Source organism: Bradyrhizobium sp. INPA03-11B (genome assembly GCF_040446015.1).
Lineage (GTDB): Bacteria > Pseudomonadota > Alphaproteobacteria > Rhizobiales > Xanthobacteraceae > Bradyrhizobium > Bradyrhizobium macuxiense_A.
Genome location: NZ_JASGSR010000041.1, coordinates 1 through 54,979, shown reverse-complemented (window position 1 = coordinate 54,979; position 54,979 = coordinate 1). Strand labels below are relative to the sequence as shown.

Here is a 54,979-nt window from a genome sequence, read left to right as displayed (position 1 = left end):
TTCGCCGCTTCCTGCACCGCGCGTCCGGACTCGTTCATGAAAGTGGTCGGCTTCAGCAGCACGACCTTCTCACGATCGACGACGCCTTCGGAGGTCTCGCCCTGAAAGCGACGGCGCCATGGTGCGAAACCATGACGCCGTGCAATCTCATCGACCGCCAGGAAACCGATATTGTGCCGGTTGCTGGCGTATTTCGCGCCGGGATTACCGAGACCGACAAAAAGGCGCATGGCGCGGCATCCCACGTCGGCGCGCCATCAGAGGATCGCGCGCCGACCTGATCGATTACTTCTTCTTGTCGCCACCGCCGGCGGGAGCCTTGGCACCCGCAGCCGGAGCCGCAGCGCCCGCAGCCGGAGCCGCCGCAGCGGCCGGAGCCGCCGCACCTGCGGCCGGAGCAGCGCCACCAGCAGCCGCCGCAGCCGCGGCCTTCTGCTCTTCGGCGTAGCCGGACGGCGGCACGATGGTGACGAGCGTCGCGTCCTCGCGGGTCAGCGACTTCACGCCCTTCGGCAGCTTCACATCGGAGAGATGCAGCGAATAGCTGATCTCGAGGCTGCCGACGTCGGCTTCAATGTATTGCGGGATGTTGTCGACCGCGCACTCGAGCTCGAGCGTGTGGGTGACGATGTTCACGGTGCCGCCGCGCTTGACGCCAGGCGAGGTTTCGCCGTTCACGATGTGCAGCGGCACGCTGACGCGGATGGTGGCGCCTTCGCCGAGCCGCATGAAGTCGACATGCAGCGGGAAGTCCTTCACCGGATCGAGGTGGTAGTCGCGCGGAATCACGCGATGCTTCTTGCCCTCGAGATCGATATCGAACAGCGTGGTCAGGAACCGGCCCGCCAGGATGCGCTGACGCAGTTCACGATCGTCGACCGAGATGGTGACGGGGGGCTGGTTGTCTCCGTAGATCACTCCGGGAACTCTCCCGGCGCGACGCTCTGCCCGGGCGGCCCCCTTGCCGCTCTTCGGACGCGCGGTCGCCTTCAATTCCTTGACGGTCGCCATAGCGTTAAGTCCTTGTATTTAAAAAGTTAAAGGCCGCAGCGCGGCCCATGCTCAGGTCCACAGCAAGCCTCCAGGGGTGCGGGGGCCGCGGACGTGGCGGGCTTTTAGCCCCAAAGGGCCGAAATGACAAGGAAATGAAGGAAATTTTCTTGCTTCACCCTCCCCTGGAGGGGAGGGTCGGACCGCATGCAGCGAAGCGGAATGCGGGCCGGGGTGGGGTGATCTCTCAACACAGGCAGCGATCGGGTGGAGGGACTTTCACCCCACCCCGCCGCTCATTGCATTCGCGTCGACCCTCCCCCTCCAGGGGAGGGTGAAAGATATCAGCCCGCGCTACCGCCGAGCTTGGCTTCCAGCGCGGCGATCCTCGCCTTCAGCGCCTCGTTCTCCTCGCGTGCCAGGCGGGCCATGTCCTTGACCGCGTCGAACTCCTCGCGCTTGACCACGTCGAGGTCGCGCAGGATCCGTTCGGCCTGGTTGCGCATGACCGTGTCGACCTCGCGCTTGACGCCCTGGGCGGCGCCTGCGGCATCGTTCATCAGACGGCCGATCTCATCGAAAAACCGGTTGCTGGTCTGGGTCATCTCGCAAAACTCTCCGCGTTCACTGAATCGCGATAAGACAATGGCGATGTCAGCCATCCGGTTCAAGTCCGCCGCGAATGGCAGGCTTCCCGAGCGCTTGCCTTGTCATGCTCCGGTTTCCTTGCAATCGTATGAACTCACAACAGAAATCGCACACAAAACGCGAGCAGAAACGCCATGATCGAAGCGACCGTCGAGATCCCGACCAAGGACGGCAAGACCACCACCTTCATCACCCATCCCGAACGCGGCGGCCCCTTCCCTGTCGTCATCTTCTACATGGATGCGCCGGCGATCCGTGAGGAGCTGCGCGACATGGCGCGCCGGCTCGGCACATCGGGCTATTATGTGATGCTGCCGAACATGTACTACCGCGCCGGCGTGATGGAGCTCGGCCCGATCAATCCCGATCCGGAATCACCGGAGCGCAAGCGCATGTTCGAGCTGATGCACTCGCTCAACATTCCGCTGGTCATGGAAGATACCAAAAGCCTGCTCGCCTATGCCGAGACCCAGAAGGCCGCCAACACCAACATCATCGGCACGGTCGGCTATTGCATGAGCGGCCGCTATGCGGTGAACGCGGCGACGCATTTCGGCGATCGGGTCAAGGCCGCCGCCTCGGTCTACGGTACGCATCTGGCGACCGACCAGCCGGACAGCCCGCATCTCGCCGCGCAGAAGACCAAAGCCGAGCTCTATTTCGCCTGCGCCGAGACCGACATTTACGCGCCGGCGGAGATCATCGAGCAGGTGAAGGCGGGCATGAAGGGCTCGAACAACGAGGTCGAAATCTATCCCGGCACGCATCATGGCTTCGCCTTCCCCAAGCGCCCGGTCTATGACCGCGACGCCGCCGAGCGCCATTGGGAGCGGCTGCTCGCGCTCTACCGCCGCAACCTGGTCTGAGGCCCGAAGAATTGGGATGGCGGAGACCGCGCGAATTCGAGGCTATCGAAGCTCGGACGCCGACGAGGTGAACCGGCTCGCGGTTGCCGCCTTCGATCAATTCCGCGACGCCTTCGACGACTGGCCGGCGATGCGCGCCGGCCTGTCGCGAACCTCCGAGCTGAGTTCCGGCGGCGAGATCATCGTCGCCGATCTCGGCCACCGGCTTGCCGGCGCGGTCGGCTATTTCGGGCCCGGCGTCAAAAAGGCCGCATTCTTCGATCAGGCATGGCCGATCATTCGCATGCTGGTCGTCGACCCCGTCGACAGGGGCAAGGGACTCGGGCATGCGTTGACTTCGGAATGCTTCGCCAGAGCGCGGCGCGACCGGTGCCGGACCATTGCGCTTCACACGAGCCCCATCATGACGATCGCCTTGCCGATGTATCTGAAGATGGGCTTCAGCAAGGTCCATGACGCTCCGCCCATTCATGGCGTGCCCTACGCCGTCTACACGAAAGCGCTCTGATCCCGATGCCGCTCCTGCTGATCGACTTTCCGGTGTTCAACCCTGTCGCGCTCGCGCTCGGGCCGATCGTGATCCGCTGGTATGCGCTGGCCTATATCGTCGGCATCGTGCTGGGCTGGGTCTACGCCCGCTCGCTGATCAAGAAGGATCGGCTGTGGGGCGGGCCGGCGCCGATCACGCTGCCGCAGCTCGACGACTTCATCCTCTGGGTCACGATCGGCATCATCGTCGGCGGCCGCACCGGCTATGTGCTGTTCTACAATCTGCCGTTCTTCATCGAACACCCGTCCGAGATCCTCGAATTGTGGAAGGGCGGCATGTCGTTCCACGGCGGCTTCCTCGGCTGCGTCGCCGCGGTGATGCTGTTTGCCCGCCGCAACAACATCCCGATCCTGTCGCTCGGCGACATCACCACCGCGGTCGCGCCGATCGGGCTGTTCCTCGGCCGGCTCGCCAATTTCATCAACAGCGAATTGTGGGGCCGCCACGCCGATCCGAGCCTGCCCTGGGCGATGATCTTCCCCAATGGCGGGCCGCTGCCGCGCCATCCGAGCCAGCTCTACGAGGCCGGGCTCGAGGGCATCGTGCTGTTCACGGCGCTGGCGATCATGATCCGGATGGGAGCGCTGAAACGGCCCGGCTTGATCCTCGGCAGCTTCATTGCGATCTACGGCATTGCACGGATCATCGGCGAGCACTTCAGGGAGCCCGACCCGCAACTCGGATTCCTGTGGGGCGGACTAACCATGGGGATGCTGCTGTCGGTGCCAATGATTATTGTCGGCGCTATCATCATCACGGCCGCCGTTCGCCGCAGGGCCAACGGGCCGGCACCAACAACTCCAACCTGAAGCAAGTTCAATCCAAGGAAGGCCGTGAGCGAACCCTCCCCGCTGCTGGATGAGATCAGGAAGCTGATCAAGCTGTCCGGGCCGATGCCGGTCTGGCGCTACATGGAATTGTGCCTGATGCATCCGCGCTACGGCTACTATCTGTCGCGCGATCCGCTCGGCCGCGAGGGCGATTTCACCACGGCGCCCGAGGTCAGCCAGATGTTCGGCGAACTGCTCGGGCTGTGGAGCGCCTCGATCTGGCGCGCGATCGGCTCGCCGGAGACGCTCCGCCTGATCGAGCTCGGGCCCGGCCGCGGCACCATGATGTCCGACGCGCTGCGTGCGCTGCGCGTGCTGCCGCCGCTCTACCAGTCGCTCAGCATCCATCTCGTCGAGGTCAATCCGGTGCTGCGCGAGAAGCAGCACGCCACGCTGACCGGCATGCGCAACATCACCTGGCACGACAGCATCGACGATGTGCCCGAGGGACCGGCGGTGATCCTCGCCAACGAATATTTCGACGTGCTGCCGATTCACCAGATGGTCCGGCGCGAGACCGGCTGGCACGAGCGCACGGTCGGGATGGATGCCAATGGTAACCTGTATTTCGCGCCCGCCCCCGAGCCGACACCGCACTTCGAGGTGCTGCTGCCGCCGCTGGTGCGCGCCGCGCCGTTAGGTGCAGTGTTCGAATGGCGGCCCGACAACGAGATCATGAAGCTCGCCACGCGGGTGCGCGACCAGGACGGCGCCGCGCTGATCATCGATTACGGCCATCTGCGCAGCGATGCCGGCGACACCTTCCAGGCGATCGCGCGCCACAGCTTCGCCGACCCGCTGAAGAACCCCGGACAGGCCGACGTGACCGCGCATGTCGACTTCCAGGCTCTGGCGCGGGCCGCGGAGGACGTCGGCGCGCTCGTCCACGGGCCGGCGACGCAGGGCGACTTCCTCAAGCGCCTCGGCGTCGAGGCCCGCGCCGCCGGACTGATGGCGAAGGCAAGCCCCGAAATGTCCGCCGACATCGCCGGCGCGCTGAAGCGGCTGACCGATTCCGGGCGCGGCGGGATGGGCTCGATGTTCAAGGTCATGGCCATCTCCGACCCGCAGCTCACCTCGATCGCGGGCCTCAGCGATCAGCCTGACGAGACCGAACAATGACATTGGGATCACCGCTGCTATCGGCCATTCCAGGCCTGCGCCACGCCTTCTTCTCGCGCGAGGGCGGCGTGTCGGAAGGCATCTATGCCGGCCTCAATGGCGGGCTCGGCTCGCGCGACGATCCGGCCAAGGTCGTGGAGAACCGGCGGCGCATGGCAGAGCAGCTCGGCGTGCCGCTCGATCATTTGATCAGCGTGCATCAGGTGCACTCGCCCGACGCCGTCGTCGTGGACAGCCCGTGGAACGGCGCCGCGCGCCCGAAGGCGGATGCGCTCGTCACCCGCACTGAAGGTCTTGCGATCTCGGTCACGACCGCCGACTGCGGCCCGATCCTGTTCGTCGATCCCACTGCGCGGGTGATCGGCGCGGCGCATGCCGGCTGGAAGGGCGCGCTGACCGGCGTTTTGGAATCGACCATCAATGCGATGGAGAAGCTCGGCGCCGAGCGCGGCGGCATCGTCGCGGCGATCGGCCCGCTGATCCGCAAGGAATCCTACGAGGTCGGCAACGAATTCGTCGAACGCTTCATCGAGGCCGATGCCGAGAACGGCATGTTCTTCATGCCCAGCGAACGCGACGGACACGCGATGTTCGATCTCCCCGGCTTCATCCGCATGCGGCTGGAGAACGCCGGCGTGCTGATGATCGACGATCTCGGCATCGACACCTATTCCGACGAGCGCTGCTTCAGCTACCGCCGCTCCGTGCATCGCAAGGAAGGCGATTACGGCCGACTCGTTCACGCCATCGCGCTGGAAGGCTGACGCCGAACTCCCCGCCATATTTGTGCGATAACGCGCTTGACTCTCCGCCTGCTGGAGACCGGACAAGCTGCGCATGACACAACGCACTTACAGCATCGGCGAGGCGGCGCGGCTCAGCGGAATGAGTGTCCGCAAGCTCCGCTTCTATTCGGACCAGGGCTTGCTGCCGCCGGCCGGCCGCACCGCGAGCGGCTATCGCGTCTTCACCGACGACGAGCTGGTTCGCCTCGACCTGATCCGCTGCCTGCGCGATGCGGGGCTCGGTCTCGACGCCATCCGTGAGGTCCTGAGCAAGGAGCTCTCGCTGGTCGAGGCGCTGAAGCTCCGCCTCGAGACGCTGGAAGCGGAGATCGCGGCGCAGCGCCGCGTCGCCTCGGCCCTGCGGGCTGCGTTGCGTTCACCGCAACTCACCGAAGCAGACTTGAGGAGATTCCTGACCATGACGCAGCTGTCCCGCACCGAGCGCCGCAACGTCGTCGAACGCTTTTTCGAGAAAGTGTCCGACGGCATCAACATCGACCGGACGTGGATCCGGCAGATGATCGAAACCAGCGTGCCCGAGTTGCCGGATGAGCCGACGCCCGAACAATGCGATGCATGGATCGAGCTTTCGCAGATGCTCAACGATCCCAAGCTTGTCGCCAACATGCGCGCCAACGCCGAAGACGTCTGGAATCACCACGTGCTGGATCTTGCCGCCTGGCAAGAGGCCAACGAGGCCGTGTTGGCCAGAGCCAAGGAGATCATCGCGCGCGGCCTCGGGCCGAATTCGGAGGCCGGCCAGGTGCTGGCGCACGATTGGCTGGAGACGTCGGCGCGATTGCTGAAGCGAGAGCCCGACCTGGAATTCCGCAACTGGATTCGCGGCAAGTATGCGCTGCACGACGCCCGTGCAGCGCGCTATTGGGAGCTGGTCGCCATCATGCGCGGGCAATCGCCGGACGCGAGCCCGAACCGCGAATGGGCCTGGATCACGGAAGCCATGCGGCACCATCTCTCTGACTGAGCAGGGAAATCCGAATCCCCGTGGCGCGGCCGCCGGATCGGTTAACGGCTGTGGCCGTCCTGCCCTAGACGTTAAGCCGTTTTAACGATATCGCAGGACGCAATGAGGGAAGCGTCAAACTACCAGTTTCAAACTGGGACAGCCGTGCGTGCCGCGCTCGCAGCCAGCTGGCTGGCGATCGCCTGCGCGCTCGGCGGCTGCGCGGCCGGCGGCAATGTCGCCGACTCCTACGCCATGGCCACGCCGACGAGCGGCGGCGCAACCGTCGCGTTCGAATCGATCGACGGCCCGCCGCCCCAGGTGTTCGATCGCATGGTCGGCGTGCTCGACAGCGAATCCAAGCTGCGCAGCCTGTCGATCGTGTCGCGCGAGGGCACCGCGTCCTATCGCGTGCGCAGCTATTTGTCGGCGCAGGTGGTGCGCGGCCACACCATGATCGCGTGGGTGTGGGACGTCTACGACAGCAACCAGCAACGCGCGCTCCGCCTCTCCGGCGAGGAGCCCGCAGGCAAGGCCGGCCGCGACGCCTGGGCGGCCGCCGACGATCTGGTGCTGCGCAAGATCGCCCAGGCCGGCCTCAGCGGCCTCTCCAGCATGATCAATGGCGGCCCGGCCCCCGCCGCGGCACCGGAGCTCCGTGGGCCGGCGATGGTCAGCGCCCCGGCCTCCGCCGCGCCCGAGACCGTGGCACTCAGCTATTCCGCCAACTAACCCCCGGTATCTCCCGGGGAAAGGCGTTTTTTGCCCAGGAAAACCGCGGCGAAGGCGACCTAATGGGTTGCCAGCGGAGCCGCCTGCCTGATATTCCCTCGCGCACCGAAAACCCGCCGGTTCTGTAAGGACTTGAGATGCTGAACGTCGTATCCAGCAAGGCGCGGGGGGAAGCATCGATGTCGGCAAAAAACGGATCAATCAAGCTCGTCGCCGGCAACTCCAATCCTGCGCTGGCGCAGGACATCGCCAAGGGACTTGGCATCGAATTGACCAAGGCCGTGGTCCGGCGCTTCGCCGACATGGAGATCTTCGTCGAGATCCAGGAGAACGTCCGCGGCTCGGACATGTTCATCCTGCAGTCGACGTCGTTTCCGGCCAACGACAATCTGATGGAACTCTTGATCATCACCGACGCGCTGCGCCGGTCCTCGGCGCGCCGCATCACCGCGGTGGTGCCGTATTTCGGCTATGCCCGCCAGGACCGCAGGTCCGGCTCGCGTACCCCGATCTCGGCCAAGCTCGTCGCCAACCTGATCTCGCATGCCGGCGTCGACCGCGTCATGACGCTCGACCTGCATGCCGGCCAGATCCAGGGCTTCTTCGACATCCCGACCGACAATTTGTTCGCAGCGCCCTTGATGGTGCGCGACATCAAGGAAAAGTTCGACCTCGCCAAGGTGATGGTGGTGTCGCCCGACGTCGGCGGCGTGGCGCGTGCCCGCGGCCTCGCCAAGCGCATCAACACCCCGCTTGCGATCGTCGACAAGCGCCGCGAGCGCCCCGGTGAGTCCGAAGTGATGAACGTGATCGGCGACGTCGCCGGCTACAATTGCATCCTGGTCGACGACATCGTGGACTCCGGCGGCACGCTGGTGAACGCGGCCGAGGCGCTGATCGCGCACGGCGCCAAGGAAGTCTCGGCCTACATCACCCACGGCGTGCTGTCCGGCGGCGCCGCCGCGCGCATCGCCTCGTCGCGGCTGAAGGAACTGGTCATCACCGACTCGATCCTGCCGACCGAAGCCGTCAACAAGGCGCCGAACATCCGCCAGATCTCGATCGCCGGCCTGATTGCCGAAGCGATCGGCCGCACCGCTGCGGAAGAGTCGGTGTCGAGCCTGTTCGATTAGGCCCTAGCACTTGCTGTCGTCCCTGCGAAAGCAGGGACCCATAACCACAGGATCGCGTTGTTGAAGCGAGCTGTGGCCCCAGCGTTGCACAATAATCGACATTCGTGGTTATGGGTCCCGGCTCAAGGCCGGGACGACACCGAGTGTGTGGCGCCTGATGCACTAAAACCCCGGCCGCGGTACGTGGCTCATCAGCGTCCGCGCATAGCCGCCGTCGACGATGATCTCCTCGCCATTGACGTAGGACGAGCGGTCGCTGGCCAGGAACAGTGTCGCGTCCGCCATGTCCTGCGGCGCGCCGATCCGGCGCATCGGCACCACAGCGGTGCGGCGCTCGGTGACCCCGGGCGTATCGTAGAACGCCTGGCTCATCGGCGTGACGACGAGGCCGGGGCTGACCACATTGCTGCGGATGCCGTCCGGCCCCCATTCGGCGGCGAGTTGCTGCGACAGCATCACGACGCCGGCCTTGCTGACGCTGTAGGCGCCGCTCTGGCCCTGCGCGTTGCTGGCGGCGATCGAGGCGATGTGGATGAGGCTGCCGCGCCCGGCCTTGCGCATCTGGCGGCCGAACGCCTGCGCGCAGATGAAGTAGCCGGTGAGGTTGACCGCCAGCACCGCATTCCACTCGGCGAGCGGCAGCGTATCGAGCCCGCCGGCACGCAGCACCGCCGCGGTGTTGACGAGAATATCGCAAGCGCCAAGCGTTTGCGCAACGGTGTCAGCGGCGGCCGCGACGTTATCCTCGCTGGTCGTGTCGCAGCTTGCGACGAGATGGCCGTCGCCGAACTCGCGCAGCTTTGCCTTGGTCTCCGCCAGCCCACGCTCGTCGCGATCGAGCGCTGCGACCCTGGCCCCGGCACGCGCGAAGCTGACCGCGGTGGCGCGGCCGATGCCGCCGCCTCCGCCGGTGACAACGGCAACGCGGCCCGACAGGCCGAGCCAGTCGGAGGAATGTTGTTCGGTCATGGGCGCCTCCCGCGCATTCTGATTGATGCCGGCAAGCATAACCGAACGCACGGCGCGCGAGAGCGATCCCGGCACGCATGCCGGAATCGCTTTGGCGTCAGGACTGGAGCGCTTGGTGCTCTTGTTATTTGCGCATGATCTTTTCGGAAAACCGCTTCACACTTTGCGCTAACGCGGCCCTCCGGGTCCGGATCATGCGCTTTATCCAGGTATCCCCGCCGCGACCTGGCCGCGCAGGCGTTCCAGGCTGAGCAGCGTGTTGGCGCAGGCTTCCGCGACCTCGATCCCCTTGATCACGAAGTGCTTGCGGAAGAACTCGTAATGCACCTCCGTCTCGTGGAATTGCTGCGGCGTCAGCACCGCCGAGAACACCGGCACCTCGGTGCGCAACTGCACATCCATCAGCGCCTTGATCACGGTATCGGCGACGAATTCGTGGCGGTAGATGCCGCCATCGACGACGAGCCCGGCCGCGACGATCGCGGTGTAGCGGCGTGTCTTCGCCAGCAGCTGCGCATGCAGCGGGATCTCGAACGAGCCCGGCACCTCGAACACATCGACATTGGTGATGTGACGCGCCTCGATCTCCTTCAGGAAGGAGATGCGGCACTCCTCCACCACGTCGCGATGCCAGGACGATTGCACGAAGGCAACGCGCTGCGGCTTTGCGAAGTGCGGATGCTCCGGCGCCGGCGGATTTGCCGGCGTGTCGGGAGCGCTTTCTGCTTGGGAGGTTTGGACTTCAGCGTCTTGAACTTCAGTGTCTTGCAACATCTGATTCATGGCTTTCCTCTTTCAGGACCAGAATCAGGGCATACGGACAACGACACGAGCCCACGCGAAAAATCGCGTTGGCTGCCGCAACCGTTCTCTTTCATCCGGACTGTAACCGTCGGCTTCGGAATTGCACCGAATCTGCTGACCCTTCTCCCGGCTTCGCGGAAAAAGGCGCTCGCGGGCTTGGGCTCATCACCCTTTACCGCCGGTGGGGATTTTCACCCCGCCCTGAGAACATCGGCACGCCCGGGATGGACGTGCCTAAAACGAAATATGACCAAACCGCGACAGCCGGGCAAGGCCTTTGGCATGGGGAAACGGCATGTCCCCATGAGCGCGCCGCGGCTCTTGCAGAGTGGTGTGAGCGCCGGAAAGGCTGATTCACGCGCGCGGCGAAGCGCCGGCAAATGGTTAACAAATCGTTTACCGACCACGAAGATTCCGATTTGTTCGCAAAATCACAAGTGTGGCGGAGATCAGCTGTGGACGATGCGCGCTTTGGCTGTGGACGGACTCGGCGTGCGGTTGCGCGGATTCCGCAAATCACATCACTTCATCGGCGTCAGGTCCAGGGGCATCCGGAAGCCCGGTCAAGGAACTGCACTCGGCCACGACGCAGTATGTCGCAAGTGCCGGCTTCCGTGTGCGTATCAAGCGATCATAAGAACAAGGTCCGAGACGGCATGTCCCTCCTCGAAAGCATTATCGATTCCCGGAACAACCCGCTTGCGGTGGTCGAGGATATCGCCACCGACAACAACTGGGCGTTCGAGCGTTCCGGCGAAGACGAGGTGACGATCGTCTCCAAGGGAGACTGGATCGACTATCAGCTCTCGTTCACCTGGATGGGTGAGATCGAGGCGCTGCATCTCGCCTGCGCCTTCGACATGAAGATGCCGCAGGCGCGCCGCGCCGAGGTGCAGCGGCTGGTCGCCGCGATCAACGAGCAATTGTGGGTCGGACATTTCGATCTGTGGACCCACACCGGCATGGTGATGCATCGTCAGGCGCTGGTGCTGCCCGGCGGCCTCACCGCCTCCACCTCGCAATGCGAGGCCATGGTGGTCAACGCGATCCACGCCTGCGAGCGCTATTACCCTGCGTTCCAGTTCGTGGTGTGGGCCGGCAAGTCGACCGCCGAGGCGATGGCCGCGGCGATGTTCGATACCGAGGGAGAGGCGTAAGGGCACGGCCTTTCCATACGTCTCGGTGTCGTCCCTGCGAACGCAGGGACCCATACTCCGCGGCCGCGGGGCTCAAGCAAACTGCTTGTGGCCCGCTTCTCGCTTCACTAGAACCGCTTGTGGTTATGGGTCCCGGCTCAAGGCCGGGACGACACTGAGTTTGTGGAGCGAGCCGTGAGCACAAGCAGCGCACTGAAAAATACTTCCGGCACCATCGCGCTTGCGGGCGCGGGCAAGATGGGCGGCGCCATGCTGACCGGCTGGCTCGCGCAGGGCCTTGCGCCCACGCAGGTCGCAGTGATCGATCCGCATCTGTCGCCTGAGATCTCGGCACTCGCCGCAAAGGGCGTGCGGCTCAATCCGCAGCCAACGGAGCTCGGCACGGTCGACACGCTGGTCGTCGCGGTGAAGCCGCAATCGTTCCGCGATGCCGGCGGTGCGCTGAAAGCGCTGGTTGGCCCCTCGACGCTCGTGGTCTCGATCATGGCCGGCACGACCATCGCAGCGCTCGAGGAGGTTGTCGGCGGCGCGGTGGTGCGCGCGATGCCGAACACGCCAGCAGCAATCGGCCGCGGCATCACGGTCGCGGCGCCGTCAAAGCGCGTCACCGCCGCACAGCGTGCGATGACGGATGCGCTGCTGAAGGCGACCGGGCTGGTCGAATGGGTCGACGATGAGGGCCTGATGGACGCGGTGACCGCGGTCTCCGGCTCCGGCCCGGCCTATGTCTTCCTGCTCGCCGAGGAGCTGGCACGCGCCGGCGTCGCGGCCGGCCTGCCCGAGCAGCTCGCGACCACGCTGGCGCGCGCGACCGTCGCCGGCTCCGGCGAGTTGCTGCACCGCTCCGATCTGCCGTCGGCGACATTGCGGCAGAATGTCACCTCGCCCGGCGGCACCACGGCTGCCGCGCTCGAGGTGCTGATGGCGAATGACGGCCTACAGCCGCTGATGACCCGCGCGATTGCCGCCGCGACGCGACGCTCGAAGGAATTGGCGAAGTAGTCGGGCTTATTGCGCCGAACCGGACATCCCGGCCAAGCGCTTGTTAAAGCTCTCGACATTGATCAGGCCGCGGGCGTGGCGGCCTTCGCCGAGCTTGCGCGTGCCCTCAAAGGCCTCGACCTCGAAACGGATCACTCGACGTTCCACCGCGATCACCTTTGAGGTGGTCCGCACCGTGGCGCCGACCAGCGCAGCGGCAAGGTGGCGGATGTCGACCTCGGTCCCGACAGTGACCCAGCCGGGCTGCAACGCGGCGCGGATGGCATCGCCCGACGCCATCTCCATTTCGAGGATCATCATCGGCGTCGCATAGACGATCGGCATGCCCTGCACAAAATGCCCGACCGTGCGCTCCGGCGGCACCACGAGCAAGCGTTCGGCACTCATGCCGATCTTGATGAAGTCGCGTGCGTCCATTGGTGCCTCAGGAAAACTGTCGTCCCGGCGTAGGCCGGGACCCATAACCACCGAAGATCTTTGCTGCACGACGCTGGGGCCAGCTCGCTGCAACAACTCAACCCTGTGGTTATGGGTCCCAGCTTTCGTGCGCAATTGCGCACTAGGCCGGTACGACCCGTGGAGAGATAGGGGCTATTTCTTCGCCGCAGCGGCGCGCTCGACGAACGACTTGCCGCCCTTCATCTTGTGATGCAGCGGCGCTTCGTTGATCTGGATCACGACCGCGTCGGCATCGACGCCGAGATTCTTCACCAGCGCCTGGGTGATGTCGCGCATCATGCCGAGCTTCTGCTCGTCGGTGCGGCCGGCGGCCATGCTCACGGTGATCTCAGGCATTGTTACACTCCCTCTGTTGTCGCCATGGCCAGGCTGTTCCCGGCCATTCACGTCGCCGCGCATCAAACAAGAGGCAGATGCCCGGCACAAGGCCGGGCATCACATCACAAGCGAATGGCTATCCCCACGCCACGTCATGCCGCGCCAGCACCTCGCGGACTTTCGCGACCAGATCGGCCTCTGCGCAGGAGAACTGCGCCGGACGTGTTTCACGCCATTCCTGGTTGGACGCAATCGCAGCCGCCGCCTTGGCGCCCTCGATCAGATCCTTGATCTGCACCTCGCCGCGCGTCTTCTCGTCCGAACCCTGGATGATGACGCAAGGCGAGTTGCGGCGGTCGGCATATTTGAGCTGATTGCCCATGTTCTTCGGATTGCCGAGATAGAGCTCGGCGCGGATGCCGGCCTGGCGCAGCTCTGCGACCATCTTCTGGTAGTCGGCGACGCGGTCGCGGTCGAACACGGTGACGACGACGGGGCCGAATTCGGCCTGCGTGTCGAGCTGGCCGAGCATGGTCAGCGCGGCCTGCAGCCGCGACACGCCGATCGAGAAGCCGGTCGCCGGCACCGGCTCGCCGCGGAAGCGTGAGACGAGGCCGTCATACCGGCCGCCGCCGCCGACCGAGCCGAACCGCACCGGGCGACCCTTCTCGTCCTTGGTGTCGAGCAGCAGCTCAACCTCGTAGACCGGGCCGGTGTAGTATTCGAGACCGCGGACGACGGTGGGATCGATGCGAATGCGATCCGCGCCATAGCCGGACGCCGCGACCAGTTTTGCAATCTCTTCGAGCTCGCTCACGCCGGCCTGGCCAACTTCGCTCTTTGCCAAATAAGTCTCCGCCGCAGCGATCGCCTGTTTCCAGTCGTCGCGCTGCTGCGTGACTGCGAGCACGATATCGGCATCCGCCGGGCTCAGCTCAGCGCCCTTCGTGAAGTCGCCCTTGCCCTCTTCGCCGCCATCCCATCGCCCGGGACCAAGCAGCTTGCGAACCTCGTCGGCGGGAAACTTGTCGAGCTTGTCGATCGCACGCAGCACGGTGAGCCTGCGGCCGGCATTCTCCTCACCGCCGAGACCGATCGCCTCCAGCACGCCGTCGAGCACCTTGCGGTTGTTCACCTTCACGACATAGGAGCCGCGCGGAATGCCGAGCGCTTCCATCGTGTCGGCCGCCATCATGCAGATCTCGGCGTCGGCCGCCGGCGTCGCCGAGCCGACGGTGTCGGCGTCGAACTGCATGAACTGGCGGAAGCGGCCGGGACCGGGCTTCTCGTTGCGGAAGACATAGCCGAAACGATACGACCGATACGGCTTCGGCAGCGCGTCGAAATTTTCCGCGACATAGCGCGCCAGCGGCGCGGTCAGGTCGTAGCGCAGCGAGATCCACTGCTCGTCATCGTCCTGGAACGAGAACACGCCCTCGTTGGGACGATCCTGGTCGGGCAGGAACTTGCCGAGCGCGTCGGTGTATTCCATCGCCGGCGTCTCCACCGGCTCGAAGCCGTAGAGCTCATAGACGGCGCGGATCTTCTCGACCATCGCCCGCGTGGCATTGATCGCGGCCGGGCCGCGATCTTCCAGTCCGCGCGGCAGGCGCGCCTTCAGTTTCTGGGGTTTTTTGGGTTTTTCGGCCATTGGCGGCATTTATCAGTGGACGCGCAAAGCGGCAACCCGCTCTGCGCGCCGCCGCGGCCAAAACGCCGGCCTTTAAGGCTGCTCCATCCGCGCGCGCAGCGCGTCGGCGTCGGCCTTCGGCATCGATTTCAGCAGCGGCTTGATGGTCTCGCCGCCGACGATCTTGCCGTTGCGCATGAACATCCAGTCCGAGATATCGGCCTCCTTGAACTCGACGAGGTCGCCGGCCCGCTTGCCCGGCAGGTCGCGCGGCTGGTTGGCGAAGCGGCCGGTATAGCCGCCATTCGGCAGTTTCTTCACCTCGCGCATCCAGATGTGCTCGCCCTCATTGCGATGGGTCGGAAAGCGGACCTTCAGGGAGTGCTGGGTCTCGGACGGCTTCGGCGCCTCATAGGAGGCCCAGAATGCCGGAAGCGTGTCGCGTGCATGGGCGATCGCGGCATTCATCTCCGGGTCAGCCGTGCGAACATCGATCACCGGCGAGCGGTCCTCGGCGCGCGCGGTGCTCGTTCCGGCGAACGCGAATGCAGCCGTGATCAGCACGGCACAGGTCAGACGTGTTACGAGAGTTTTGGTCATGTCATCACGCAAGTGGGGGATTGTTTGAAGCGGGAGCGAGACTTTGTCGCGCGCTCGCGGCAGGCCGTTCATGCGATGACGGCCGGCAACATGAAAAAATGACGGCCGGGCCAAGCATCGGCATGCTCGCCGGTGTCCCAAAACGAAAGCGCCTCTCCCTTGCACAGGAAGAGGCGCCAAATCGAAGCGTGTCAGCGGTGGCCCCCCCCCCGCGTGTCAGGCGACGTTTCTGATCCAGTTGTGCGGATCGTTGGTGCGACCGTACTGGATGTCGACCAGCTTCTTGCGCAGCCCCATGGCGACCGGGCCGGCCACGCCGCGGCTGATCTGGAAATCGCCGCTCGCCGAGCATACCTTGCCGATCGGCGAGATCACGGCCGCTGTGCCGCAGGCGAACGCTTCCTTCAGCTTGCCGCTGGCGGCGTCGGCACGCCACTGCTGGATGGTGTAGGGCTCCTCGCGCACGCGCGTGCCAGCATCCTTGGCAAGCGCGATGATCGAGTCGCGGGTGATGCCCGGCAGGATGGTGCCGAGCGGCGGCGTCAGCAGCGAGCCGTCGTCGAAGGCGAAGAAGATGTTCATGCCGCCGAGCTCCTCGATGTAGCGGCGCTCGACCGCATCGAGGAACACGACCTGGTCGCAGCCGCGCTCGATCGCCTCCGCCTGCGCGCGCAGGCTGGCGGCATAGTTACCGCCGCACTTCACGGCACCGGTGCCGCCGATCGCGGCGCGCGTGTAATTCTCCGACACCCAGATCGACACCGGTGCGGGGCCGCCCTTGAAGTAGGAGCCGACCGGCGATGCGATGACCGAGAAGATGTATTCCGCCGACGGCTTCACGCCGAGGAAGACCTCGCTCGCAATCATGAACGGCCGCAGATAGAGGCTGCCCTCGCCGCCCGGGATCCAGGCGCGATCGATCCGCACCAGCTGCTCGACCGCGTCGATGAACACATCCTCGGGCAGCGGCGCCATCGCCATGCGCTCGGCCGAATCGTGGAAGCGGCGGGCATTGGCGTCGGGACGGAACAGGTTCACGCCGCCATCATCGCGCCGGTAGGCCTTGAGACCTTCGAAAATTTCCTGGGCGTAGTGCAGCACTGCGCCGGCCGGATCGAGCGGGAAATTCGCGCGGGCCTCAACGCGGGCGCTGTGCCAGCCCTTGCCCTGGCTGTAACGGACGATCGCCATGTGGTCGGTAAAGACGCGGCCGAAGCCCGGGTCCACGAGCTTCGCCGCGCGATCCTTGTCGGAGGTCGCGTTCGGCGAAGGCTGGATGTCGAATTTCAAAGTCATTTTTCTTGCTTTCCGCTGTCGGAACCGGCGCCATACCGGGCGCCGGCCTGTTTCCCCCGGAGCCAGCAGGCTCGGCTGGCCCGGACTTCACCACCCACCGGCCGCGCGGCCGGTTTCCATCGCCAACATGCGGTTTAGACATGCTTTTGCGGAACGCTGAAGTCCAGTATGTTTGCCGAAATGCCGCTCGACAATCGCACGGTAGTCCAATTTGCGGCCCAAACCGCCTCTGAGGCTCTTTCAGGCCGACTCAAACGCTGTCGGAAACGAAACGACCTAATGTTTCGTCGTGACAGGCAGTTTTGTAACATTGAACCCAAGATACGTCAATATGACTGACATAAATTTCTCAGGCATGGCAGCCAAGCCCGATTCGCAGGGAGACGATCAGGCTCCTGCGGCGGGTGGACGCGACCTGCGCTGGGACATCATCGAGCTCCTGTTCTTCGCCTACCGCGACTTTGTCGGCGACGCCGACCAGGAGCTGGAGGCATTCGGTTTCGGCCGCGCCCACCACCGCGTCATCCACTTCGTCACCCGCTATCCCGGCCTGAAGGTCGCGGACCTGCTCGACGTCCTGCGCATCACCAAGCAATCGCTCGGGCGCGTGCTCAAGCAGCTCTTGGACGAGGGCTACATCGTTCAGAAGACCGGCAACAACGATCGCCGGCAGCGCCTGCTCTACGCCACGCCGAAGGGCGAGGCGCTGGTCGCCAAGCTCGCAGGGCTGCAGACCGACCGCATCAACCGCGCGATCGCCGGCATCGATCCGGCCGGCGTCGAGACGGTTCGCCAGTTCCTCCGCGCGATGATCGACCGCGACGATCCCGACAAGGTGCTCGAAGCGATCTTCGGCGGCGGCAAGAAAACAAGGGAGTGAACCTGGTGCAGGCTGCAACCATGATGCGCGCGCCGGTCGAGCCGGCCGACGACGCGCCGCATCTCCTGCTGGTCGACGACGACCGGCGTATTCGCGACCTGTTGTCGCGCTTTCTGTCCGGCGAAGGCTATCGCGTCACGACGGCGATGAGCGCCACCGACGCGCGCGCCAAGCTGCTCGGGCTGCATTTCGACCTGCTCATCCTCGACGTGATGATGCCCGGTGAGAACGGCTTCGACCTCGCCCGCTTCATCCGCACCTCCTCCACGGTGCCGATCATCATGCTGACCGCCCGCCATGAGGCGGAGGCCCGCATCGAGGGCCTGCAGATCGGCGCCGACGACTATGTCGCCAAGCCGTTCGAGCCGCGCGAGCTGGTGCTGCGCATCGGCAATATCCTCAAGCGCACCGCGCCGCCACAGGTCACGGTGGTCGAGCAGATCGCGTTCGGCCCCTACATCTTCCACATCGAACGCAGCGAGCTGCGCCAGGGCGAGGAGATCATCCATCTCACCGACCGCGAGCGCGAGATGCTGCGCATCCTCGCCAGCGCGCCCGGCGAGACCGTGCCCCGCGCCGAGCTGACCTCTGGCGGCACCGTCAACGAACGCGCGGTCGACGTGCAGATCAACCGCCTGCGCCGCAAGATCGAGCACGATCCCGCCAATCCGCTGTTCCTGCAGGCGGTCCGCGGCATCGGCTATCGCCTGGTCGCCTCGCCATAAGACATCACATGAGCACGCTCGACTCCGGCCTGACCCTGATCAAGAACGCCTCGCAGCGCGTCTCGAAGGCGAACGGCTGGATGGGCAATGCGTTCAAGAGCTGGATGCCGACCGGCCTCTACGCCCGCGCGCTGCTGATCATGATCGTGCCGATGGTGATCCTGCAGACCGTGGTGGCGTTCGTGTTCATGGAGCGGCACTGGAACACGGTGACGCGGCGCCTGTCGGCCGCGGTGGTGTCCGACATCGCCGCGCTGATCGACGTCTACAAGAATTATCCGCAGGACAAGGACCGCGCCCAGCTTCGCCACATCGCCCAGAAGCTGCAGCTGGTGGTCGACTTCCTCCCCGCCGGCGACATGCCGCCGCCGGGGCCGAAGCCGTTCTTCTCGCTGCTCGACCAGACCCTCTCGGTGCAGCTCGGCCGCCAGATCAGCCGTCCGTTCTGGATCGACACCGTCGGCAAGTCCAATCTGGTCGAGATCCGCGTGCAGCTCGACGATTCCGTGATGCGGATCTTCGCCCAGCGCAGCGCGGCCTACGCCTCCAATTCGGAGATCTTCATCTTCTGGATGCTCGGCACCTCGACGATCCTCCTGATCGTCGCCGTGCTGTTCCTGCGCAACCAGATCAAGCCGATCCTGCGGCTCGCCGACGCCGCCGAAAGCTTCGGCAAGGGCCGCGAGGCGCCGAACTTCCGGCCGCGCGGCGCGCGCGAGGTGCGGCGCGCGGCACAGGCCTTCATCGAGATGAAGGCGCGCGTCGAGCGCTCGATCGAGCAGCGCACCGCGATGCTCGCCGGCGTGTCGCACGATCTGCGCACCATCCTGACCCGCTTCAAGCTCGAGCTCGCCCTGATCGGCGAAGGTCCCGAGATCGACGCGATGCGCAAGGACGTCGACGAGATGTCGATGATGCTGGAAGACTACCTTGCCTTCGCGCGCGGCGATTCCGGCGAGGTCGCGCAGCCGACCGACATGGCGATGGCGCTCGAGGAGCTGCGCAGCGACGCCGAGCGCCACGGCCACACCGCGACCGTCGCATTCCACGGCCTGCCCGTGGTCACGGTGAAGCCCGCCTCGTTCAAGCGCTGCCTCGCCAACCTCGTGTCCAACGCGGCGCGCCACGCCAACACGATCTCGATCACCGGCCAGCGCGACCACCGCTATCTCAACATCACGGTCGACGACGACGGCCCCGGCATCCCCGCCAACATGCGCGAGGAAGTATTCAAGCCCTTCCTGCGGCTCGACGATGCCCGCAACCAGGACGAAGGCGGCACCGGCCTCGGACTTGCAATCGCCCGCGACATCGCGCGCTCGCATGGCGGCGACATCATGCTCAGCGAAAGCCCGATGGGCGGCCTGCGGGCGCAGGTGCGGGTGCCGGTGTAGCGTAGCGTTTTCGAGCGAAGTGGGCGCCGGTTCGCGTGAAGAAAACGCGTCCAAACAACAAGCCTGAGCTACCAGCGGTAGGACAAGGTGCCGATCACCTGACGCCGTTCGCCGGCATAGCAGTAGCCGGACTGACAGGTCTGGTAGCGCGTGTCGAACAGATTGGTGGCGTTGACGCGCATGGTGGCGCCGAGGAAGCGCCGGTCGAGCTTGCCGAGATCGTAATCGATCACCGCATCGAACAACGTCGTCGCCGCATTCTGGAACGTGTTCTGGTCGTTGCCGAAGTTCGTCCCGATATAGCGGACGCCGAGACCGAGCCCGAGCCCTTCGACCGGAACGCCGGACTGGAAGGTGTATTTGGCAAACGCGGCGAAGGAATTTCTCGGAATGCCGGAGAGCTCGTTGCCGGTGGTGTCGGGATTGCCCTGCGTGATCACGACGTTGAGATGAGTGTAGGCCGCAGTGAGATCGAATCCCTGCTTGAGCGCCAGCTTCGCCTCGAGCTCCACGAACACGGCGCTGTTCGGCGTCGACTACGGGCATTCCTACTACAACGACAAGATTGGCTACGGAGCAGCTCCCGATCTCAATCTCCTGACGATGAATTACGGCGCCCAGGCGATCGCGACGCCGGCATTGTCGCTGGAGATGCGAGCGGAGCGAGCCTCGAAGGATGCACCGCCACCAGATGGGCCGTCGACGCTTCGAGACGCGTGGAGCCTGTCACCGGGCCGCGCTTCGCGCGGACCCTATCCTCGTCATTGCGAGCGAAGCGAAGCAATCCATCGCACAGCGTACGCGGAGCATGGATTGCATCGTCGCTATCGCTCCTCGCAATGACGGGGTGAACAGTATCGCAGCCTCTCGGCATGAGAGAGGCGATGCATTCAGGCGCGCGGCCGCTACCGGAAGCGCTGCGCCTTACTTCTGCTTGGGCAGCAGGCCCTTCAGCTTTTCCATGTCCTTGATATTCATCTTCATGCCGCCGGGCATGATGATGTCACCGGGCTTCTGGTCGCTCTTGCAGGCGCCGAGCCATTTCGCCTCGATGGTCATCGTGGTGTCGCGGGAGCCGGCCGCGCCGCCCTCGGCGTGCGAGGTGCTCTTCACCGTGTAGGCGGAATTGAAGTCACCGACGATCTCGGCATGGCTCTGCATCGACATGCCGGCGACGCTGCACACGCTGTCGCTGACATAGCCGGTCGCGGTCTTCTGGATGTCCTGCTTGGAGCAGACTTCCTTGGCCATCGGCGAGGCCGCCGCGCTCATCTCCTTGTCGGTGGTCTCGTCGGTGCAGTGCTGCATGGTGATTTCCGGCATCGGACCGCCGGTACGCACCATCTTCATCTCCCACAGACCGGCCTTGCGGATCGGCAGGTCGACGGCGCTTGCGGCGCCGGTGGACAGCACAAGGCAAACGGCAGAGCCAAGCAAGGCAAGCTGTCGTGTCATGCGGCTAGCTCCCGGCTACGATCGGAGGATTTAAGGCGCGCTCAGTAGAGCGTGCGCAGTGGCCTCTCGGCGGCACCATACGGTACCCAGCGACAGGCGAAGGAGATGTAGCCGCCGGGGTAGCGCTGAACGGCCAGGAACTTGACCACCTTGCCGTAGGAGGCGCAGTGGTCGACGGCAAGCTGCCGGGCATCGGTCTGGGCCGCCAGCGAATAGGCGATGATACCGCCGGTATCGTTGCCCTTGAACGGCGGCACCGGTTGCAACCAATCGGCTTGCGCCGGCCCCACGGCGAGCATCCCGCTAACGGCAACCAGACACGCGGCCAATTTCGTTCGCATCGCAGACTCCATTTCGCTTGAGGCCCAACATAGAGTGCGCCGGCGACGGTGAAAAGAACGAGCCGGCAGCTAAAGGTGGACTTCTCGGCAGGTGTTGCCGCGCTGCACTTGACCTTGCCGGGGGTTCACGGCACCGTCGGCCGCATCGGATAATCGGGTGGATTCCCATGCGCAACCTGTTCAACTCCCGCAACAAACTCGGCCGCACGCTTGGCCTTGGCGCCGCACTCGTGGTCGGCACGCTGGCCTTCGGGGGCACGGCGCAGGCCGCCAATCCGTTTGAGCTGAATTTCTGGCTGTCAGGCCCGCGCTATGACGGCAATGTGGCGCCGTGCGAAAAGGCGCTGACGACCATCAGCGATCAATTCCACGAAAAGGAAGCCACCTTCTGGAATTCCCCGCTCGTGATCACCGGCTTCAGCCGGATTCACGAAACCGCATTCCGCCCCTGGCAGTCCGACAATATTCCGCGCCGCTACTGCTCGGGTGACGCCATGCTGAGCGACGGCAAGGTGCGCAAGGTGCACTATTCGATCATCGAGGACGGCGGCTTTTCCGGCTTCAACCAGGGCGTCGAATGGTGCGTCGCCGGGCTTGACCGCAACTGGGCCTATAATCCGTCCTGCAAGGCCGCGCGGCCCTGATCTCCGACCGGATTGGTAAAGCAGAAGCCGCCGCCATTCAGACGGCGGCTTTTTGTTCTTGAAATGTTCCGGTGGCCTGCTAGGCTCCGAACGGTCGCGTGAGGGGAGCGTTTGATGCCTCGGTTGGTCACAATTTCCCGATTTCTGATTTCGATTGCCTTTGTTCTGGCTGGAGCGGTGGGGGCTTCGGCCCAGGATCGCCGCCAGAATGCGCCGGGCGAGTTCGATTTCTACGTGCTGTCGCTGTCCTGGTCGCCGTCATTCTGCGAGGCGGCGAGCGAGCGGGGCAACAACGGCCGTGGCACGCAGGCGCAGTGCGGCGGACGGCCCTACTCCTTCGTGGTACACGGCCTGTGGCCGCAATATGAGCGCGGCTTTCCGGAATACTGCCAGCGCCCCTCGCCGCGGCTCGCGCGCAACATCATGACCTCGATGCTCGACCTGATGCCGGCGCCCGGACTGATCTACAACGAGTGGGACAAGCACGGCACCTGCTCCGGCCTCGGCGAGCGCGCCTATTTCGAAGCGATCCGCAAGGCCCGGGCCGCGGTGAAGATCCCCGAGGAATTCCTGCAATTGTCGGAGCCGAAGACGGTCGCGCCCGACGAACTCGAGACGGCATTCATCAAGGCCAATCCCGGGCTCAGCAACTCCGCGATCTCGGTGACCTGCGACAGCAAGCGGCTCAGCGAAGTGCGGATCTGCCTCAGCAAGGATCTGCAATTCCGGTCCTGCGAGGAAATCGATCGCCGCGCCTGCCGCCGCGATCAGGTGCTGATGCCGCCGGTTCGCGGCGGCTGAAGCCTGCTCCGCGTCATCGCCAGGCGGACGCGCGTCTTCGCGCGGAGCGTCCGGTCGTCGATGCCGTCACGAAACCGGCGAGATGAGGCCCAGCTGCCCGGGAGCCGGCTACGCCAAGGCTTCGCCGAGATCAGACGTTAACCCCGCCGAAGCTTTAGCGAAGGCCGGGACAGACCGGGCATGACGAAGTACAACATGCGCTCCCTCAGGAGCGCAGTGCGATAAGAGCATGAACTACCGCCACGCCTTTCATGCCGGCAACTTTGCCGACGTCATCAAGCACATCGTGCTGGTGCGCATGCTCACCTATCTGCAGGAGAAGCAGGCGCCCTTCCGCGTCATCGACACCCATGCCGGCGCCGGCCTCTATGATTTGATGTCGAGCGAAGCGCAGCGCGGCGGCGAATGGCTCACCGGCATCGCGCGATTGATGCAGGCGCGGCTCTCCGACAAGGCGTTGCCCTTGATCGGGCCCTATCTCGACATCGTCAGGGCATTCAATCCGAGAGGCGAATTGAAAACCTATCCGGGATCACCGCTGATCGCGCGAGCGCTGCTGCGTCCGCAAGATCGTCTGACGGCGTGCGAGCTCGAACCCGGCGCGCGCAAGCAGTTGATCGATGCATTGCGCCGCGACGCGCAGGCGCGCGTCGTCGATCTCGACGGCTGGATGGCGCTGCCCGCATTCGTGCCGCCGAACGAGCGGCGCGGCCTCGTGCTGATCGATCCGCCGTTCGAAGCGAAGGATGAGTTCGAGCGGCTGGCCAGCGCTTTTACGGAAGCGTATGCGAAGTGGCCGACCGGCGCGTACCTTTTGTGGTACCCCGTAAAATCCCGGAGGGCCACCGACGACCTCGCGCGCAGCGTGGCCATTGCAACAGCAAGCAGCCGGCCCGCCGGCAAATGCTTGCGCTTGGAATTCAGCGTGGCGCCGCAAGAAGCCGATGCAGGCCTCGTTTCCACCGGGCTTTTGATAGTGAATCCGCCGTGGACGCTGGCGAACGAGCTGAAGATCATCCTGCCCGAACTCGAGAAGCCGCTTGGTCAGGGCGGCGCGGCACGCTTCAGACTCGAGACGCCTAAACCTTGATCGGTAGCACCCACTGAAAAGTTCGATTTTGAGCATAGGCAATTTGCGCGGAACCGTATTATGCTCATCCTGTTACGACTGGCTTTACGTTCCGCTTCCGCGAATGGTTGCGGCGGAGTGACAAGGCCGAAATAAAATCCAGACAGACCGGCGGCGTGACGCCGGCCTGTTCAGGTGGCCAAGCTTCCGACAAGCGAATGTCGGTCAACCGCTGCGCGGCGTGCGCGTAGCGGTGGAGCAATACGGGGGAGGAGTTTCCCGATGGCCATGACTGGGACAGTCAAGTTCTTCAACGGAGAGCGTGGCTACGGCTTCATCAAGCCTGATGATGGCGGCCGCGATGTGTTCGTTCACATCACAGCTGTCGAGCGTGCAGGATTGAAGGACCTGACTGAAGGACAGCGCATTACGTTCGAGGTTGAACCGGACAAGAAGGGCAAGGGCCCGAAAGCCGTCAACCTGGTGGTTTCATGACGAGCCCTCGCGATGCGCGGCTCGTCCTGAACGGCGAATGAAGCGTTGCGTGTGAGTTGATTGCCGGGCGCGTGGCTCGCGCTCGCTGCATGACCACCTGCATGATGCGGACGCGACTGACGGTGCCGCATATCGGATGCGTGCGGCCGACCGGCTGGCTGCGCTGATGCCGCGGTGTTGACGCTGCCGCGTGCGATGTCGCCCTGATCTGCGCAAAGAAAACCCGGCCGCGCGAGGCGCGACCGGGAGTTGAGATCAGACGTTTTCTTGTTCTCAGAAGTGGTAGTTGATGCCGGCGCGAACCAGGCTGAAGCTGTAGCCGTTCGACGCACCGCCGGTGATCGTGAAGTTGCTGTTGGCGAGATCGACGTAGAGATATTCGATCTTGGCGCTCCAGTGCGGGGCGAAGCCCATTTCAGCGCCGGCGCCGACGGTGAAGCCCGCATTGGTGTGGCTCTCCGTCATGCCGAAGGTCTCGCCGCGCAGTTCGCCGAAGGCGAGACCGCCGGTCGCATAGAACAGCACGTTGTTGACCGCATAGCCGGCGCGGCCGCGCACCGTGCCGAACCACGGGTTGGAGAATTTCCACGGCGCGAACCGATCGTCGGCCGTGGTGCCCTGGATATCGGCCTCGAAACCGAACACCCAAGGTGAGCCGTTCTGGAAATTGTAACCGGCCTGCACGCCGCCGACGAAACCGGACGGCTTGGTCGGGTTGTTCTCGACCGAGCCCCAGCCATAGCCGACATTGCCGCCGAGATACGGGCCTGCCCAGCTATAGGCATTGAGCGGCTGATAGACGGTGTAGGGCGAGCCGTAGTTGAGGTCAGCCGACGCCGCCGAGGTCGTCCAGCCTGCGACGATCAGTGCCAGCGCACGCGCAACCAACCGGGTCATAGCCACTCTCCACCACGCAACTGCCGCAGCCCGCTGGCCCAAGGCCGGCGTGGTTACGGAATTCCACTTTTTTCGCTAAGGTTTATCGAGAGTTTTAAGTTAAAGGGCTGTTAAGCCCGGTTACCGGCCCGCTCATCAGTCTTAACAATGTGTTACCCGCCGGCCGCGGCTCCGGCGCAGGGTCGGTAACTTGCTGCGATCGGGACTGTTTTCCGGTGCCGCCGACGCTGGCGAGCGGTCTCCCAAGCGCTTAGTTTACGGCCCATGGTTCACGATTCTCCCGAGCGCCCGGCGCCGGCCCCCAAAGCCGTCTCCAAGCCGCGGCGCGGTTCAAAGTCCGACCTGCCACAGGACGACCTGACGCTCGACACAACCGATGTCGATCCCGAGACCTCCGCCGCCGAGGAGGAGGAGAACGCGCGCCTGCCCGAGGCTGCCGAGGACACCACAGAGACGGTCGCCGAGGGGACACTCTCGGTCGGGCACGCCGCGATCGAGAACGCGGTCCGGCTCGCCCCGACCTCGCCCGGCGTCTACCGCATGCTCAATGCCGCCAACGACGTGCTCTATGTCGGCAAGGCGAAGAACATCAAAAAGCGGCTGTCGTCCTATGCGCGCGCCAACGCGCCGCTGCCGGCGCGCATCCTGCGCATGATCGCGGCGACCACGCATGTCGAGATCGTCTCGACCATGACCGAGACCGAGGCGCTGCTGCTCGAAGCGAATCTGATCAAGCAGCTCCGCCCGCGCTTCAATGTGCAGCTGCGCGACGACAAGTCGTTTCCCTATATTCTCATCTCGGGCGACCATTGGGCGCCGCAGATCCTCAAGCATCGCGGCGCGCAGTCGCGGCCCGGACGCTATTTCGGCCCGTTCGCCAACGCAGGCGCGGTCAACCGCACCATCACGGCGCTGCAGCGCGCGTTCCTGATCCGCTCCTGCACCGACGGCTTCTTCGAAAGCCGCAGCCGGCCCTGCCTGCTCTATCAGATCAAGCGATGTGCGGGCCCCTGCACGCGCGAGATCGACTTCCCCGGCTATAGCGAGCTGGTGCGCGAGGCGACCGAATTCCTCTCCGGCCGCAGCCACGCGGTGAAGGAATTGCTTGCGGCCGAGATGGAGAAGGCCTCCGGCGAGCTCGAATTCGAGACCGCAGCGCTGTACCGCGACCGTCTTGCGGCGCTGTCGGCGATCCAGTCGCAGCAGGGCATCAATCCGCGCACGGTCGAAGAAGCCGACGTGTTCGCGATCCATCAGGAAGGCGGCTATTCCTGCGTCGAGGTGTTCTTCTTCCGCACCGGCCAGAACTGGGGCAACCGCGCCTATTTCCCGAAGGCCGAGAAGAGCTTTACGCCGGAAGAGGTGCTGTCCTCCTTCCTCGCGCAATTCTACGACGACAAGCCGCCGCCGAAGCTGATCCTGCTGTCGCACGAGATCGAGGAAAGCGCGCTGCTCGCCGACGCGCTGACGGTCAAGGCCGGATCCAAGGTCGAGGTCTCCGTGCCGAAGCGCGGCGAGAAGAAGGAACTGATCGGCCACGCGCTTACCAATGCGCGCGAGGCGCTCGGCCGCAAGCTTGCCGATACCGCAACCCAAAGCCGGCTGCTGGAAGGCATGGTCACGACGCTCGGCCTGCCGCACACGCTGAGGCGCATCGAGGTCTACGACAACAGCCACATTCAGGGCACCAACGCGGTCGGCGCGATGATCGTGGCGGGACCCGACGGGTTCATGAAGAACCAGTACCGCAAGTTCAACATCAAGTCTGAAGGGCTGACGCCCGGCGACGATTACGGGATGATGCGCGAGGTGCTGGAGCGCCGCTTCAAGCGGCTGCTGAAGCCGCCGGAGGGCGAGGCGGCCAAGGCCGACGAAAAGGCTGACGACGAGTCGTTCCCGCAATGGCCCGACCTCGTCATCATCGACGGCGGCCGCGGGCAGCTCAACGCGGTCAGCGAGATTTTCGCGAATCTCGGGCTGACCAGGGTCTCGCTGATGGCGGTCGCCAAGGGGCCGGACCGCGATGCCGGGCGCGAGACCCTGTTCATGCCGGACCGCGAGGCCATCAAGCTGGAGCCGCGCGACCCGGTGCTGTATTTCATCCAGCGGCTACGCGACGAGGCCCACCGCTTCGTGATCGGCTCGCACCGCAAGCTGCGCAAGAAGGACATCCGGGAGGCCGGCCTGCAGGAGATCCCCGGCATCGGCCCGTCGCGCAAACGTGCCTTGCTGCACCACTTCGGAACGCTCAAGGAGATCGAGCGGGCCTCGATCGCCGACCTCGGCAAGGTTCCCGGCGTCAGCGCCGAGAGCGCCCGCAAGATTTTCGAGTTTTTTCACGCCCAGCCGGGTTAAACCAAAGGCTATTCATCAGGGCGTCGCCTGCGACAGGGCATCTAGGGCATGATGCGGAAAAGTGTCAGGCAACGTTCCGAAAAGATCATGCTTAAACAACGAGCTAAGGCGCCATGACTATTCAGCGTAATCTCGTCGCGCTTTGGCGCCCGCACGGTTGACCTTCTCGCTTCAGCGGTATTGGTAGAACGGATGAACATCGCCACGACCCGGGGACAGACCAAGACCATGTCCCTCCCGAATATCCTGACCTACGCCCGGATCGCCGCCATTCCGGTGGTGATCGGCTGCGTCTACTGGCAGTCGATCCTGGACGGCCCGTTGTGGCTGCGCTGGGTGGCGCTTGCCGTGTTCATTGCGGCGGGGATCACCGACTATCTCGACGGCTATTACGCCCGGATGTGGGACCAGCAGTCCGCCTTCGGCCGGATGCTCGATCCGATCGCCGACAAGCTGCTGGTCGCCTCCAGCCTCTTGATGCTGGCCGCCGACAATTCGATCCACGGCTGGACGCTGTGGGCTGCGATCGTGATCCTGTGCCGCGAGATCCTGGTCTCGGGCCTGCGCGAATATCTCGCGGGGCTCAGGGTCAGCGTACCCGTCACCAAGCTTGCGAAATGGAAGACGACGATCCAGCTCGTGGCGATCGGCTTTTTGATCGCCGGCGAAGCGGGCGAACAGGTCTTCCCGGCCACCACCCTGATCGGCATCGTGCTGCTCTGGATGTCAGCGATCTTCACGATCTACACCGGCTGGGATTACTTCCGTGCCGGCATCCATCACCTCATCAAGGAGGATGAGGGATGAAGCTGAAATATTTCGCCTGGGTGCGTGAACGCGTCGGCAAGGCCGAGGAGACCGTCGAGCCGCCGGCCGAGGTGCGCACCGTCGGCGAGCTGATCGGCTGGCTTGCCGCGCGCGACGATGCCTATGCTTATGCGTTCGAGAAGCCCACGGTGATCCGCGCCGCGATCGACCACGCCCATGTCAAGCAGGATGCGGCAATCATCGGCGCCCGCGAGATCGCGTTCTTCCCGCCGATGACCGGCGGTTAGATCTACCTATGACCGTTACTGCGACCATCCGTATCCAGGAAGCCGACTTCGATGTCGCGCAGGAGATCGCCGGCCTGAGCAAGGGCCGCACCGATGTCGGCGCGGTCGTCAGCTTCAGCGGCATCTGCCGCGGGAGCGAACAGGGCGAGCCGATCGCCGCGCTGACGCTCGAACATTACCCTGAAATGGCGGAAGCCGAGATCACGCGCCACGCCGACGAGGCGCTGGCGCGCTGGCCGTTGCAGGGCCTCACCATCATCCACCGCTTCGGCCGCATCGCGCCGGGCGAGAACATCGTGCTGGTCGTCACCGCCTCGGCGCACCGGCAGGCCGCGTTCGAGGCCGCCGAGTTCCTGATGGACTATCTCAAGACCAACGCGCCGTTCTGGAAGCGCGAGGAAAGTGCGCGCGGCACCAATTGGATCGAGGCACGCGACCACGACGACGCGGCCGCCGCGCGCTGGACCAAATCCTGATGGCCAAGCGCAGCAAAGTGCCGGCCAAAGTGTCGGCAAAGCGCAGCCCGGCCGCGCCGAAAGCACCCAAGAGAACGGCCAAGGTCGGCGCCGGCGAGCTTCACACCCTGTTCGATTTCCTGCGCTACGCGGTGAGCCGCTTCAACGCGGCAAAGCTCGTGTTCGCGCACGGCACCACCGATCCGGTGGCCGAGGCCGCGTTCCTGATCACTGAGACACTGCATTTGCATCCCGACCAGTTCGAGAACTTCGCGACCGCGCGCGTCACGCTTGCCGAAGGCAAGCAGATCCTCGACCTGATCGAGCGGCGGATCGCGACGCGCAAGCCGGCCGCCTATCTCGTCAACAAGGTCTATATGCGCGGCCTGCCGTTCTATGTCGACGAGCGCACCATCGTGCCGCGCTCCTTCATCGGTGAATTGCTGGATTCGCATTTCGGCGGCGACGAGGACGGCACCTCGCTGATCGGCGATCCCGCGGAGGTCGAGAGCGTGCTCGACCTCTGCACCGGCTCCGGCTGCCTTGCGATTCTGGCGGCCCGGCATTTCGCCAACGCCACCGTCGATGCTGTCGATATTTCAAGGGATGCGCTCGAGGTCGCCGCGCGCAACGTCGCCGACCACGGCCTCGACGACCGCCTGACGCTCCATCGCGGCGACCTGTTCAAGCCGCTCGGCGACAACAGCTACGATCTCATCATCTCGAATCCGCCCTATGTCGACGCCGAAGGCATGGCCTCGCTGCCGCGCGAATGCCGCGCCGAGCCGAAGATCGCTTTCGATGGCGGCCCTGACGGGCTCGATATCGTCCGCCGCCTGCTCGACGAGGCCAAGCAACATCTGACCCCGCAGGGCGGGCTGCTCTGCGAGATCGGCCGCGGCCGCGACAATCTCGAGGCCGCCTATCCCAACCTGCCGCTGCTCTGGCTCGACACCGAGGACTCCGAGGGCGAGGTGTTTTGGATCGCCGCCGCCGACCTCTGAGCGGCCCGGCGCGGCCGATCCGGACCAATACGGAACCGGACTGCGGAGCCGGATCGGGCGAAACGAAAATCGTGTGCAGTTCCAGCCGGTTCCGAAGATCGCAGGCCCGTCGAATCAACAATGGTGTTAAGCTCGCGCACCGGGGATGTTCGGACGGAGGGCGCGGGCGCGCGACATGATTCGCATTTCGACGATCTTCATCGCCATCTGCATGGTGCTGGTCGCAGCCTCGCTCGGCTTCGTCCTGTATTCGGTGGCGGGCATCAGCGGATCGGAATCGGCGATCGTGGCGCTCACCGCCCTCACCTGCCTGATCCTCTACAACGCCGTCTCGATGCGGTTGCGCGACCGCAGCGATGTCGGCGGCCAGATCGCGGATCTGTCGCGCGGCACCGCCGACCTCGCCCGCCAGGTCGCCGAATTCGGCCGCCGGCTGGCCGCGGTCGAGGGCCGGATCGCTTCAGCCAATTCCACCGGCGCCGACCGGATGCAGGGCATGGCCGGCGAGATCAACGAGCTTGGCGGACTGGTGCGGCAGCTTGCGGCATCCGTCGCCCATCATGAGGATCTGCTGGCAGCGGTGCCCGTGGCGCAGCCGGTCGCCTCGCCGCGCGACGATCTGCTGCAACCGGCCGCGCCGGCCCCGACCGTCGTGTTCGCGCCGCCGCCGCCAGCTGCGCCTCCGCCGCCGATCTCGCGCAGCCAGGCCCAGCTCGTTGCCGCGATCAAGCATGCGATCGACGAGAACCGGCTCGACATCTACCTGCAGCCGATGGTGACGCTGCCGCAACGCAAGGTGCGCTACTACGAGGCGGTGACGCGGCTGCGCGACGAGCGCGACCAGGTCCTGGCCGCCGACGACTTCATCGAGGCCGCCGAGGCCGGCGGCCTGATCGGCCGCATCGATCACATGGTGATGCTTCGCTGCGTCCAGGTGCTGCGCCGCCTGATGATCCGCAGCAAGGATGTCGGCGTGTTCTGCAACGTCTCGGCGGCGACGCTGGCCAGCCCAGCGCATTTCACCCAGTGCCTCGACTTCCTCGAGGCCAACCGCGCGCTGGCGCCGTCCTTCGTGCTCGAGTTCAAGCAGGCGACCTTCCGCAATCTCGGCCCGGTCGAAAGCGAAAACCTCGCGGCGCTGTCGCAGCGCGGCTACCGGTTCTCGATCGACCATGTCAGCGACCTCCGCCTCGAACCGCGCGAGCTCGCCGATCGCGGCGTCCGCTTCATCAAGGTGCCGGCCGCACTGCTGCTCGACGCAAGGCAGAGCGCGACGTCAGATATCCATCCGTCCGATCTGTCCGACCTGCTCGGCCGCTTCGGCATCGACCTGATCGCCGAACGGATCGAGGGCGAGCGCTCGGTGGTCGACCTGCTCGATTACGATGTCCGGTTCGGCCAGGGCTTCCTGTTCGCGCCGCCGCGACCGTTGCGGCCGGAAGGGGCATCTGCTACCGCCGAAACTCCGCAGGCCAACCCCCAGGACCTTAATGCCGCCGGCACTTCAGCACCTGTCTCCAGCCCAACAGCGCCGCCGCGCGCAACCGGCAGCGCCGCGCTGGCGCGCCGCGCGCTCGGTCCGAACTAGTCAACGGCCTGCATCATGACGTCATTGCGCTTCGTGGAGCAATTGCGCGACCTTGTCGGCGATGTCGACGTCGTGCTGTCGGACATCTGGGGCGTCGTGCACAACGGGCTCGAGTCCTTTCCCGAGGCCTGCGAGGCCCTGCACAATTTCCGCCAGCGCGGCGGCACGGTCATCTTGATCACCAACGCGCCGCGTCCGGCCGATTCCGTGCAGCGTCAGCTGCGCAAGCTCGGCGTTGCGGATGAGACCTACGACGCGATCGTCTCCTCCGGCGACCTGACGCGGCACTTCGTGGCCGACCATCCCGGCCAGAAGATCTTCTGGATCGGTCCCGAGCGCGACAGCTCGATCCATCGCGGCCTCGACGCCACCATGGTGCCGCTGGAGCAAGCGGACTACATCATCTGCACCGGCCTGTTCGACGACGAGACCGAATCTGCCGAGGACTATCGCGACACGCTGCTGAAAGCGCTCGAGCGCAAGCTCACGCTGGTCTGCGCCAATCCGGACATCGTGGTCGAGCGCGGCGACCGGCTGATCTATTGCGCCGGCGCGGTCGCCGAACTCTATCGCGAGCTCGGCGGCGAGGTGATCTTCTACGGCAAGCCGCACCGGCCGATCTACGAGCGTGCCATGGCGCTGGCCACCGAACGCCGCGGACATCCGACCGAACTCGGCCGAGTGCTCGCGATCGGCGATTCCGTGCGCACCGATCTTGCCGGCGCCCTCGGCTTCGGCATCGATCTGTTGTTCGTCACCCGCGGCATTCATTCCGAACAGTTCGAGGGCATCGAGCAGCTCGATGCGGCCTCAATCAAGGAATTGTTCGGCCACCCACCCCGCGCGCTGATGCGCGAGCTGAAGTGGTAGCGGCCAACTCCGCAAGGGCGCGCTGCCAAAATATCGAAAACAACCCCATGCAAAGCAGCCGGCGGCGGCCGACGTTCGACTCGGCAACTTGACACGTCGGGCAACTCAGGAATATTCTTCTAATATTCCGAAATCGCGTGCGCACCCGCTCGCCGCAGGGCTATCGCATATGGCATTTGCGAACTTTTGCGGGCTGACGTTCCCCACGTCTTTTCTAGGGCGGGATGAGTTTTGGTTGAATCAGCTCGGCCACGCACGGCTTCACCTCTCCCCATCGGGGAGAGGTCGATTTGCGAAGCAAATCGGGTGAGGGGCCGCAGCGCTAACGAGAGACCGTCACCCCTCACCCGGCGCTACGCGCCGACCTCTCCCAAGGGAGAGGTGAACCTCCGCTGTCGATCCAGCTCAACCTAAAATCTCATCAGGCTTTAGCAAAAACAACAATGCCCGGGACTAGCCCGGGCATGACGCGAATTTCGGTAGATGCGGTGTCGGGCGCTTACGCCGTCGCCATGTCCGGGAAGACCGCCTCGATCTTGGTCTTCAGCGTGGCCGCGTTGAACGGCTTGACGATGTAGTTGTTCACGCCGGCCTTCTTGGCCGCGATCACGTTCTCGGTCTTGGATTCCGCCGTGATCATGATGAAGGGCGTGGTCGCGAGATTGGGATCGGCGCGGACTTCCTTGAGCAGGTCGTAGCCGGTCATCGGCTCCATGTTCCAGTCGGAAATCACGAGGCCATACTTCTTGCTGCGCATCTTGTTGAGCGCCGCGGAGCCGTCGGAGGCATCGTCGATATTTTCGAATCCAAGCTGCTTGAGAAGATTCCGGATGATGCGGATCATGGTGCTGTAATCATCAACCACCAGAACCGGCATGGACAAATCAACCGCCATCTTTTCCCCCAAAACGCCTGACGCAACTTGGCTTCTGCACGAACGCAGGTTTCCGGCAACGAGTAACAGCTGGCGTTAAACAGCGCGTTAACCGGCTGAATCCGGATTGTTACGGATTTGACGCGATTTTCGCTAAGCTTGACTTCCACGCCGCCGCCGCGTCACGGTCCGGCCCGCAACAATCATGCTTAAGAATCCTTGAAGAATACCTGACATGAGCACCGGCTTTACCGTTATCCGCGACAACACCCCCGAAAGCGCCATCCCGAAGGGCGCCGTGGTCGCGATGGGAAATTTCGACGGCGTCCATCTCGGTCACCGCGCCGTGATCGGTGCGGCGCTCACGATGGGCAAAGCGCACGGCGTGCCCGCGCTCGCCGTGACCTTCGAGCCGCATCCGCGCAAATTCTTCAGCCCGAACACCCCGCAATTCCGCCTCACGGACGAGACCAACAAGCTGCGGCTGCTCGCGGCGACCGGCCTCGCCGGTGCCGTCGTGATGACCTTCGACAAGGCGCGCGCCGGGACCACGGCGCAGGATTTCATTCACCATGACCTGATCCGCCGGCTCGGCATCAGCGGCATCGCGGTCGGCTACGACTTCCATTTCGGCAAGGGCCGGGTCGGCTCGCCGAGCCTGCTCGTCAGCGAAGCACCGCGGCTCGGCATCGAGGTCGATGTGCAGGCCCATGTCGACATCGAGGAGCGGCCGGTGTCCTCCAGCGCGATCCGCATGGCGCTCGCCGAAGGCGAGGTCACCGATGCCACCGCGATGCTGGGCGGGCCGTGGTTCGTCACCGGCAAGGTGATCCACGGCGAGAAGCGCGGCCGCGACCTCGGCTATCCCACCGCCAACATCCGCCTCGACAAACATTGCGGTTTGAAGCACGGCATCTATGCGGTGCGGGTCGGCAAGGCACAGGGCAACGACACGGTGCGGTTCGACGGCGTCGCAAGCTTCGGGCGCCGGCCGACCTTCGACAACGGCGCGCCGCTGCTCGAAGTGTTCCTGTTCGACTTCAAGGGCGATCTGTACGACACGGTCCTCGATGTCGCATTCATCGGTTTCATTCGTGAAGAGCTGAAATTCGACACCATCGAGGCGTTGATACGCCAGATGGATGACGACAGCGCCAAGGCGCGCGCGCAACTCGCCGCCGCGCCGGACGCGTTCCCGCAGCTCGGAGCGATTGGTTGAAGACAGAAAAAGAGAAAATGCTGGCGGGCGAACTCTATCGCCCGGATGCGGAGCTTGCCGCCGACCATACCGCGGCGGAACATTGGATGGCGCGCTACAACGCATCGGGCGCGTCCTCCGCGGGCGAATTGCACGCGCTGCTCGCCGAGCGCTTCCGCAAGGTCGGCAAGGGCGCCGTGATCCGCCCGCCGTTCTTCTGCGACTATGGCAGTAATATCAGCCTCGGCGACGGCGTGTTCCTCAACTTCAACTGCGTCATCCTCGACGTGGTCACGGTCGTGATCGGCGACCGCACCCAGATCGGGCCCGCGGTGCAGATCTATACCGCCGACCACCCGCGCGATGCCGAAACCCGGCGCGCCGGGCTGGAATTCGGCCGCCAGATCCGGATCGGCAGCGACGTCTGGATCGGCGGGGGCGCCATCATCCTGCCCGGCGTCACGATCGGCGACGGCGCCCTAGTCGGCGCCGGCAGCGTGGTGACGCGGGACGTCGCGGCCGGCACCATCGTGGCCGGAAATCCGGCCCGGCGGCGGCAGCCCAGCGCGGGATGAACGTTAGATCAGTTTGACCGCGGGCTCGGCCCACCTCTCCCCGGCGGGGAGAGGTCGGCGCGCAGCGCCGGGTGAGGGCTCTCGTTCTCTCGATAGACCGTACCCCCTCACCCGATTTGCTGCGCAAATCGACCTCTCCCAAGGGAGAGGTGGCACCTCCGCCGCTGCCCCGGCTCACCCTAAATTCATCCCGCTCCAGGGGCGGTCCCGCGGAACGGTCCGCCGGCCACCGGGGGCTTTGCGATTTCCCGCTTGGCTGCTATGGAAACCCCATGTTTTCGCGGCGCATCATACGGATTAGCGGCCCGGCTTCCGCCTGAGCCTCAAGGCTCGGCGCAAGACCGGGACTTTCGCCGTTTTCACCCGCGATTGATCGCGTTTCCGCGCCCGCACCTGCCAAATCAGAGCTTTCATGTCCGACAAGCCGCAAAAGACCGAAGCTAACGACTATTCCAAGACCCTTTACCTGCCGCAGACGGAATTCCCGATGCGCGCCGGCCTGCCCCAGCGCGAGCCGGAAATCCTGAAATACTGGAACGACATCGGGCTCTACGACAGGCTGCGCCGGGAAGCCGAGGGTCGCGCCAAATTCGTGCTGCATGACGGCCCGCCCTACGCCAACGGCAACATCCATATCGGGCACGCGCTGAACAAGATCCTCAAGGACGTCGTGACCAAGAGCCAGCAGATGCTCGGCTTCGACTCCAATTACGTGCCGGGCTGGGACTGCCACGGCCTGCCGATCGAATGGAAGATCGAGGAGGAGAACTACCGGTCCAAGGGCAAGCAGAAGCCGGACTTCCGCGACTCCGCCGCGATGGTCGCGTTCCGCCGGGAATGCCGCGCCTATGCGACGCACTGGATCAACGTGCAGCGCGAGGAGTTCAAGCGGCTCGGCATCATCGGCGACTGGGATCATCCCTACCAGACCATGAGCTATCCGGCCGAGGCGCAGATCGCCCGCGAGCTGATGAAGTTCGCCGCCAACGGCACGCTGTATCGCGGCTCCAAGCCCGTGATGTGGAGCGTGGTCGAGAAGACCGCGCTGGCCGAAGCCGAGGTCGAATACGAGGACTACACCTCCGACATGGTGTGGGTGAAATTCCCGGTCACCTCGCCGGCGCATGGCGCGCTGGCCAACGCGTCGGTCGTGATCTGGACCACCACGCCATGGACGTTGCCCGGCAACCGCGCGATCTCGTTCTCGCCGAAGATCGGCTACGGCCTCTACAAGGTGACGGATGCGCCCGCGGACAATTGGGCGAAGACCGGCGATCTCTTGATCCTGGCCGATGCGCTCGCCGCCGAAGTGTTCAAGCAGGCCCGCGTCACGTCCTATGAGAAGGTCCGCGATATCCCCGGCGACACGCTCGACGCCGTGGAATGCGCGCATCCGTTGAAGGGCTTTGGCGGCGGCTACGAATTCATCGTGCCGCTGCTATCAGGCGAGCACGTCACCGACGACACCGGCACCGGCTTCGTGCACACCGCGCCGAGCCACGGCCGCGAGGACTTCGACGTCTGGACGGCCAACACCCGTGAGCTCGATGCGCGCGGCATCCCGACGGCGATCCCCTACACCGTCGACGAGAACGGCGCCTTCACCGCGCAGGCGCCGGGCTTCACCGGAAAACGCGTGCTCAACGACAAGGGCGAGAAGGGCGATGCCAACGAGGCCGTGATCAAGGCGCTGATCGAGGCCGGCAAGCTGCTCGCGCGCGGCCGCCTCAAGCACCAGTACCCGCATTCCTGGCGCTCCAAGAAGCCGGTGATCTTCCGCAACACGCCGCAATGGTTCATCGCGATGGACAAGCCCATCGCGGAGCACGGCCACGCCAAGAAGGGCGACACGCTGCGCGCCCGCGCGCTGCACGCGATCTCGGTCACCCAATGGGTGCCGCCGGCCGGCGAGAACCGCATCAACGGCATGATCGCCAACCGCCCGGACTGGGTGATCTCGCGGCAGCGCGCCTGGGGCGTGCCGATCGCCGTGTTCGTGCGTGAGAAGGCTGACGGCTCGGCCGAGATCCTGCAGGACGAGGTCGTCAACCAGCGCATCACCGAGGCGTTCATGGAGGAAGGCGCCGACGCCTGGTACATGGACGGCGCCCGCGAGCGCTTCCTCGGGAGCCGCGCGTCGGAGAACTGGAAGAAGGTCGACGACATCTGTGACGTCTGGTTCGATTCCGGCTCCACCCACGCCTTCGTGCTGGAAGACCGCCAGAACTTCCCGCAGCTCGGCAACATCGTCCGCAAGGTCGATGGCGGCAACGACACCGTGATGTATCTGGAAGGCAGCGATCAGCATCGCGGCTGGTTCCACTCCTCGCTGCTGGAAAGCGCCGGCACCCGCGGCCGCGCGCCTTACGACATCGTGCTGACCCACGGCTTCACGCTCGACGAGAACGGCCGCAAGATGTCGAAATCGCTCGGCAACACGGTCGAGCCGCAGAAGGTGATCAAGGATTCCGGCGCTGACATCCTGCGCCTGTGGGTCTGCGCCACCGACTATGCCGACGATCAGCGCATCGGTCCGGAGATCCTGAAGAACACCATCGAGACCTATCGCAAGCTGCGCAACTCGATCCGCTGGATGCTCGGCACGCTGCATCACTTCAAGCAGACTGAGAAGGTCGCCTTCGCCGAGATGCCCGAGCTCGAGCGGCTGATGCTGCACGAACTGGCCGGCCATACCGAGACCATCCGCAAGGCCTATGCCGCGTTCGACTACAAGACCGTGGTCGCAACGCTCGCCGCCTTCATGAACTCCGAACTGTCGGCGTTCTACTTCGACATCCGCAAGGACACGCTGTATTGCGATCCGCCGTCCTCGGTGGCGCGCAAGGCGGCGCTGACCACGATCGACCTGCTGTGCGACGCGATCCTGAAATGGCTGGCGCCGATCCTGAGTTTCACCACCGACGAAGCCTGGCGGATGTACCGGCCGAACGCCGAGCCTTCGGTGCACCTCACGCTGTTCCCGGAAGGCCTCGAGCAGTTCCGCAACGATGCCCTCGCCGCGAAGTGGGAGACGATCCGCAACGTCCGCCGCGTCGTCACCGGCGCGCTCGAACTGGAGCGCAAGGACAAGACCATCGGCTCATCGCTCGAAGCATCGCCGGTGATCTACATCGCCGACCGCGAGATGCTGGCCACGCTGTTCGACATCGATCTCGCCGAAGTCTGCATCACCTCGAACTACGAGGTGCGTGAGGGCGAGGCGCCGGCCACGGCGTTCCGCCTCGATGCGGTGCCGAGCGTTGCCGTGGTGGTCGAGAAAGCGGTCGGCACCAAATGCGCCCGTTCGTGGAAAATCCTCCCCACGGTCGGCGAGGATCCTGAGTATCCCGACGTCTCGCCGCGCGACGCGCAGGCGCTGCGTGAATGGAAGGCGCTGGGGGTCACGGCCTAACATCTACCGTCGTCCCGGCCTGGTGCGCAATTGCGCACGGGGGCCGGGACCCATAACCACGGCTGTCTATAACGGACGAAGACTGATGACCCCGAGTCATTCAAGCAATACCCGACACGGCGTATGGGTCCCGGCCTTCGCCGGGACGACGCCTCTAGCGGGAAGCCGATGACCTCTCCCGTTCGCGCCGGTGTGCTGGCGGCGGTCATCACCCTGATCGCCGACCAGGCCTCCAAGCTCTGGCTGCTCCATGTCCTCGACATCGCGCACCACGCGCCGGTGACGGTGACGCCGTTCTTCGACCTGGTGCTGGCCTGGAATCCCGGCATCAGCTTCGGCTGGTTCCAGAGCGAGACCCCTGCCGCCCAGATCCTGCTGATGGTGATCAAGGCCGCCGCCGTGATCGCGCTGGCGATCTGGATGGCGCGGTCGCGGACCTGGCTCGCGACACTATCGCTCGGCCTGATCATCGGCGGCGCCATCGGGAACGGGATCGACCGCTTCGCCTACGGCGCGGTGGTCGATTTCGCCCTGTTTCACGTCGAGATCGCCGGAAAAACCTATAATTGGTACATCTTCAACCTCGCCGACGTGGCGATCGTTGCTGGCGTGGCGGCCCTATTGTATGATTCCGTCATGGGGACCCACGCCGTAAAAGCGCCCTGATCCCGGCCGATACGAGCCGATCGGCGGCCGACCTGCACCCAGCGGAACTGAGCGGTAAGCCAGTGATCGCTCTGGCGAATTTTGAGATGGGAATAGCGCGATGCGCAACACCAAAGCCCGCGGTTACCTGATCGAGACGTCCCGGCTGCCGCTGATGCGCGGCCTGCGTCTGGCTTTCGTTGCGGCCGGGATCGGCCTCGTGATGACCGCTGGCCCGGTGCGCGCCGGCGACGATGAAGATGACGGCGATGACGGCCTGACCTTCGAAGAGCGGATCATCGACAATCTGATGACCGGGCTCGGCGCCAAGAGCGCCGCCAGCAAGGGCATCGACTACCGCGAGCGCTCGCCGCTGGTGGTGCCGCCGAAGCTCGACCTGCCGCCGCCCGCCTCGACCACGCAGGTCAACGCGCCGAACTGGCCGAAGGACCCTGATATCGCCGCCCGCAAGGCCGCGATCGCGGCGCGCAAGAAGGAAGTCAAGAAGGAGCCGTGGCAACAAGCCATGCCGCTGACGCAGGCCGAGATCGAGGCCGGACGGAAGCAGCAGACCGCCACCGACGGCCGCAAGGAGCCGCTGGAGCCCGGCGCGACCACCAATCCGTCGCTGATGCCGAGCCAGCTCGGCTACACCGGCGGCCTCCTTGGCATGTTCAAGGGAAACAGCAGCGAGTCCAAGCCGTTCAAGGGCGAGCCGACGCGCGACTCGCTGACCGAGCCGCCCCCGGGCTACCAGACGCCGTCTTCGGGCTTTGCCTATGGCACCGGCCCGATGCAGCCGATGGCGAAAGAGGGCCAGTACGACGTCATGACCGGAAAACCGGTGCAGTGACCGCTTAGCCTCCGCGGGCGAAGGCTGACATGAGCAAAGCTTAATGCGGGTGGACGTCCGTCTCTCCGCTTCGTGAGGACGGGCACGGAGACGACCGTGTACGATGGCTTGCTTTCGCGCCCCGGCTGTGTGTCCGGGCTTTCATAAGGACCATGATGCCCTTACGCCGATCGATTGCCCTGTTCGCTGCCGCCTTTGTTTCAACCATCCCGCTGTCGGCGACCGGCCTCCGCGCCCAGACCACCGTCACCTCGGAACGCCCAGCGAGCTTCACGCTCGACAACGGCCTGCAGGTCGTGGTGATCCCCGATCACCGCACGCCGGTCGTGACGCAGATGATCTGGTACAAGGTCGGCTCCGCTGACGAGACGCCCGGCAAATCGGGCCTCGCGCATTTCCTCGAGCATCTGATGTTCAAGGGCACCGCCAAGCACCCGGTCGGCGAGTTCTCGCAGACCGTGCTGCGCGTCGGCGGCAACGAGAACGCCTTCACCTCCAACGACTACACCGGCTACTTCCAGCGCGTGCCGCGCGAGCAGCTGCCCACCATGATGGAATTCGAGGCCGACCGCATGACCGGCCTGATCCTGAAGGACGAGAACGTGCTGCCCGAGCGCGACGTCGTGCTCGAGGAGTTCAACATGCGGGTTGCCAACAACCCGGATGCCCGGCTCACCGAGCAGATCATGGCCGCGCTCTATCTCAACCATCCCTACGGCCGGCCGGTGATCGGCTGGCATCAGGAGATCGAGAAGCTCGACCGCGAGGATGCGCTCGCCTTCTACCGGCGCTTCTACGCGCCGAACAACGCGATCCTGGTCATCGCAGGCGATGTCGACGTCAAGGATATCCGCCCGCTGGTCGAGAAGAATTTCGGCCCGATCCCGGCGCAGAAGGCAATCGCCGAGAAGCGCGTCCGGCCGCAGGAGCCGACACCGGCCGCGCCGCGCACCGTGACGCTGTCGGATCCGCGCGTGGAGCAGCCGAACTTGCGCCGCTACTATCTGGTGCCCTCGGCGACGACAGGGGCGGCCGGCGAGAGCCAGGCGCTCGACGTGCTGGCGCAATTGATGGGCGGCGGCGCCAACTCCTACCTCTATCGCTCGCTGGTGATCGACAAGGGCCTCGCGATCTCGACCGGCGCCGGCTATCAGGGCACCGCGCTCGATCCGTCGCAATTCTCGATCTCGGCGACGCCTAAGCCGGGCGTCGAGTTCGCCCAGATCGAGGACGCGATCGACAAGGTGATCGCCGATCTCGCGCAGAACCCCGCGCGCGCCGAGGATCTCGAGCGGGTCAAGACCCAGCTCATTGCGGAAGCGATCTACGCCCAGGACAACCAGGCGACGCTGGCGCGCTGGTATGGCGGCGCGCTGACCACGGGCTTGAGCATCGACGACATAAGAAGCTGGCCGGAACGCATTCGCGCCGTCACCGCCGAGCAGGTGCGCGCCGCAGCCGCCACCTGGCTCGACAAGAAGCGGTCGGTGACCGGCTATCTGATCAAGGATACTGCGCCGAAACGCGAGGAGAAGCGCTCGTGATCTATTCCCTCACCCGCCGCGCGGCGCTGATCGGCGGCGCCTGCGCCGCGCTGCTGACGCTGACGTCAGTGCCCTCGCAGGCCGCGGCCAAAATCCAGCGTCTGGTATCGCCCGGCGGCATCGAGGCCTGGTTCGTGCAGGACGCGACCGTGCCGCTGATCGCGATGGAATATTCCTTCGGCGGCGGCGCCAGCCAGGATCCGCCCGGCAAGTCCGGCGTCGGCAATCTGGTCGCCGACCTGCTCGACGAGGGCTCCGGCGATCTCGATTCCAAGACCTATCATGAGCGGCTCGAGCGCCGCGCCATCGAGCTCAGCTTCCAGTCCAACCGCGACCAGTTCCGCGGTTCGCTGCGTATGCTCAAGGACAACAAGGACGAAGCCTACGACCTGCTGCGGATGGCGCTGACCTCGCCGCGGTTCGAGCCGAAGGACGTCGAACGCATCCGCGCCCAGGTGATCTCGAACCTGCGCCGCGAATCGACCAATCCGTCCTCGCTGTCCGGCCGCAAGTTCCTCGAGCTCGCTTTCGGCGATCATCCCTATGGCAGGACGGCAACCGGCACGCTCGAAAGCGTGCCGACCATCGAGATCTCCGACCTCAAGGACTATGTCCGCCGCATCATCGCCAAGGATACGCTGCGGATCGCCGTTGTCGGCGACGTCGACGCCGACACGCTCGGCAAGCTGCTCGACAAGACCTTTGGCGACCTGCCGGCCAAGGCCGAACTGACGCCGGTTCCCGACGTCGTGGCGACCAAGCCGCCGCAGCGCGCCTTTGTCCCGCTCGACGTGCCGCAGACCATCGTCACCTTCGGCGGTCCCGGCATCAACAGGCACGACCCTGATTTCATGGCCGCCTATGTGGTGAACCACATTCTCGGCGGCGGCGGGCTGTCGTCGCGGCTCTACAAGGAAGTGCGCGAGAAGCGCGGGCTGGCCTACTCGATCTATGAGGCGCTGCTCTGGATGGATCACTCCGCGCTGTTCATCGGCAACACCGGCACCCGCGCCGACCGCGCCGGCGAGACCATCGATGCGATCGAGGCGGAGATCCGCCGCATCGCCGAGCAAGGTCCGACGCAGCAGGAGCTCGACGAGGCGAAGTCCTATCTGAAGGGCTCGCAGATGCTGGCGCTCGACACCTCCTCCAAGCTCGCGCAGGCGATGCTGCAATACCAGCTCGACAAGCTGCCGATCGACTACATCGAGAAGCGCAGCGCCATCGTCGACGCGGTGACGCTCGACGACGTCAAGCGGGTCTCCAACCGGCTGTGGGGCAACGGCCTGCTCACCGTGGTCGTCGGCCGCGCCCCGCAAGCCGCCGCGCAGCCGGTGTCGGCGCCGCCGAAGGCGAACTGAAGCGCTTCGGCGCGCGGTTTCTTCGCACGCACTTCCGTTGTGGCCACCCCTCTCCCCACCCTCCCCCGCAAGGGGGGAGGGAGCCTGCGAGGCGTGTTCACCTCACATCGTATCCTCACCCAGATCGCGCGGATCGCGTCGAACGCTGACGTTTCGATCGTCAGGGACGCGCAAGCGGTAGGGCTCCCTCCCCCCTTGTGGGGGAGGGTTGGGGAGAGGGGTAAGCCGCCGTAGACATCACGAGCGCTGCATCCACGCACCCCGAGCACACGCAACACAAACCCGCTATCCTGCGGCCGCCGATTCTTCCCTCCACGGGTGATGTCATGCTGCGGGTGTCCCGCGACCTTACGATCGACGAGAACGACATTGAGATCGTCTTTGTCCGCGCCTCCGGTCCGGGCGGGCAGAATGTCAACAAGGTCTCGACCGCAGCCCAGCTCCGCTTCGACACGCACAAGATTGCGCTGCCGCCGGACGCCGCGCAGCGGCTGACGCGGCTCGCCGGCAGCCGCATGACCAAGGACGGCGTGATCGTAATCCAGGCGTTCCGCTTCCGCACCCAGGAGCGCAATCGCGCGGACGCAATCGAGCGGCTGCTCGACATGCTGAGGGAAGCGATGGTGCGACCGACACCGCGGCGGCCGACCAAGCCGACGCTCGGGTCCAAGCAACGCCGGCTCGAAGGCAAGAAGCGCCGCAGCGACATCAAGGCCGGCCGCGGCACGCGCCGCTTCGACGATTGAAGAGCACCGGACGCAGCGCATGCGCTGCATCCGGGATCCGATCATCGCGGGACGAGATCAGGCAAACGCAGAACGCGTTTGCGCGGAGATCATGTTCAAACAAGAAGCCAAAGCGCGATGGCGCTTCAGCACATCTCATCGCGCTTTAGTACTTCTTGGTTCCCGGGGCCATCTCGGAACCGCCGGACTTCGGCGTCGTCGCGTGGCCGCTGCTGCTGCCGACCGTTCCCTTGCTGCCTGACTTGGCAGCGGTGCCGCCCTTCTGCGTCGGCGTTCCGGGCTGCGCCGCCATTTCCTCATCGCCGCTGCCGGACATGCCGCCGCCCTGCTGCATCGTTCCTGCGCCCGGCGCGCCGCCACGAAGCTGGGTATTGGGTGTAGCCGCTCCCTGTGCCAGGACGGGGCCGGCCATCGCGGCCGAGATGGCAAGGGCGAGCACGCTGGTTTTTGCAAACGTCATCATTTCTCCTGGACTTTGATTGACGATGGAAGGTGCGGCGCAGGTCGTGCGCCGTTTGCAGCGCCGACCCTAAAACCCCATCGCGCAAGACTGAATTTCCGCAAACGGCGCACACGCAATGCAAGCTGCGTCGTGTGGTGATCGTGCAGGGATTTCGCGGTCATTTTGCGGATTTGTCGTCCGCATATGCGGCAACGACCGGTTCCGCGCCAAACCACCGCCCATCTTTGTTCTGCTGTGAAACAGCCCGCTACTACCAACGGCGGATTTCAGCCTCCTACAGTCACTGCACAGAGGGCGGTGATGTATATGACAAAGCTGCGCGCAAGGTGGGCTGCAGGATGGACGTTCGCGCTGGGATTTTGCAGCGCAATGCTTGCAGTGCAAATTGCGGCTGCACAAATGCCCCTGCCCGCCGCCAAGCCGCCCGATGGGGCGACGCTGTTCAAGCAGCAATGCGCGACCTGCCACACGTCAAACACGTCGGATCCGGTCCGGCAGGGACCGTCGCTCTACAAGGTCGTCGGCCGCCATGCCGGCCAGGCTGACGGCTTCAAATATTCCGCGGGCTTCGCCAAGGCTGACTTCGTCTGGGACGACGCCAGGCTCGATGCCTGGCTGACCAACCCGCAAGAGGTGATCCCGGGCAGCGTGATGGCCTATCGGCAGGCCAAGCCGGAGACCCGCGCCATGATCATCGCCTATCTGAAGGAGCTGAACTGAATGGCGAAACCCGTGCATTCGATGATCCGCGTGTTCGACGAGGCCAGGGCGCTCGACTTCTATCACCGCGCATTCGGCCTCGAGATCGTGGACAATCTGCGCTTTCCCGATTTCGCGCTGATCTATCTGCGCCATCCGTCCTCGCCCTTCGAGGTCGAGCTCACGGTCAATTTCGATCGCAAGGAGCCCTACGTGCTCGGCGACGGCTACGGCCACCTCGCCGTCGTCGTCGATGACGTCGATGCCGAGCATGCGCGCTTCGAGAAAGAGAAGCTGTCGCCCGGGCCGCTGCGCGACTTCAAGCATGACGGCCGGACGCTGGCGCGCTTCTTCTTCGTCTCCGATCCCGACGGCTACAAGATCGAGGTGATCCAGCGCGGCGGGCGCTTCGGCTAGAGCATGATCCGGAAAAGTGGGAACCGGTTTTCCGAAGCGATCATGCGCAAACAATAGAGCAACCACAAAATAATTGATGGAGGAAACCAATGAGAGAAATCGATCGACGCAGCAAATATGACCGGCGTGTCTTTCTCAAAGGCGCGGCCGTCTCCGCACCCGCCGTCGCGATCGCGACATCGACCGGGCTCGGCATTACCGATGCATGGGCCGAAGACGCCTCGACGCTAACGCCGGCCACGATGAAGACGCTGTTGAAGATAGCGCGCGACATCTATCCGCACGATTTCCTCGGCGACAGCTACTACATCACGGCAGTGAAACCGTGGGATGACAAGGCGGCCAAGGATCCGGCGGTCAAATCGCTGATCAATGACGGCGTCGCGAGACTCGATGCGGCGGCCAACGACCGCCACAAGATGCCGTATGCCCAGCTCGCCTGGGAAAACGATCGCGTCGCGCTGCTGCAGCAGATCGAGACAAGCGCGTTCTTCCAGAAGATCCGCGGCGACCTCATCGTCTCGCTCTACAACAACAAGGAGGTGTGGCCGCGGTTCGGCTACGAGGGCTCCTCCGCCGAGCATGGCGGCTACATCAAGCGCGGCTTCGCCGACATCGATTGGCTGCCGAAGGTTTGAACGGGTCGGGAGGAAACAATGGCAAAATTCGATCTGAATGACAGCGGCGTTGTCGTGATCGTCGGCTCCGGCGCCGGCGGCGGAACGCTCGGCAATGAACTGGCGCAGAAGGGCGTCAAGGTCGTGATCCTGGAGGCCGGTCCGCGCATCGAGAACCAGGACTTCGTCAACGATGAGTGGGACAGCTTCACCCAGCTCGCCTGGTCCGACGCGCGCAGCACATCGGGCAGCTGGCGGGTCCACCAGGACTTTCCGGGCCTTCCGGCCTGGATCGTGAAGGCGGTCGGCGGCTCGACCACGCACTGGGCCGGCGCCTCGCTGCGCTTCGATGAGCACGAGTTCAAGATCAAGTCGGCCTACGGCGCGATCCCCGGCGCCAATCTTCTGGACTGGCCGATCACGCTCGCCGAAATGGAGCCGTACTACGCCAAGGCCGAGGACAAGATGGGCGTCACCCGCACCAACGGCATTCCCGGACTGCCCGGCAACAACAATTTCAAGGTGATGGAGGCCGGCGCGAAGAAGCTTGGCTATAAGGAAGTTCATACCGGACGGATGGCGATCAACAGCGAGCCGCGCGACGGCCGCGGCTCCTGCCAGCAGATCGGCTTCTGCTTCCAGGGCTGCAAGTCGGGCGCCAAATGGTCGACGCTCTACACCGAGATCCCAAAGGGCGAAGCCACCGGCAATCTCGAAGTGCGCCCCGGCAGCATGGTGATCAAGATCGAGCATGACCAGTCCGGCAAGGTCACCGGCGTGGTCTATGCCGATGCGACCGGCGCGATGCAGCGCCAGAAGGCCCGCGTGGTCGCAGTCGCCGGCAACTCGATCGAGAGCCCCCGGCTGTTGCTCAACAGTGCGTCGAGCATGTTCCCGGACGGGCTCGCCAATTCCTCCGGCCAGGTCGGCCGCAACTACATGCGGCACATGACCGGCAGCGTGTATGCGAGCTTCGAGAAGTCGGTGCACATGTATCGCGGCACCACGATGGCCGGCATTATCCGCGACGAGGCCAAGAATAATCCGAGCCGCGGCTTCGTCGGCGGCTACGAGATGGAGACGCTGTCGCTCGGCCTGCCCTTCATGGCCGCGTTCCTCAATCCCGGCGCCTGGGGCCGCAGCTTCACCAGTGCGATCGAGGGTTATCCGCGGATGGCCGGCATGTGGCTGGTCGGCGAGGACATGCCGCAGGAGACCAACCGCATCACGCTGGATCCGAAGATCAAGGACAAGTTCGGCATGCCGGTCGCGAGCGTGCATTTCGACGATCATCCGAACGACGTCGCGATGCGCGATCACGCCTACAAGCAGGGCGCCGCGGTCTATGAGGCGGTCGGCGCCACCGTGACCTATCCGACGCCGCCCTATCCCTCGACCCACAACATGGGCACCAACCGGATGAGCGAGAAGCCGCGCGACGGCGTGGTCAACAAGTTTGGCCAGACCCACGACATCAAGAACCTGTTCGTCTCCGACGGCAGCCAGTTCACATCAGGCGCGGCGTGCAACCCGACGCTGACGATCGTCTCGCTGGCGATCCGCCAGGCCGACAGCATCGCCGGCGCGATGCAGCGCAAGGAAATCTAGGTCCCTCAAACTGAAGCGGCCTTGTCCGTCGGGACAAGGCCGCTTTTTCTTTTGGGTCGCGGATGGACGGAAATTCTATTCCGCCGCGTCCATGATCGCCGCCGTCGCGGGACGATAGTCCGGGACGACCGCCGGCGCATTAGCCTTGGCGCGATAGATCAGGCAGGAGCAGCGCAAGAGCGACGCGAAATTGTTGACCTCGCCGTGATGGTCGAGCACCTCGTTGTGCAAGGTGGTGAGGAACTTGGCTAGCGTCATGCCTTCCTTGGCCGCGATTTCCTCCAGCGTATCCCAGAACGACATTTCCAGCCGGATCGAGGTGCAATGGCCGTCGATCCGCAACGATCGGGTCTGCGATTCATAGTCGCGTTGCGGCTGGTGCGCGAAAAGATGGCACATGGCGTTCCTCCGGCAAGAACTTATAATTTTTCTAAACGATATACCTGCGCCTGCGGCCCCACAATCGCGACGTAGGGCGTAACCGCCGGCCGCCGAATGCGAGTGTCTTCAAGGCGATAGGCCGGCTCCATCCCCAGCTAAAGGCAGCCATTCGCGGACCGGCCCATGCATTTGGCCGGCGAGCCGACTAGAATGCCGGCCAACCTCGAATCCGATCGCGCAATCCATGCCCGTCCGCCAGCTTCCCGAACAGCTCGTCAACCGCATCGCCGCCGGCGAGGTGGTCGAACGCCCTGCGAGCGTGGTCAAGGAGCTGGTCGAGAACGCGATCGACGCCGGCGCGAGCCGGATCGACGTCTTCACCGACGGCGGTGGGCGGCGCCGGATCGGCATCACCGACGACGGCGGCGGCATGACGCGGTCAGACCTTGCGCTCGCGGTCGACCGCCACGCCACCTCCAAGCTCGACGACGAGGACCTGCTGCGCATCCGCACGCTCGGGTTCCGCGGCGAGGCGCTGCCGTCGATCGGCGCGGTCGCCAAGCTCGGCATCACCACGCGTCATGCCAGCGAGCCGCATGCCTGGTCGCTGTCGGTCGAAGGCGGCGAGAAATCGGAGATCATGCCGGCTGCGCTCGGCCAGGGCACCCGCGTCGAGGTCAATGAACTGTTCTACGCCACGCCGGCGCGGCTGAAATTCCTCAAGACCGACCGCACCGAGGCCGAGGCGATCCGCGAGGTGGTGCGCCGCCTCGGCATGGCGCGCCCCGACATCGCCTTCACGCTCGCCGGCGAGGAACGCGCGCCGGTCACCTGGGCAGCCGCGCTACCCGGCGCGGCCGGCCGGTTGACGCGGCTCGGCGATATCCTGGGCGCGGACTTTCGCGCCAGCGCGATCGAGGTGCGATCCGAGCGCGAGGGCGTCGTGGTCGAGGGCTTTGCCGCCGCACCGTCGCTGACCCGCGCCAACGCGCTCGGGCAATATCTGTTCGTCAACGGCCGCCCGGTGCGCGACAAGCTGATCCTCGGTGCGGTGCGCGCGGCCTATTCCGACTATCTGCCGCGCGACCGCCATCCCGTGGTGGCGTTGTTCGTGACCTGCGACCCGCAGGAGGTCGACGCCAATGTGCATCCGGCCAAGACCGAGGTGCGCTTCCGCAATGCCGGCCTGGTGCGCGCCCTGATCGTGCATGCGCTCAAGGACGGTCTCGCGCGCGAAGGCCGGCGCACCGCGGCCAACACCGCCGACGGCGCGACATTGCAGGCGTTCCGTCCGGCCTTCACGCCACCGCGCCCGGGCAATTGGGATTGGCGCAGCTCGCCGTCCTATCCGGCTGGTCCGATGCGCGGCTTCGAGAGCGCTGCGGCGGCGACCGCCTTCGCCGAACCCGGACAGGCGGCCTTCGACGTCGGCACGCCGACCGCCGATGTGCGGTTCGAGGCGGCACCCGCGCCCGACCTGCTCGACAGGCCGCTGGGGGCGGCACGCACCCAGATCCACGAGACCTATATCGTCTCGCAGACCCGCGACGGCCTCATCGTGGTCGATCAGCACGCCGCGCATGAGCGCATCGTCTATGAGCGGCTGAAGGCCTCGCTTGCGAAGAACGGCGTGCAACGGCAGATCCTGCTGATCCCCGAGATCGTCGAGCTCGATGAGGCGACCGTCGAGAAGTTGCTCGATCGCACCGAGGAACTGGCGTCGTTCGGGCTCGCGATCGAATCCTTCGGCCCCGGCGCGGTCGCGGTGCGCGAGACACCGTCGCTGCTCGGCAAGGCCAATGCGGCCGGGCTCCTGCACGACCTCGCCGAGCACATGGCCGAGTGGGACGAGGCGCTGCCGCTGGAGCGCCGGCTGATGCATGTCGCCGCCACCATGGCCTGCCACGGCTCGGTCCGCGCCGGGCGCCGCCTCAAGCCGGAAGAGATGAACGCGCTGCTGCGCGAGATGGAAGACACGCCGAACTCCGGCCAGTGCAACCACGGCCGCCCGACCTATGTCGAGTTGAAGTTGTCGGATATCGAGAAGCTGTTCGGACGAAGGTGATGCTCTAATGTTCACTATAGAGCCAAATGGACGCCCTTACGTTGCCTGCGGGAAATGCAAGCAGAATGTTGTTTGGCCGCAATCCCTTTCGTCACAAGATAAGGCGATGCTTGCTAACGAGTGCAGGGCTCGTGGCCTCGAATGCGCAAAGCTTGCCATTTCAAGATTTGGTTTTGATCTCCGTGAGGCGAAAGCCCTAACGCTCCATATCACTCGCGAACACGGCAAGTGTCATCGTTGTAGTGCAAACGTTGTTGGCGATATTTCTATCTGCCCTAACTGCCACTCCGCAAATCTCAATTGGTAGTTTCACTTCGCTCACCTATCCTGCAAACTGGCTACCGCGCGAACACCTCTAGCGCGGTACGCAACTGCGCGATCCATTCATCGCCGTCCTTGAATCCGCCTGCCGCGATGCGGGCGCAGATCTGATCGAGATCATCGCCGCTGGCTGGGCGGTTGCCGATCTGCCGCACGATCGCAGCATAGCCATCCACCAACAGCACGAGACCGGGCGCATTCGCCGCCCCGTACTGTCCGCGCGCATCGCCGAACAGCCGTGACGCCTCGTCGTAGCGGCCGAGCGCCAGGTCAAAGGCGCCGACCAGCCAGATGCCGGTTGCGACGCGCATTGGCCCCAGCTCGAGCCTCTCGACGAGACGCAGCGAGCGCTCCGCGAGCTCGCGCGCCGTCAGCAGACGATCCGGGTCGATCGGCCGGTCCGAAACGCTCCAGCCCGGCCAGCAATCCGCCGCCGCGTTGAACGTCAACCGCTGCGCAACCTTCAACGCTTCGGTCCGGTCACTGTCCGGCGCGTCAGGATGGCGCTCGATCTCGTCGGCGGCGTCGCGGGCGGCCGCCAGCAGCGCCGCGTCATCGCCTGCGCCGCGCAACGCCTTGACGCGCGCCTCCAATTGATTTGCGAGCATGGCGAGAGTGTCAGCCATGCATCCAGCATAACGTCGTCAAATGACGCCGGCGCTGATCCGCCCTACACTTTCTCGCGAAGGAACACGAATTCGGTATCGTCGTACGCGCGCCGCTCGACTTCCTCGAAGCCCTCGGGCGCCGCAAACGCCGCAGCCTTGGCTTCCTCCACCACGAGCAGCGCGCCCGGGGTCAGCCAGCCGCCATTGCGCAGCGAGGCAAGCGCCTTGTCGGCGAGGCCCTTGCCATAGGGCGGATCGAGAAACACCAGCGAGAACGGCTCGACCGGATGCGCCGGTCCGAGGTCGGTGGCATCGCGGCGATAGACCTTGGTCGTCCCGCCAAGGCCGAGCGACTCGACATTGTTGCGCAGCAGCGCCCGCGCCTCGGCGCCATTGTCGACGAACAGCGTGAACCTGGCGCCGCGCGAGGCCGCCTCGATGCCGAGCGCGCCGGTGCCGGCAAACAGATCGAGCACGCGCGCGTCCTCGATCGGGTTGTCGTAGGCGTGGACCAGGATATTGAACACGGACTCGCGCAACCGGTCCGCGGTCGGCCGGATCTCGCGGCCGGAGGGCGAAGCGAGATTGCGGCCCTTCAGCCGTCCACCAACAACGCGCATTACGACCACACCGTTTCGGCAGGGATGGTGGGCTCCCTTCCCCCTTGTGGGGAAGGGTTGGGGAAGGGGGTGCCCCACGGGCAGACCACCCGTGTGGCACCCCCCTCCCTGGCCCTCCCCCACAAGGGGGGAGGGAATGCAGTGTTCGCTGCCGAGACCTCAAGAAGAAGCGCGACATCCATCGCGACCGCCTTACTCGTCCTGCGGCTTGAGATCGCGCTTGCCGTGATAGCCGCGCTTGGGGCGGCGCGGCGGGCCGTAGCCGTTGGCCTCGTCCTCGTTGCGGGCGCGGGCTTCCTCGCTGCCGGTACGCTGCACCAGCACGCGCCGGCCTTTGCGGTCATTGATGGTTTCGCGCTTGGCTTTCGGCTTCTTCGCGGGCGCATCGTCGCCAACGTCACGCTGCTCCGGCCGCGTGAAGTCGGCACCGGCGATCTTGGCGATCTTCTCGCCGAGCTGCTCACGCAGCACCCGCGTCTTGACCTCCTCGACCTTGCCCTCCTCGAGCTCGGCGAGCTGGAACGGGCCATAGGAGATGCGGATCAGCCGGTTCACCTCGAGCCCGAGATGCGCCATCACGTTGCGCACCTCGCGGTTCTTGCCCTCGCGGATCGCGAACACCACCCAGACGTTGGAGCTTTGGTCGCGCTCCAGCGTCGCATCGATCGGCCCGTATTTGACGCCGTCGACCTCGACACCGTCCTTGAGCTGGTCGAGCTGGGCCTGCGTCACCTCGCCATGCGCGCGCACGCGATAGCGGCGCAGCCATCCGGTGTCGGGATGCTCCAGCGTCCGCGCCAAGCCACCGTCATTGGTCAGCAGCAACAGGCCCTCGGTGTTGAAATCGAGCCGGCCGATCGAGATCAGCCGCGGCAGGCCCTCGGGCAGATTGTCGAACACGGTCGGCCGCCCCTCGGGATCGGCATGCGTCGTCATCAGCCCGCGCGGCTTGTGATACATGAACAACCGGGTCCGCTCGCGCGGCGGCAACGGCTTGCCGTCGACCGCCACGACGTCGTTGTCGGTGATATCGAGCGCCGGCGAGTTGATCACGCGTCCGTTGACCGTGACACGGCCCTGGGTGACGATCTCCTCGGCATCGCGGCGCGAGGCGAGACCGGCGCGGGCCAGCACCTTGGCGATGCGTTCGCCTGATTTCTTCGGCTTCGGCTCGGGACGCTCACGGCGATCGTCTGAGGCGCGCTCGCGATAGGCACCGCGGCCGCCGAACGCCGGGCGCTTCGTGAAGATCCTGCTGTCATCCTCATTGTCGCGGCGCGGCCGGTCGGAGAAGCGGCCCTCGCTGCGCGGATGCTCCTGCCAGTCGGTGCGGCCCTCGGGCCGCTCACGCCGGCGATTGTCGCGGCGATCGCCGCCGTCTTCGTCGCGATCCCAGCGCGGCCGGCTGAACTTCGGACGATCGCCCTGCTCACGATCGTCGCGGGACCGGGAGAACCGCGGACGCTCATCGCCACCGCGATCGTCGCGCGGTCGCGAAAAGCGCGGCCGCTCGTCACCGCCACGGTCGTCGCGCGGTTTGCGGTCGCGCTTCTGCCAGGGCTTCTCGTCACCGCGGTCGCGGCCCTCGAAGTCGCGGTCGCGCTTGAAGCGCGGCCGATCACCGAAATCGCGGCGCGGTGCATCGCCATCCTCGCGGCGGCGGAACGGACGGCCCTCGCCCTTGTCGCGGAACGAGCCCTTGTCGCGATCGCCGCGCGAAAACTTCCGGTCGTCGAACTTGCGCTCGGCGCGCTCGCCGCGCGGAGCAAAGGAACGCTTCTCGCCATCACGGTCGCCGCCCGGCGTATAGGGACGCTTCTCGCGATCGCCATAGGACCGCTTTTCACCGAACTTGCGATCGGATGACCGGCCCTCCGACCGCGGACCACGCTGCGGACGATCGCCTGCATCGAAATCGCGGCGCTCGCCGCGCGGCTTGAACGGACGCTTGCCGCCCTCGCCATCGCGCGCCGGCCGATCGCGGAACGGCCGGTCGCCACGGGGACGATCGTCACGGCTGAATCTGGGCTTGTCGCCGAAATCGCGGCGCGGCGGACGGTCTTCGCGGTCGCCGCGATAGGGCCGCTTCTCGCCGTCGCCCTTGCCGGCGAAGTCCTTGCCGGCAAAGCCGCGCTTGGCGAATTTCTTGTCCGGTCCACGCGCGGCTCCGGAGCGGCCTTTGCCGCCGCCGGCGCGGCTCTGGCCGCCGCCGGGCCGATCACGCCGGCCGCGGGAATCGTTGTGTTTGTCGCTATCGCGGGGCATGAATGTTCTCGCCTGGGCGTTCAATTGGGGTGCAAGGGCCAACCGGTCGTGCGCGCCCCGTTGGCAGCGCGCTTGACGCAAAACCGGCATCCACTTTTGCTGAAGGCGAAGCTACTAGCAGGTTTCTTCGGATGATACGAGGCATGTCGGCCCCTTCTTTCATGGATTTGGCGCTGAAAACGGCCGAAAATGCCGGAAAATCGGGCGAAGTTCCGATCGGATGCGTCATTGTGCGGGGCTATGAGGTGATTGCCACCGCCGGCAACCGGACATTGACCGACCGCGACCCCACCGCGCACGCCGAGATTCTGGCGATCCGGCAGGCCGCCGAGGCCATCGGCAGCGAGCGGCTGGTCGACTGCGACCTCTACGTCACGCTCGAGCCCTGCACGATGTGCGCCGGCGCGATCTCCTTCGCCCGCATCCGCCGGCTGTATTACGGCGCCGCCGACCCCAAGGGCGGCGCGGTCGAGTCCGGCGTGCGGTTCTTCGCGCAGCCGACCTGCCACCACGTGCCGGAGGTCTATGGCGCGGTGGGAGAGACCGAGGCGGCGACGCTGCTGCGCGAGTTCTTCAGGGAGCGGCGGTGACGAAGCCGTAGATGGGGTAACGGGCCGGCCGCCCGCTCGCTACGGCGCGATATAGAAGCGCGCTCGCGAGCGGCCTGTTGGTTGGAAGGCGGTCGTCCCTCAAACTGATGGTGTTCAACGGAGTCGGGCAAGCCCGCTCCAAGCATCATCGAGGGACGACCATGTACCACTATGCAGGAATTGATGTGTCTTTGGAATGCTCGAGCGTTTGCCTTGTCGATGGGACAGGCAAGA

58 protein-coding genes and 1 riboswitch (1 of these 59 cut by a window edge) are annotated in these 54,979 nt (G+C 65.2%); of the genes, 38 read left to right on the top strand and 20 right to left on the bottom strand.

What is annotated here, in order from left to right; genetic code table 11:
* The 3 genes from pth to QMZ05_RS19130 all read right to left on the bottom strand — a co-directional run.
* A protein-coding gene (pth, locus tag QMZ05_RS19140; protein WP_050424927.1) for an aminoacyl-tRNA hydrolase crosses the window boundary here: on the bottom strand, positions 1-230 show its start. The gene continues 382 nt to the left of window position 1, outside the view; only the first 230 of its 612 coding nucleotides appear in the window; it begins with the start codon at positions 228-230; the stop codon falls past the left edge of the window.
* Between the two features lie 55 nt (positions 231-285).
* Entirely contained in the window at positions 286-1,011 is a 726-nt protein-coding gene (locus tag QMZ05_RS19135) for a 50S ribosomal protein L25/general stress protein Ctc (RefSeq protein ID WP_353702150.1), read from the bottom strand.
* Positions 1,012-1,334: 323 nt separating this feature from the next.
* Entirely contained in the window at positions 1,335-1,595 is a 261-nt protein-coding gene (locus tag QMZ05_RS19130; RefSeq protein WP_038388183.1) for an accessory factor UbiK family protein, read from the bottom strand.
* A 177-nt stretch (positions 1,596-1,772) separates the two neighbouring features.
* Between QMZ05_RS19130 and QMZ05_RS19125 the strand changes: the two genes are divergently transcribed.
* From QMZ05_RS19125 to QMZ05_RS19090, 8 genes are all read left to right on the top strand, one after another.
* Complete coding sequence (locus QMZ05_RS19125; protein ID WP_353702149.1) at positions 1,773-2,504, top strand: dienelactone hydrolase family protein; 732 nt, start codon at positions 1,773-1,775, stop codon at positions 2,502-2,504.
* Between the two features lie 16 nt (positions 2,505-2,520).
* A complete protein-coding gene (locus tag QMZ05_RS19120; RefSeq protein ID WP_353702148.1) occupies positions 2,521-3,012 on the top strand; it encodes a GNAT family N-acetyltransferase in 492 nt (163 codons plus the stop codon).
* A gap of 5 nt (positions 3,013-3,017) precedes the next feature.
* Positions 3,018-3,863 (top strand): prolipoprotein diacylglyceryl transferase, encoded by an 846-nt coding sequence (gene lgt, locus QMZ05_RS19115; protein WP_050424924.1) that lies wholly within the window; start codon positions 3,018-3,020, stop codon positions 3,861-3,863.
* Between the two features lie 84 nt (positions 3,864-3,947).
* Positions 3,948-5,006 (top strand): SAM-dependent methyltransferase, encoded by a 1,059-nt coding sequence (locus QMZ05_RS19110; RefSeq protein WP_353702160.1) that lies wholly within the window; start codon positions 3,948-3,950, stop codon positions 5,004-5,006.
* Positions 5,003-5,770 (top strand): peptidoglycan editing factor PgeF, encoded by a 768-nt coding sequence (gene pgeF, locus QMZ05_RS19105; protein WP_353702147.1) that lies wholly within the window; start codon positions 5,003-5,005, stop codon positions 5,768-5,770. The genes QMZ05_RS19110 and pgeF overlap by 4 nt, the downstream gene beginning before the upstream one ends.
* Positions 5,771-5,843: 73 nt before the next feature.
* Positions 5,844-6,776: a MerR family transcriptional regulator gene (locus tag QMZ05_RS19100; protein WP_353702146.1), complete on the top strand. Its 933-nt coding sequence runs from the start codon at positions 5,844-5,846 to the stop codon at positions 6,774-6,776.
* Between the two features lie 102 nt (positions 6,777-6,878).
* Positions 6,879-7,487 carry a hypothetical protein gene (locus tag QMZ05_RS19095; RefSeq protein ID WP_353702145.1) on the top strand — a complete coding sequence of 203 codons (609 nt, stop codon included), beginning with the start codon at positions 6,879-6,881 and terminating at the stop codon, positions 7,485-7,487.
* 179 nt (positions 7,488-7,666) lie between these two features.
* Positions 7,667-8,620 (top strand): ribose-phosphate pyrophosphokinase, encoded by a 954-nt coding sequence (locus QMZ05_RS19090; protein WP_028344316.1) that lies wholly within the window; start codon positions 7,667-7,669, stop codon positions 8,618-8,620.
* A 162-nt stretch (positions 8,621-8,782) separates the two neighbouring features.
* Here QMZ05_RS19090 and QMZ05_RS19085 read toward each other — a convergent pair whose 3' ends face one another.
* Both QMZ05_RS19085 and QMZ05_RS19080 read right to left on the bottom strand, forming a co-directional pair.
* On the bottom strand, positions 8,783-9,589 hold the full coding sequence (locus tag QMZ05_RS19085) for an SDR family oxidoreductase (protein WP_353702144.1): 807 nt from the start codon (positions 9,587-9,589) through the stop codon (positions 8,783-8,785).
* A 201-nt stretch (positions 9,590-9,790) separates the two neighbouring features.
* Entirely contained in the window at positions 9,791-10,372 is a 582-nt protein-coding gene (locus QMZ05_RS19080) for a 6,7-dimethyl-8-ribityllumazine synthase (RefSeq protein ID WP_353702143.1), read from the bottom strand.
* 79 nt (positions 10,373-10,451) lie between these two features.
* Positions 10,452-10,606: riboswitch (FMN riboswitch) on the bottom strand.
* 443 nt (positions 10,607-11,049) lie between these two features.
* Between QMZ05_RS19080 and QMZ05_RS19075 the strand changes: the two genes are divergently transcribed.
* Positions 11,050-11,550 (top strand): YbjN domain-containing protein, encoded by a 501-nt coding sequence (locus tag QMZ05_RS19075; protein ID WP_050424919.1) that lies wholly within the window; start codon positions 11,050-11,052, stop codon positions 11,548-11,550.
* Between the two features lie 174 nt (positions 11,551-11,724).
* Positions 11,725-12,552, top strand: a complete 828-nt coding sequence (gene proC / locus QMZ05_RS19070; RefSeq protein WP_353702142.1) for a pyrroline-5-carboxylate reductase — start codon at positions 11,725-11,727, stop codon at positions 12,550-12,552.
* Between the two features lie 6 nt (positions 12,553-12,558).
* Here proC and QMZ05_RS19065 read toward each other — a convergent pair whose 3' ends face one another.
* The 5 genes from QMZ05_RS19065 to QMZ05_RS19045 all read right to left on the bottom strand — a co-directional run bounded on the left by QMZ05_RS19065 (position 12,559) and on the right by QMZ05_RS19045 (position 16,855).
* On the bottom strand, positions 12,559-12,969 hold the full coding sequence (locus QMZ05_RS19065; RefSeq protein WP_353702141.1) for a thioesterase family protein: 411 nt from the start codon (positions 12,967-12,969) through the stop codon (positions 12,559-12,561).
* Positions 12,970-13,143: 174 nt separating this feature from the next.
* The gene (locus QMZ05_RS19060; RefSeq protein WP_018269806.1) at positions 13,144-13,347 is read right to left on the bottom strand and encodes a tautomerase family protein; all 204 of its coding nucleotides are present in this window, start codon (positions 13,345-13,347) and stop codon (positions 13,144-13,146) included.
* A gap of 118 nt (positions 13,348-13,465) precedes the next feature.
* Positions 13,466-14,980 carry a histidine--tRNA ligase gene (gene hisS / locus QMZ05_RS19055; protein WP_353702140.1) on the bottom strand — a complete coding sequence of 505 codons (1,515 nt, stop codon included), beginning with the start codon at positions 14,978-14,980 and terminating at the stop codon, positions 13,466-13,468.
* Positions 14,981-15,052: 72 nt separating this feature from the next.
* Positions 15,053-15,559: a DUF2314 domain-containing protein gene (locus QMZ05_RS19050; RefSeq protein WP_353702139.1), complete on the bottom strand. Its 507-nt coding sequence runs from the start codon at positions 15,557-15,559 to the stop codon at positions 15,053-15,055.
* A gap of 216 nt (positions 15,560-15,775) precedes the next feature.
* On the bottom strand, positions 15,776-16,855 hold the full coding sequence (locus QMZ05_RS19045; protein WP_353702138.1) for a branched-chain amino acid aminotransferase: 1,080 nt from the start codon (positions 16,853-16,855) through the stop codon (positions 15,776-15,778).
* Between the two features lie 355 nt (positions 16,856-17,210).
* Between QMZ05_RS19045 and QMZ05_RS19040 the strand changes: the two genes are divergently transcribed.
* From QMZ05_RS19040 to QMZ05_RS19030, 3 genes are read left to right on the top strand one after another with little or no spacing between them, the layout of a single operon-like run.
* Positions 17,211-17,735: a MarR family transcriptional regulator gene (locus QMZ05_RS19040; RefSeq protein WP_353702159.1), complete on the top strand. Its 525-nt coding sequence runs from the start codon at positions 17,211-17,213 to the stop codon at positions 17,733-17,735.
* A 2-nt stretch (positions 17,736-17,737) separates the two neighbouring features.
* Positions 17,738-18,460: a response regulator transcription factor gene (locus QMZ05_RS19035; protein ID WP_167529074.1), complete on the top strand. Its 723-nt coding sequence runs from the start codon at positions 17,738-17,740 to the stop codon at positions 18,458-18,460.
* 8 nt (positions 18,461-18,468) lie between these two features.
* Positions 18,469-19,854, top strand: a complete 1,386-nt coding sequence (locus tag QMZ05_RS19030) for an ATP-binding protein (RefSeq protein WP_353702137.1) — start codon at positions 18,469-18,471, stop codon at positions 19,852-19,854.
* A gap of 68 nt (positions 19,855-19,922) precedes the next feature.
* Here the strand turns inward: QMZ05_RS19030 and QMZ05_RS19025 are convergent, their stop codons facing one another.
* From QMZ05_RS19025 to QMZ05_RS19015, 3 genes are all read right to left on the bottom strand, one after another.
* A complete protein-coding gene (locus QMZ05_RS19025) occupies positions 19,923-20,372 on the bottom strand; it encodes a TonB-dependent receptor (RefSeq protein ID WP_353702136.1) in 450 nt (149 codons plus the stop codon).
* Between the two features lie 406 nt (positions 20,373-20,778).
* Positions 20,779-21,309, bottom strand: a complete 531-nt coding sequence (locus QMZ05_RS19020; RefSeq protein ID WP_353702135.1) for a DUF3617 family protein — start codon at positions 21,307-21,309, stop codon at positions 20,779-20,781.
* Positions 21,310-21,350: 41 nt separating this feature from the next.
* Positions 21,351-21,650: a hypothetical protein gene (locus QMZ05_RS19015; RefSeq protein WP_353702134.1), complete on the bottom strand. Its 300-nt coding sequence runs from the start codon at positions 21,648-21,650 to the stop codon at positions 21,351-21,353.
* Positions 21,651-21,817: 167 nt separating this feature from the next.
* Between QMZ05_RS19015 and QMZ05_RS19010 the strand changes: the two genes are divergently transcribed.
* The 4 genes from QMZ05_RS19010 to QMZ05_RS18995 all read left to right on the top strand — a co-directional run bounded on the left by QMZ05_RS19010 (position 21,818) and on the right by QMZ05_RS18995 (position 24,659).
* Positions 21,818-22,294 carry a hypothetical protein gene (locus QMZ05_RS19010; RefSeq protein ID WP_353702133.1) on the top strand — a complete coding sequence of 159 codons (477 nt, stop codon included), beginning with the start codon at positions 21,818-21,820 and terminating at the stop codon, positions 22,292-22,294.
* Positions 22,295-22,408: 114 nt separating this feature from the next.
* Positions 22,409-23,095 (top strand): ribonuclease T2, encoded by a 687-nt coding sequence (locus tag QMZ05_RS19005; protein WP_353702132.1) that lies wholly within the window; start codon positions 22,409-22,411, stop codon positions 23,093-23,095.
* 229 nt (positions 23,096-23,324) lie between these two features.
* Positions 23,325-24,185, top strand: a complete 861-nt coding sequence (gene rlmJ / locus QMZ05_RS19000; protein WP_353702131.1) for a 23S rRNA (adenine(2030)-N(6))-methyltransferase RlmJ — start codon at positions 23,325-23,327, stop codon at positions 24,183-24,185.
* Positions 24,186-24,446: 261 nt separating this feature from the next.
* Entirely contained in the window at positions 24,447-24,659 is a 213-nt protein-coding gene (locus QMZ05_RS18995) for a cold-shock protein (protein ID WP_016844477.1), read from the top strand.
* A gap of 273 nt (positions 24,660-24,932) precedes the next feature.
* Here the strand turns inward: QMZ05_RS18995 and QMZ05_RS18990 are convergent, their stop codons facing one another.
* The gene (locus QMZ05_RS18990; protein WP_050424905.1) at positions 24,933-25,556 is read right to left on the bottom strand and encodes an outer membrane protein; all 624 of its coding nucleotides are present in this window, start codon (positions 25,554-25,556) and stop codon (positions 24,933-24,935) included.
* Positions 25,557-25,820: 264 nt separating this feature from the next.
* On the opposite strand from QMZ05_RS18990, the gene uvrC reads away from it, so the two are divergent.
* The 7 genes from uvrC (at position 25,821) to QMZ05_RS18955 (ending at position 32,883) form a co-directional block, all read left to right on the top strand.
* Complete coding sequence (gene uvrC, locus QMZ05_RS18985) at positions 25,821-27,911, top strand: excinuclease ABC subunit UvrC (RefSeq protein WP_353702130.1); 2,091 nt, start codon at positions 25,821-25,823, stop codon at positions 27,909-27,911.
* 192 nt (positions 27,912-28,103) lie between these two features.
* Entirely contained in the window at positions 28,104-28,718 is a 615-nt protein-coding gene (pgsA, locus tag QMZ05_RS18980) for a CDP-diacylglycerol--glycerol-3-phosphate 3-phosphatidyltransferase (protein WP_016844474.1), read from the top strand.
* Positions 28,715-28,966, top strand: a complete 252-nt coding sequence (moaD, locus tag QMZ05_RS18975; RefSeq protein ID WP_353702129.1) for a molybdopterin converting factor subunit 1 — start codon at positions 28,715-28,717, stop codon at positions 28,964-28,966. Before pgsA ends, moaD begins: the two co-directional genes overlap by 4 nt.
* Before the next feature lie 8 nt (positions 28,967-28,974).
* Positions 28,975-29,442 carry a molybdenum cofactor biosynthesis protein MoaE gene (locus tag QMZ05_RS18970; protein WP_353702128.1) on the top strand — a complete coding sequence of 156 codons (468 nt, stop codon included), beginning with the start codon at positions 28,975-28,977 and terminating at the stop codon, positions 29,440-29,442.
* The gene (gene prmB / locus QMZ05_RS18965; protein ID WP_353702127.1) at positions 29,442-30,425 is read left to right on the top strand and encodes a 50S ribosomal protein L3 N(5)-glutamine methyltransferase; all 984 of its coding nucleotides are present in this window, start codon (positions 29,442-29,444) and stop codon (positions 30,423-30,425) included. The genes QMZ05_RS18970 and prmB overlap by 1 nt, the downstream gene beginning before the upstream one ends.
* Positions 30,426-30,600: 175 nt before the next feature.
* Positions 30,601-32,013 carry an EAL domain-containing protein gene (locus QMZ05_RS18960; RefSeq protein ID WP_353702126.1) on the top strand — a complete coding sequence of 471 codons (1,413 nt, stop codon included), beginning with the start codon at positions 30,601-30,603 and terminating at the stop codon, positions 32,011-32,013.
* A gap of 15 nt (positions 32,014-32,028) precedes the next feature.
* A complete protein-coding gene (locus QMZ05_RS18955) occupies positions 32,029-32,883 on the top strand; it encodes a TIGR01459 family HAD-type hydrolase (RefSeq protein ID WP_353702125.1) in 855 nt (284 codons plus the stop codon).
* A gap of 499 nt (positions 32,884-33,382) precedes the next feature.
* Here the strand turns inward: QMZ05_RS18955 and QMZ05_RS18950 are convergent, their stop codons facing one another.
* Entirely contained in the window at positions 33,383-33,778 is a 396-nt protein-coding gene (locus QMZ05_RS18950; RefSeq protein ID WP_050402761.1) for a response regulator, read from the bottom strand.
* 214 nt (positions 33,779-33,992) lie between these two features.
* Between QMZ05_RS18950 and QMZ05_RS18945 the strand changes: the two genes are divergently transcribed.
* The 8 genes from QMZ05_RS18945 (at position 33,993) to arfB (ending at position 44,091) form a co-directional block, all read left to right on the top strand.
* The gene (locus QMZ05_RS18945) at positions 33,993-34,976 is read left to right on the top strand and encodes a bifunctional riboflavin kinase/FAD synthetase (RefSeq protein WP_353702124.1); all 984 of its coding nucleotides are present in this window, start codon (positions 33,993-33,995) and stop codon (positions 34,974-34,976) included.
* Between the two features lie 17 nt (positions 34,977-34,993).
* Positions 34,994-35,530, top strand: a complete 537-nt coding sequence (locus tag QMZ05_RS18940; protein ID WP_353702158.1) for a sugar O-acetyltransferase — start codon at positions 34,994-34,996, stop codon at positions 35,528-35,530.
* A 412-nt stretch (positions 35,531-35,942) separates the two neighbouring features.
* Positions 35,943-38,942, top strand: coding sequence for an isoleucine--tRNA ligase (gene ileS, locus QMZ05_RS18935; protein ID WP_353702123.1), 3,000 nt, complete (start codon positions 35,943-35,945; stop codon positions 38,940-38,942).
* A gap of 168 nt (positions 38,943-39,110) precedes the next feature.
* On the top strand, positions 39,111-39,608 hold the full coding sequence (lspA, locus tag QMZ05_RS18930) for a signal peptidase II (protein ID WP_353702122.1): 498 nt from the start codon (positions 39,111-39,113) through the stop codon (positions 39,606-39,608).
* A 100-nt stretch (positions 39,609-39,708) separates the two neighbouring features.
* Complete coding sequence (locus tag QMZ05_RS18925) at positions 39,709-40,440, top strand: hypothetical protein (RefSeq protein WP_353702121.1); 732 nt, start codon at positions 39,709-39,711, stop codon at positions 40,438-40,440.
* Between the two features lie 152 nt (positions 40,441-40,592).
* Complete coding sequence (locus QMZ05_RS18920; protein WP_353702120.1) at positions 40,593-41,984, top strand: pitrilysin family protein; 1,392 nt, start codon at positions 40,593-40,595, stop codon at positions 41,982-41,984.
* Positions 41,985-42,010: 26 nt separating this feature from the next.
* On the top strand, positions 42,011-43,345 hold the full coding sequence (locus tag QMZ05_RS18915) for a pitrilysin family protein (RefSeq protein ID WP_353702157.1): 1,335 nt from the start codon (positions 42,011-42,013) through the stop codon (positions 43,343-43,345).
* A gap of 326 nt (positions 43,346-43,671) precedes the next feature.
* Positions 43,672-44,091 carry an alternative ribosome rescue aminoacyl-tRNA hydrolase ArfB gene (gene arfB / locus QMZ05_RS18910; RefSeq protein ID WP_353702119.1) on the top strand — a complete coding sequence of 140 codons (420 nt, stop codon included), beginning with the start codon at positions 43,672-43,674 and terminating at the stop codon, positions 44,089-44,091.
* 145 nt (positions 44,092-44,236) lie between these two features.
* On the opposite strand, the gene QMZ05_RS18905 is transcribed toward arfB, so the two are convergent.
* The gene (locus QMZ05_RS18905) at positions 44,237-44,551 is read right to left on the bottom strand and encodes a hypothetical protein (protein ID WP_353702118.1); all 315 of its coding nucleotides are present in this window, start codon (positions 44,549-44,551) and stop codon (positions 44,237-44,239) included.
* A gap of 402 nt (positions 44,552-44,953) precedes the next feature.
* On the opposite strand from QMZ05_RS18905, the gene QMZ05_RS18900 reads away from it, so the two are divergent.
* From QMZ05_RS18900 to QMZ05_RS18885, 4 genes are all read left to right on the top strand, one after another.
* On the top strand, positions 44,954-45,274 hold the full coding sequence (locus QMZ05_RS18900; protein ID WP_353702117.1) for a c-type cytochrome: 321 nt from the start codon (positions 44,954-44,956) through the stop codon (positions 45,272-45,274).
* A complete protein-coding gene (locus tag QMZ05_RS18895) occupies positions 45,275-45,670 on the top strand; it encodes a VOC family protein (RefSeq protein ID WP_353702116.1) in 396 nt (131 codons plus the stop codon).
* 89 nt (positions 45,671-45,759) lie between these two features.
* On the top strand, positions 45,760-46,308 hold the full coding sequence (locus QMZ05_RS18890; protein ID WP_353702115.1) for a gluconate 2-dehydrogenase subunit 3 family protein: 549 nt from the start codon (positions 45,760-45,762) through the stop codon (positions 46,306-46,308).
* A gap of 18 nt (positions 46,309-46,326) precedes the next feature.
* Positions 46,327-47,895 carry a GMC family oxidoreductase gene (locus QMZ05_RS18885; protein WP_353702114.1) on the top strand — a complete coding sequence of 523 codons (1,569 nt, stop codon included), beginning with the start codon at positions 46,327-46,329 and terminating at the stop codon, positions 47,893-47,895.
* Between the two features lie 75 nt (positions 47,896-47,970).
* Here QMZ05_RS18885 and QMZ05_RS18880 read toward each other — a convergent pair whose 3' ends face one another.
* Positions 47,971-48,294 (bottom strand): ribbon-helix-helix domain-containing protein, encoded by a 324-nt coding sequence (locus QMZ05_RS18880; protein WP_353702113.1) that lies wholly within the window; start codon positions 48,292-48,294, stop codon positions 47,971-47,973.
* A 226-nt stretch (positions 48,295-48,520) separates the two neighbouring features.
* Between QMZ05_RS18880 and mutL the strand changes: the two genes are divergently transcribed.
* Positions 48,521-50,341: a DNA mismatch repair endonuclease MutL gene (gene mutL, locus QMZ05_RS18875; protein WP_353702112.1), complete on the top strand. Its 1,821-nt coding sequence runs from the start codon at positions 48,521-48,523 to the stop codon at positions 50,339-50,341.
* A gap of 338 nt (positions 50,342-50,679) precedes the next feature.
* Here mutL and QMZ05_RS18870 read toward each other — a convergent pair whose 3' ends face one another.
* From QMZ05_RS18870 to QMZ05_RS18860, 3 genes are all read right to left on the bottom strand, one after another.
* Positions 50,680-51,255, bottom strand: coding sequence for a hypothetical protein (locus tag QMZ05_RS18870; RefSeq protein ID WP_353702111.1), 576 nt, complete (start codon positions 51,253-51,255; stop codon positions 50,680-50,682).
* Positions 51,256-51,332: 77 nt separating this feature from the next.
* Entirely contained in the window at positions 51,333-51,899 is a 567-nt protein-coding gene (gene rsmD / locus QMZ05_RS18865) for a 16S rRNA (guanine(966)-N(2))-methyltransferase RsmD (protein ID WP_353702110.1), read from the bottom strand.
* 183 nt (positions 51,900-52,082) lie between these two features.
* The gene (locus tag QMZ05_RS18860) at positions 52,083-54,155 is read right to left on the bottom strand and encodes a pseudouridine synthase (protein WP_353702109.1); all 2,073 of its coding nucleotides are present in this window, start codon (positions 54,153-54,155) and stop codon (positions 52,083-52,085) included.
* Between the two features lie 131 nt (positions 54,156-54,286).
* On the opposite strand from QMZ05_RS18860, the gene QMZ05_RS18855 reads away from it, so the two are divergent.
* Positions 54,287-54,745, top strand: coding sequence for a nucleoside deaminase (locus QMZ05_RS18855; protein WP_353702156.1), 459 nt, complete (start codon positions 54,287-54,289; stop codon positions 54,743-54,745).
* The last annotated feature ends 234 nt before the right edge of the window (positions 54,746-54,979 follow it).

Excerpts from the sequence above, each read along its gene's own strand:
- QMZ05_RS19135 (WP_353702150.1), bottom strand. The coding sequence starts at position 1,011 with ATGGCGACCGTCAAGGAATTGAAGGCGACCGCGCGTCCGAAGAGCGGC.
- QMZ05_RS19130 (WP_038388183.1), bottom strand. The coding sequence starts at position 1,595 with ATGACCCAGACCAGCAACCGGTTTTTCGATGAGATCGGCCGTCTGATG.
- QMZ05_RS19125 (WP_353702149.1), top strand. The coding sequence starts at position 1,773 with ATGATCGAAGCGACCGTCGAGATCCCGACCAAGGACGGCAAGACCACC.
- QMZ05_RS19120 (WP_353702148.1), top strand. The coding sequence starts at position 2,521 with ATGGCGGAGACCGCGCGAATTCGAGGCTATCGAAGCTCGGACGCCGAC.
- lgt (WP_050424924.1), top strand. The coding sequence starts at position 3,018 with ATGCCGCTCCTGCTGATCGACTTTCCGGTGTTCAACCCTGTCGCGCTC.
- QMZ05_RS19110 (WP_353702160.1), top strand. The coding sequence starts at position 3,948 with ATGCCGGTCTGGCGCTACATGGAATTGTGCCTGATGCATCCGCGCTAC.
- pgeF (WP_353702147.1), top strand. The coding sequence starts at position 5,003 with ATGACATTGGGATCACCGCTGCTATCGGCCATTCCAGGCCTGCGCCAC.
- QMZ05_RS19100 (WP_353702146.1), top strand. The coding sequence starts at position 5,844 with ATGACACAACGCACTTACAGCATCGGCGAGGCGGCGCGGCTCAGCGGA.
- QMZ05_RS19095 (WP_353702145.1), top strand. The coding sequence starts at position 6,879 with ATGAGGGAAGCGTCAAACTACCAGTTTCAAACTGGGACAGCCGTGCGT.
- QMZ05_RS19090 (WP_028344316.1), top strand. The coding sequence starts at position 7,667 with ATGTCGGCAAAAAACGGATCAATCAAGCTCGTCGCCGGCAACTCCAAT.
- QMZ05_RS19085 (WP_353702144.1), bottom strand. The coding sequence starts at position 9,589 with ATGACCGAACAACATTCCTCCGACTGGCTCGGCCTGTCGGGCCGCGTT.
- QMZ05_RS19080 (WP_353702143.1), bottom strand. The coding sequence starts at position 10,372 with ATGAATCAGATGTTGCAAGACACTGAAGTTCAAGACGCTGAAGTCCAA.
- QMZ05_RS19075 (WP_050424919.1), top strand. The coding sequence starts at position 11,050 with ATGTCCCTCCTCGAAAGCATTATCGATTCCCGGAACAACCCGCTTGCG.
- QMZ05_RS19065 (WP_353702141.1), bottom strand. The coding sequence starts at position 12,969 with ATGGACGCACGCGACTTCATCAAGATCGGCATGAGTGCCGAACGCTTG.
- QMZ05_RS19060 (WP_018269806.1), bottom strand. The coding sequence starts at position 13,347 with ATGCCTGAGATCACCGTGAGCATGGCCGCCGGCCGCACCGACGAGCAG.
- hisS (WP_353702140.1), bottom strand. The coding sequence starts at position 14,980 with ATGGCCGAAAAACCCAAAAAACCCCAGAAACTGAAGGCGCGCCTGCCG.
- QMZ05_RS19050 (WP_353702139.1), bottom strand. The coding sequence starts at position 15,559 with ATGACCAAAACTCTCGTAACACGTCTGACCTGTGCCGTGCTGATCACG.
- QMZ05_RS19045 (WP_353702138.1), bottom strand. The coding sequence starts at position 16,855 with ATGACTTTGAAATTCGACATCCAGCCTTCGCCGAACGCGACCTCCGAC.
- QMZ05_RS19040 (WP_353702159.1), top strand. The coding sequence starts at position 17,211 with ATGGCAGCCAAGCCCGATTCGCAGGGAGACGATCAGGCTCCTGCGGCG.
- QMZ05_RS19030 (WP_353702137.1), top strand. The coding sequence starts at position 18,469 with ATGAGCACGCTCGACTCCGGCCTGACCCTGATCAAGAACGCCTCGCAG.
- QMZ05_RS19020 (WP_353702135.1), bottom strand. The coding sequence starts at position 21,309 with ATGACACGACAGCTTGCCTTGCTTGGCTCTGCCGTTTGCCTTGTGCTG.
- QMZ05_RS19015 (WP_353702134.1), bottom strand. The coding sequence starts at position 21,650 with ATGCGAACGAAATTGGCCGCGTGTCTGGTTGCCGTTAGCGGGATGCTC.
- QMZ05_RS19010 (WP_353702133.1), top strand. The coding sequence starts at position 21,818 with ATGCGCAACCTGTTCAACTCCCGCAACAAACTCGGCCGCACGCTTGGC.
- QMZ05_RS19005 (WP_353702132.1), top strand. The coding sequence starts at position 22,409 with ATGCCTCGGTTGGTCACAATTTCCCGATTTCTGATTTCGATTGCCTTT.
- rlmJ (WP_353702131.1), top strand. The coding sequence starts at position 23,325 with ATGAACTACCGCCACGCCTTTCATGCCGGCAACTTTGCCGACGTCATC.
- QMZ05_RS18995 (WP_016844477.1), top strand. The coding sequence starts at position 24,447 with ATGGCCATGACTGGGACAGTCAAGTTCTTCAACGGAGAGCGTGGCTAC.
- QMZ05_RS18990 (WP_050424905.1), bottom strand. The coding sequence starts at position 25,556 with ATGACCCGGTTGGTTGCGCGTGCGCTGGCACTGATCGTCGCAGGCTGG.
- uvrC (WP_353702130.1), top strand. The coding sequence starts at position 25,821 with ATGGTTCACGATTCTCCCGAGCGCCCGGCGCCGGCCCCCAAAGCCGTC.
- pgsA (WP_016844474.1), top strand. The coding sequence starts at position 28,104 with ATGAACATCGCCACGACCCGGGGACAGACCAAGACCATGTCCCTCCCG.
- moaD (WP_353702129.1), top strand. The coding sequence starts at position 28,715 with ATGAAGCTGAAATATTTCGCCTGGGTGCGTGAACGCGTCGGCAAGGCC.
- QMZ05_RS18970 (WP_353702128.1), top strand. The coding sequence starts at position 28,975 with ATGACCGTTACTGCGACCATCCGTATCCAGGAAGCCGACTTCGATGTC.
- prmB (WP_353702127.1), top strand. The coding sequence starts at position 29,442 with ATGGCCAAGCGCAGCAAAGTGCCGGCCAAAGTGTCGGCAAAGCGCAGC.
- QMZ05_RS18960 (WP_353702126.1), top strand. The coding sequence starts at position 30,601 with ATGATTCGCATTTCGACGATCTTCATCGCCATCTGCATGGTGCTGGTC.
- QMZ05_RS18955 (WP_353702125.1), top strand. The coding sequence starts at position 32,029 with ATGACGTCATTGCGCTTCGTGGAGCAATTGCGCGACCTTGTCGGCGAT.
- QMZ05_RS18950 (WP_050402761.1), bottom strand. The coding sequence starts at position 33,778 with ATGGCGGTTGATTTGTCCATGCCGGTTCTGGTGGTTGATGATTACAGC.
- QMZ05_RS18945 (WP_353702124.1), top strand. The coding sequence starts at position 33,993 with ATGAGCACCGGCTTTACCGTTATCCGCGACAACACCCCCGAAAGCGCC.
- QMZ05_RS18940 (WP_353702158.1), top strand. The coding sequence starts at position 34,994 with ATGCTGGCGGGCGAACTCTATCGCCCGGATGCGGAGCTTGCCGCCGAC.
- ileS (WP_353702123.1), top strand. The coding sequence starts at position 35,943 with ATGTCCGACAAGCCGCAAAAGACCGAAGCTAACGACTATTCCAAGACC.
- lspA (WP_353702122.1), top strand. The coding sequence starts at position 39,111 with ATGACCTCTCCCGTTCGCGCCGGTGTGCTGGCGGCGGTCATCACCCTG.
- QMZ05_RS18925 (WP_353702121.1), top strand. The coding sequence starts at position 39,709 with ATGCGCAACACCAAAGCCCGCGGTTACCTGATCGAGACGTCCCGGCTG.
- QMZ05_RS18920 (WP_353702120.1), top strand. The coding sequence starts at position 40,593 with ATGATGCCCTTACGCCGATCGATTGCCCTGTTCGCTGCCGCCTTTGTT.
- arfB (WP_353702119.1), top strand. The coding sequence starts at position 43,672 with ATGCTGCGGGTGTCCCGCGACCTTACGATCGACGAGAACGACATTGAG.
- QMZ05_RS18905 (WP_353702118.1), bottom strand. The coding sequence starts at position 44,551 with ATGACGTTTGCAAAAACCAGCGTGCTCGCCCTTGCCATCTCGGCCGCG.
- QMZ05_RS18900 (WP_353702117.1), top strand. The coding sequence starts at position 44,954 with ATGCCCCTGCCCGCCGCCAAGCCGCCCGATGGGGCGACGCTGTTCAAG.
- QMZ05_RS18895 (WP_353702116.1), top strand. The coding sequence starts at position 45,275 with ATGGCGAAACCCGTGCATTCGATGATCCGCGTGTTCGACGAGGCCAGG.
- QMZ05_RS18890 (WP_353702115.1), top strand. The coding sequence starts at position 45,760 with ATGAGAGAAATCGATCGACGCAGCAAATATGACCGGCGTGTCTTTCTC.
- QMZ05_RS18885 (WP_353702114.1), top strand. The coding sequence starts at position 46,327 with ATGGCAAAATTCGATCTGAATGACAGCGGCGTTGTCGTGATCGTCGGC.
- QMZ05_RS18880 (WP_353702113.1), bottom strand. The coding sequence starts at position 48,294 with ATGTGCCATCTTTTCGCGCACCAGCCGCAACGCGACTATGAATCGCAG.
- mutL (WP_353702112.1), top strand. The coding sequence starts at position 48,521 with ATGCCCGTCCGCCAGCTTCCCGAACAGCTCGTCAACCGCATCGCCGCC.
- QMZ05_RS18860 (WP_353702109.1), bottom strand. The coding sequence starts at position 54,155 with ATGCCCCGCGATAGCGACAAACACAACGATTCCCGCGGCCGGCGTGAT.
- QMZ05_RS18855 (WP_353702156.1), top strand. The coding sequence starts at position 54,287 with ATGATACGAGGCATGTCGGCCCCTTCTTTCATGGATTTGGCGCTGAAA.